We start from the raw sequence: 56,408 nt of genomic DNA on the forward strand, positions 1-56,408 counted from the left end.
GCGTGAGTGCAACGTAGCGACAGCAGCACGATGTTGGTCACGAAGGCGTTATCACAGGATGTGATGCTTTTAGCCTTCGTTCCTCTATTGCTGATCCCCAAGGAGTCGCCCAGTCTCCACTCCAATCAACCTATCCACATGACATACTTTTTAATAAAATGTCATTCCGAACTTTCAGTGATGAACCATAAAAGTACTTCTATTATAGCGCAATTTTATTTTTGTAGAGAGGGCTTTTGGAATTGGTTTGTGTGTTCTCCAAGTATCGGTGGTGCTAATTTATATTGAATATCTAAATCAGAGAACTTTAACGGGCTTTTGATGAATCTAATTGTCCCATATTGTTCGTGCTCTATTTCACCAATCATGTCTCGTGCCATAAATTGCGGTTGTGCCAGTGCCTCAGCAATTGTGTTCACACGTCCACCTGGAATTTTGTATTGTTGTAATAAGGTAATCCATTCATCCCGTGTTTTTGTCATAGTAATGTCAGTAATCATCTGAACAAGCTCCGCTTCATGTTGCTTGCGCATCGTATTCGTTAAAAAGCGCGGATCATTAGCCCATTCCTCACGTTGTAACAGCGTGCAAAACTTTTTAAATTGTCCATCTGTGCCAACGCAAATCATTAAGGGGCCGTCAGCACAGTTAAATACCTGATAGGGCGCAACATTATTATGTCGATTACCGAGACGTTCTGAAATAAAACCTGTATTTAAATAAGCACTCGCTACATTCGCTAAGCTACTCATCTGAACGTCTAATAAAGCTAAGTCAATAAATTGCCCTCTATTTGTTTGGTCGCGCATTCGTAAAGCGGCTAAAATACTAATGACGACATAGTTAGAGGTTAAAATATCTGCAATAGGAACACCAACTTTTGTCGCTTCTCCATCAGGTGAGCCTGTGACATGCATTAAACCACTCATCGCTTGAATTACTGGATCGAAGCCTGGTTCGTGTGCGAGAGGACCCGTTTGACCGAATCCTGTAACTGCACAATAGATGATTCTAGGATTCACTTTGCTTAATTCCTCATAGCTGAGCCCCATTCGCTCCATGTCACCCGTTTTAAAATTTTCGAGGACGACATCAGCATCTTTGACAAGCTCTTTAAATTTTTCTCTGTCCTCCATCGTCTTTAAATCTAATGTGATCGATTTTTTATTGCGATTGGCACATAAATAATACGTACTTTGACCATTCACAAATGGCCCCCAATCACGCATGCTATCAGAACCATTGGGATGTTCTATACGAATTACTTCTGCCCCTAAATCTGCCAACATCATAGAGCCAGCAGGGGCAGCATAAATTCGAGATAAATCTAATACTCGAATATTTTCAAGAGGTTGCATTGTTCGTCCTCCTAAACACGTCATTTATAAATAGGCTTACGTTTTTCTACAACTGCGTTCACACCCTCTTTAAAATCATCTAGCTCTGTAACAATAGCCATTTGTGATGAAATGTAATCAAGGGCACTACGTAAATCCATTCGTTGACTTTGATATACAGCACGCTTTATAAATTGCAATGTCGTAGTTGGACGATTAACTAATTCCTTTGCATAATTCAATGTGTATTCGTCAAGCTCATGGTCTTCTACAACAAATGTCACCACACCTTTGTCTTTTGCTTCATCAGCAGTTAATACACGAGCTGTCCAGAACATATCCAAGGCTTGATCGATGCCGATTAATTTTGGTAAGTAATAAGCACCACCGTCGCCTGGCACGATCGCAACATTAATGTAGCTTTCGGAAATCTTCGTAGATTTTGCGGCAATCCGTATATCGCACATTAAGGCCATATCAAGTCCTGCCCCCATTGCAAATCCATGTACCTGTGCAATAACGGGCTTATCAATTTCGTCAAGAAGAAGGGGAATACGCTGAATCTTTTTCCACAGCGAATTTTTTCGTGCTAATCCTGTAGAAGAAATATCGTCCTCGCTTTGGAAAAATCCTTCCCCAGCTTGCATCGCCTTAATATCCCCACCAGCGCAGAATGATTTTCCATTACCCTTGACGATGACAACACGAATATCCGTCGAATCACGAACGGTTTCAAGGGCTTCAATCCATTTAGCGATCATCTCTTCACTGAAAGCATTGTACGCCTCAGGTCTATTTAATGTAATCGTAGCAACATGGTCTTGCACTTCAAAAAGTAAATCAGTCATTGATAACACTCCTTATCATGTCATTGGTGGTTTGTCACAAATTAATGTTGGTCATTGGCCTTAACCTTCTACTTTGAGCAGTGGGGAGCTTGCGCTACTTGAAGTTAAATATCCCCATAGACTATCTCCGCTATTTAGTAGCTGTGTTGCTACTAAATTAGTCCAATAAGAGGTGCTAGCCCCTTCATCGCGCCATGACCAAAGTCTGCGTGTAAATTGATGCAAACTATGCTCGTGTGTCGTACCAATTGCAGCGTGTACTTGATGCGCAATTGTTGTCACTGCTTGGATAATTTCTTCGAAACGAATGCAGGCGTAAGCAACCTCACTACTTTGATTGTTCTTCAGAAGTGCTTCCGTTACATTATTAAATGCAGCTAGAGCAATCGCTGTTTCACCTGCTAAATGTACAATATGCTGCTGAACGAGCTGGAAGCGATGAATCGGTCGACCGAATTGCTCACGTTCTTTCGTATATTGAACAGTTAAATCATTTATTTTATCGACGGCACCAGTCATCAGTGCTAATTGAAAAGCAGTATTGAGTGTTGTTATAGCGTGTATTTTATCAGGAGATAACACAGCAGATACTTGTGAAACTTTAGCATGATGGAATTTCACGGTATCACGTGGTTCACCTGCTAAATTTGATCCTAGTTTAATTTCAGCTTGGCTTAAATCGATTTCTACAAGATGAGTACCTTCCGTGCTATAGGCAAGTGTCACTAGACGTTTTGTATGACGTGCCCAAGGAATTTGGATCGCCTCTCCCGTTAATTTGCCATTCTCTAACGTAAAGGCTTGGTTAGGGTAGAGCATATACGTCGCCAGGTCTTCAATTACTTGTAAACTAGTAAACTCTAATAAATAATTTGCAAAAGTTGTTTCTGCAAATGGGATCGGTGCCGCGTATTTTCCAGTTAAACGAACAATATTCAATAAATCCTCTATGTCGCCACCTGCACCGCCATTTTCTTCTGTAATGGCTACTGCTGTCATACCGTTTTCTTTAAACAAATCCCATAGTTCTGGTGCCCAATGACCTTGTTCCACCGTATCGACTAACTCTTTATCGACTTTTTCTTTTAACATGCGCTCTACAACATTAAGAATCATATCTTTCATCTCACTCATTGTGCTACAACCCCTTTCGCCACAACTCCATACAGCACCTCTGAAGTTCCTCCTCGGATAGTGAAACCTGGTGCATGTAAAATGGATTCAGCCATAAAGCGATCAATTTTACGATGTGCGTCAAGAGTAGGATAAGTCTGTACGATTAAGCGTGTAATTTCAGGAATACTTTGCTCAAATTTCGTACCGAGTGCTTTCACAAGTGCTGCAGGAATAGATACGTCTTCACCATTACCAGATTCTAAAAGCTGGGCTACGCCAATTGACAAATTACGGAGGCCCCAAAGACGAGCTATTATTTTAGACGCTTGCTGTAACCCTTCTAAATTTTTTTGGCGTTTTAACTCTTGAATAAGTTCATCGATTAATGGGAAAGTGCTTAAAATTCGCTCTGGACCACTGCGCTCAAAGGCAAGCTCTGCTAATCCTTGAGCCCAGCCGTTACCGATTTCCCCTACAACCATATTGTCAGGTACAAAAACATTGTCAAAGAATACTTCGTTGTAATGATGTTCTCCGGTTAAAAATTTAATTGGAACAACCGTTACACCTTCCGCATGTAAATCAACAATCAATTGACTGAGCCCTGCATGTTTGCTTTTTCCATCAAAAGGACTAGTCCGTACTAAAGTCACCATATAGTGGCAAAGGTGTGCATTACTCGTCCATATTTTTTGACCGTTGACAATCCATCCACCCTCTACTTTTTCAGCACGTGTGCTAACCGAAGCGAGGTCGGATCCACTATTTGGTTCACTTAAACCTATGCCGAAGTAGCATTCGCCTTTCACAATTTTCGGTAAGAAATATTCTCGCTGCTCTTCTGTTCCATACCGTAAAAGAAGTGGGCCTGTTTGGCGATCAGCAAACCAATGTGCAGCAACTGGAGCACCAACAGCTAAAAATTCTTCCGTTAAAATGTATCGATCAATAGTACTCCTCTCTTGGCCACCATATTTTTTAGGCCAAGTTAAGCCAATCCAACCTTTTTGACCAATTAATTTAGAGAATTCAGGATCATCTCCACTAAGCCAAGAGTCACATTTAGGCGTGAAAGTTCCTTTTGCTAATTCATCCTGTAGAAACGTTCGCACATCTAAGCGGAATTGCTCCTGCTCTTGTGTAAATTGCACAGTTGGTACATGAAACATTTGATCACTCCTTATTTCTTACCGTAATGTGGTAACTATTATTGTATATGTGTATTTTAAGGTGACTTATAACTGCAGTCAATTACTTTTTTGGAATTATTAGAAAATTTAATATGTAGAGTAAGGAGGCTCATAGTTTATCACCAAAACGTGGGGGTGATATTCGTTACACCTGAGCGCTTTGTAGCTGCCGCTTCGCTTTCGCACAGATAAAACATTTTGTAGCTGCCGCTTCGCTTTCGCACAGATAAAACATTTTGTAGCTGCCGCTTCGCTTTCGCACAGATAAAACATTTTGTAGCTGCCGCTTCGCTAGGTGCATCCGATAAGTTACTTCGGCAAAAAGGATGTTGGCTACGCTTTAATCCAGAAAAATGTTTGAAGAAAAAATGGAAAAAGAGAGAATAAACGTGTTACTATGTAGAAAATTACGTGATGGAGGTATGGGGTATGCAAATAGCTATCAAAACTTCCCAAAAAATAATGCAAGTGTTATCACCTCAGCTAGTACAGCATTTAGAAATACTGCAATATTCGACAAATGAATTAGAACAGTATATTTATAATAAGGCTTACGAAAATCCACTGTTAGTTGTCACTGATGCAACGGTGAAAATGCAATATGAGGAAATTATGCAATTAGCAAGTTATTCTGATAAGAGTTATTCTGCGCAATATTATGCACCGCAACATCATTTATTTAATCCCATTGAGATGAAGTTTGCAGCAAAAGAGAGCTATGAGCAGTTTTTATTGGAACAAGTACCTATGCATAAAAATCTATCTACTGTAGATTTAAAAATTTTAACGTTTTTAATTCAATCTTTAGATGAACGTCTATTTTTAGATGTTGATGTAGAAATCGTCGCAAATAAGTGTAATACAAATGTTTTGCATGTAGAGGCGCTATTGGACTTACTTCAAACTTTCGAGCCAATGGGAGTAGGGGCACGTAATTATAAGGAGTATTTACTCATTCAGATAGACAGTGATGCGCTAGCACCGAAATTAGCCTCTCGCTTGATCGAGGAGGATTTAGAGCTAGTGGCCGCACAAGCTATTAAACAATTAAGTAAAAAGTATAAGACGTCTCTTAATGACGTGAAGAAAACTGTTAACTATATAAAAAATTTAAAACCAGTGATGACAGGAGATAAATTTGAAGCGATTCCATATGTCATTCCAGAAATCGAAGTAGAAAAATTCGGAGAGGAATGGGTGATAAAATTAAATCGCGGATATTTACCAAGCGTCACTATCGATAAACATTATGTTGAAATGCTAAAGAATGATCCTAACTGTAAAACCTATTTTAAAAACACAATGAAAGATGCACTTTTATTATTACAAGGGATCGAACAACGTGATAAAACACTGTACGAATTAGCTAGATTGCTAGTGGAATTGCAAGAAGATTTTTTTCATAAAGGCATTGAGGCATTAAAGCCTATGCGGTTAAAAGATGTAGCTGACATTTTAAGTTTACATGTATCAACGATTAGTCGGGCAGTACGTGGAAAATATATAAAAACTGCCCATGGCGTATATGTTTTACAATCGTTATTTACAAAAGGAGTAATGAATATTTCTGGAAAGATGGATTCTATTATGTATATTAAAAAGCGGCTCAAGCAGTTGATTGAAACAGAGGATAAACGACAGCCATTAACGGATCAACAGCTTACAAATACTTTAAGTGCTGAAGGTATCCAAATATCCAGACGGACAGTAGCGAAGTACAGGGAAGAGATGAATATTATGAGTTCATTTAATCGTGTATATGGATAGATGATGTAAATGGACTATTAATGATGTACTTTTGCATCGAATTTGTAATATCGCATATGAGAACACATGGCGCAAAAAAATGCCTTATCACTCAAATTTAGGGATCGCTGAAAAAGAAGTTAAAACGTATATTATGTATGGATTGAATGGAGGGAAGGTTGGGCGACTCCTTGGGGATCGGCGTCACAGAAGACCCTGGAGCGAGCACATAGGAGAACAAAGGCTAAAACCATCACGTCCTGTGATAACGCCTTCGGACCAACATCTTGTTGGCCCAAACGACTCATCGGACGCCCCTAGGAACCTTTGCTTTGTGGGAAAGCGAAACGACAGCAAAAAGAGCCCAGCCGGAACGGAAATCAACTTCACGCTATGCTAAAATCGCTGAGTTAGAAAAAATTAGCAACAATAGCTGTACAGATTAAAAATTTTTCGGAATTTTTAATAATTTAATGGATTTGGCATCAAAATTGCTCATTAAACGATAGACATTGAAGTAGAGGAAAGGGGCTAGTAAATGTCTACATAACACAAAGGGGTGGTTTAATGGGGGCTTTGCAAAAATCATTGAAAACACGGCATATAACAATGATTTCGATTGGAGGGGTTATTGGTACAGGGCTCTTCGTAGGGACCGGAAAAAATATTTTAAGTACTGGTCCTGCGGCGGTGATTTCCTATGCGATTGCATGCATGCTTATAGTTCTGATCATGCAAATGGTTGGGGAAATGGCATCAGGAGAAATAGTATTAGGAAAGAAATCAGGTGGTTCGGCAGAGCTGGGCTCATTTGCTTCTTATGCAGGGAAGTATATTGGTCCATGGGCAGGGTTTACAGTAGGGTGGCTTTATTGGGCAAGCTGGGTATTTATTGTGGGGTTAGAAGCGGCACTCATAGGGGGAATGCTGCATAATTGGTTCCCGATGATACCAACATGGCTCGGAAGCGTAGGCATAACATTATTGATGACAATTGTTAATATTTATTCAGTAAAATCATTTGGTGAATTTGAATATTGGCTATCCTTCGTTAAAGTTACTGCAATTATTGTATTTTTAGTTGTTGGTATAGCTATGATTTTAGGAATTTGGCCAAATTATGAACCGAAGGGGTTAGGAATATTAACGGAATTCGGTGGATTTGCTCCGAATGGTATTATCCCGATTTTTACGGCCATTGTCTTTGTTATATTTTCAATTTGTGGTGCTGAGGTTGCAGCCATTGCGGCAGCAGAGTCTGAAAATCCAGCGAGAAATATTGTCCGCGCCATTCGCAACGTTGTCTTTCGTTTAGGGTTATTTTTTGTAGGCTCAGTAGCTATTATGGTTTTAATCATCCCTTGGAATAATTCGAAAATATTAGCAGCGCCTTATGCAAATATATTAACGATGGCAGGGCTTCCAATTGCTGCTCAACTTATTCAAATCGTCATTTTTATTTCACTAATCTCTGTGTTAAATTCAGCTCTTTATACAAGCTCACGTATGCTACTTGAAATGTCGCGTCAAGGGGATGCACCAAAAATATTCTCGCAAATTAAAAATCGTCGAGGTGTGCCTGTACCAGCTGTTATTGGTAGTACAGTAGTAGCCTATATTTGTGCAATGTTATACTTCATTTCACCAGAAGTTATTTTCTACTTTTTAGGTAATTGCGTTGGAGGATTAATGATTGCAGTTTATATTTTTATTGCGATTTCACAAATTCGTTTCCGACGTTATTACGATAAAGTTTCAGATGAGCCATTAGCGATTAGAATGTGGTTATTTCCATATTTATCGTATGTGACAATTGGTATTTTAACAGTCGTCTATTTATGCCAAGCGTTCATCGAATCTTTACGTTCACAATTCTATTTGAGTACATTTGTATTAATTGGCTCAGTGGTGTTGTTCATGATTATGCGAAAGCTGACGACAAGGCCAGCGGAGCAAATAGAGGAAAAGCTAGCCTCAGAGTAGAATACTATAAAATACAAAAAATTCGCGCTATTCCTGCGAGATATCAAGCCAAAGGAAACTTTTATACCTTTTAGGCTTCCAGATGCCTCGTAGAAAGAGCGAATTTTTTTGTATGAAAAGCCTTTAACGTTCAAGAGGGAGTGATCTAGATGTCGATAACTCAACTACATAAAGAGGAGCATTTTTTTATTGTAAAAAATGATGAGGTAATAATTAAAAGTGATATCCAAATAGAGCTTCTTGAAAAAATAATAAAAAAATATAGTAAAGGACTAGAAACCTTTGATGTAGAAGGCTATTGTATTCATGTAATAGAGACTTCACAAGGTCGCTTATTCCATGTCAAACCATCCATGCAGTATAGCTATATAGACTTTATGAACTCATTGTCAGTTAAAGTTTTAAACTCCATATCCGATGGCGTTACAGTCTGTGATAGCGATGGCAAAATTATATTTCAAAATGATATAGATATCGAAATTGTGGGCATTGATTTAATGGGGAGATATGCAAAAGACGTCATTGCTGAAGGATTAATGAGTGATTCCATTTCGATGAAAGTCATTGAATCAAAAGAAAAAGTAACGATTTTGCAGACGTTCATTAATGGCAAATGCTTTTTAGTTTCTGGAAAGCCGATATTTGATGAATACGGCGAATTACAATATGTAGTTGCTATTACTCGTGATATGACACAATTAAAGCTGTTAGAGAAAGAAGTAAAAAAATTAGAAGTTCAAAACGAAAACTTTAAAAATAAACTACATGCCTTACATAATAAAGAAAACACAAAAAGTAGTTTAATCGCTGTATCTTCAGCAATGATGCAGGTTGTAGAACGTGTTATGAGAGTTGCAGAGGTAGATTCTACTGTATTAATTGGTGGTGAATCGGGCGTAGGTAAAGAAGAGATAACAAAGCTTATTCACGCAAATAGCCGCCGTCATGATAAGCAAATTTTAACGATTAACTGTAGTGCAATTCCAGAGAATTTATTAGAATCTGAACTTTTCGGCTATGAAGCTGGAGCCTTTACGGGAGCGTCAAGAGGTGGTAAGGCAGGGTTATTTGAGATTGCGTCAAGTGGCACAGTGTTTTTAGATGAAATTGGAGAGATGCCCTTGCTACTACAGGCGAAATTATTACGTGTGCTCCAAGAATCAGAGGTACAGCGTCTAGGAAGCGGAAAGCCTATTCCGATCGATGTACGCATTATTGCTGCGACAAATCGCAATTTAGCGGAGATGGTGAGGCAAGGTAATTTTCGTGAGGATTTATATTATCGTTTAAATATTATACCTATTGAAATTCCTCCTTTAAGACAACGTCGCCAAGATATCATTCCATTAGTCAACCATTTTTTGGCTATTATTGAAGATAAATATGGGATCCATCGGACAATTGAGTCATCGGCAATGAAAATATTAGAATCTTATGATTGGCCAGGCAATGTACGTCAACTTAAAAACATGGTGGAGCGTATTTGCTTACTAGCAACGCAGCCAGAAATAACCGCATTTATTGTGCAACAAGAGCTAGATAGTAACCTACCTATTACACGTGATTCAGAAAATCCACTAGAAATACAAAGCATTCAGGAACAGGTAGTAACTCCGAGGTTTAGTGGTACTTTAAAGGAGCAAGTAGCTGGGTTTGAAAAGCAGATTATTAAAGAAGCTCTATCTACCTATCCAAGTATTAGGCAAGCTGCTAAATCACTTGGATGTGATCAGTCAACATTAGTACGTAAAATACAAAAGTTCCAATTAACGAAACAAATTTCATATGAGGATTAACGATGTATTTTTGCATCAAAACTTCATTCATGCAAAAAAACCTGTAATATTGCAATACGCACTGATTCATACAAAGAAAATGATGTAATGCATCATTATAATAATAAATTTAGATAAAGAGGGACATTTTCGAAAAATGAAAGTGTTCCTTTTTCATTTTGCTGCAGTTGTTGTGAAGTAACTAATAGAAAAAAATGCTGCTTTTTCATGGCGTGGGGTTGATTTCTGTTCCGATTGGGCGCTTTGTTGTTGCTGTCGCTACGTTACACTACGCTTTCGCACAGAGCAAAGCTTCCTGGGGCGTCCGATGAGCGGCTTCACTCGCGTTCCTCCATTGCTGATCCCCAAGGAGTCGCCCAATTTTCACTCCAATCGACTTATATAAAAATCAATTCCTTTTCTTTTAGAAATGAGTCAAAAAAATTACAACGCCTTAAGGAATTTTTTTCAGTTGGCATGAGAATTGCTATTAAAATTGTGTATGAAATTTTAAACGAAAAGAGGTTGGCATTTATGACAATTCAACTAAAAGAAGAGTTAAAAACGTTAGATCAAAAACATTTTCTACACCCAACAACGTCGATTGAGCAACAACAAACACAAGGGCCGGCAGCTATTTTTACAGAGGGCAATGGCATTTATTTAAAAGATATAGAAGGAAATGTCTTCATTGATGGGATGTCTTCTTTATGGAATGTAAATATTGGGCATGGTCGTAAAGAAATTGCCGAAGTGGCGAAGGAGCAAATATCTACATTAGCATTTAGTTCCTGCTTCGCTTCTTTTAGCAATGAACCCGCTATTCGGTTAGCGACGAAAATTGCTTCTTTAACTCCTGGAGACTTAAACACTGTATTTTTCACTTCTGGCGGCTCAGAATCGAACGATACAGCGATTAAATTAGCACGTCATTACTGGTTACTAAAGGGACAGCCAGAGCGTCAAAAAATTATTTCACGTACCCATTCATACCATGGTGTCGCAATGGGTGCTACAAATGCGACAGGCTTACAGGCATTTCGTGACTTTACGAATTCGCACGCACCTGATTTCCACTATGTATATAGCGAGTCCGTACGTAATTTACGTGAAACGATTGAAGCGTTAGGCCCTGAGACTGTGGCAGCATTTATTTCTGAACCAGTACAAGGTGCAGGTGGGGTTAATATTCCACAAAAAGATTATTTTAAAGAAGTGCGAAAAATTTGTGATGAGTACGGTATTTTATTCATTGCAGATGAAGTTATTACCGGGTTTGGTCGTACAGGGAAATTTTTCGGTATGGAACATTACGGGGTAGTGCCAGATATGATGTCATTCGCTAAAGGAGTATCGAGTGGTTATGTTCAACTTGGTGGTGTGGCAATATCCGAAACAATTCATCAAGATTTATGTGAGCTTTCTAAAGGAACATTAATGCACGGATATACTTACAGCGGCCATGCACTCGCTTGTCAAGTTGGATTAAAAAATATAGAAATTCTTGAGCGCGAAAATCTCGTTGAAAATGCTGCAAACATGGGCAATGCCATGTTAAAAGGATTCCGAGCACTGCAAGAAAAATATAGCTTTATCGGACGCGTGCGAACGCTTGGATTACTTGGAGCCATTGAATTAGTAAAGAGCCGTAAGACGGGTGAATTGTTTGAGTCTCCTCTTAGTCCCATTTTTGTACAAGAAACGATGAAACGAGGATTGATTTTACGAACAGTTACGTATGATCAAGATACAGTTGTCTTTTCTCCACCTCTCATTCTATCAAAAGTAGAGCTTGATGAAATGTTACGTATTTTAGACGAGACATTTGAGCATATACGTAAAACAATTGTTGAAAAAGATTAAGTCAATGAAGCGATCATTATTTTAAGGAGGGGTTTTATGACAACTATCGTTAGGGAAATACGAAAACAGTTTAATCCAGCGAAACCATCTCAATGTATAGGTCAAGTTGAGCTTTTGACAATAGATGAAACGAAAGATGTAGTCATTGCAGCTCAGGAAGCATTTGAAGGTTGGAAAAATACGTCTTCTGTTGCGCGTGGAGAAATTTTACGCGTGACAGCAGACTTACTTGAGAAAAATATTAATAGAGTAGCTGAAATAGCTTCGAGTGAAATGGGTAAAACGAAACATGAAATGCTTGGTGAAGTGAAACGTGGCGCTTCCATTTTACGTTATTTTGCACAAGAAGGGATGCGGGCAACAGGGGAAGTGTTACCTTCTGCCAATGAAGCGAAATTATTGTACACAATGCGAGTACCACTTGGTGTCGTTGCTGCCATAACGCCTTGGAATTTCCCTGTCGCTATTCCTCTATGGAAAATTGCACCGGCATTAGTGTACGGCAATACGGTTGTTTGGAAGCCTTCTATTGAAAGTGCTTTAACTGGTGAATTAATAGGAGAATTATTTCAACAAGCAGGTTTACCAAAAAACGTGTTAAATGTCGTGCAAGGCCGTGGTTCAAAGGTTGGGCAAGTATTATTGGAGGCATCTGAAGTAAAAGCGATTACATTTACAGGTTCAAATAGTGTGGGGCAAAGTATTTTAGATACTGCTGGATCGACTAATAAAAAAATTCAGCTTGAACTTGGCGGGAAAAATGCAGCAATTATTTTAGCTGATGCCAATATCAAGCAAGCTGCAAAATTAACGATTGAAGGTGCGATGAAACAGACTGGACAGCGTTGTACAGCAACTAGTCGCGTTTACATCGAGGAAGCGGTTTATGACAAGGTAGTAGAGCAGTTCATTGAAGAAGCTAAAAAAATTAAAGTTGGTATCACGATGGGGCCTTTGTCATCTAAAGAGCAGTATAATTCTATATTATCCGCCATCGAGAAAGCAAAAGGTGAGGGTGCAGAGTTAATATTTGGCGGAGGCCCTACAAAAGGTATGGCAGAAGGATACTATATTGATCCAACCATCTTTACAAATGTAACCCACGAGATGTCGATTGCCCATGAAGAGATTTTTGGACCAGTTTTAGCTGTCATCAAAGTAAAAGATTATGAAGAAGCGATTCGATTATCGAATGATTCTAATTTTGGATTGAGTGCTTCTATTTATACAAATAACATTCCGAAAGCATTTGATTTTATTAACCGTAGTGAGGTTGGACTTGTACAGGTTAACGATGAAACGGGTGGAGCTGAGCCACAAGCGCCGTTTGGAGGAATGAAAAACTCAAGTACCGGTGCTCGTGAGCAGGGGCAGGCAGCGAAAGAGTTCTTTACAACGTATAAAACAATTACGATTGGCACAAAAAGTGAGTAAAAAGTTAATGTTGAAAAAAAATTAGGATTGCAAACAAAAAAATAGTTGTCACATATGCCTCGGTGTAATGACCCAGATTTTTCTTGAATTAAACGCGATATCATTAAAAAAATCTGGGGCATTCTCTTGAGGCATTAACTTTATCCTCAAAAATATGTTTTGGTGAAAGCAAAGTAATACGATGTGAACAACCACAAAGGCGTGTTAACCTTTTTAAAATTTATAAACGAAAGAAGGTAGAGCAATGGCACAAAGTCGTTTAGCAATTGATGTTGGTGGAACGTTTACGGATGTATTTGTTTTTAATGAAGAGACGGGAGAAGTATTTGTCACAAAAACGTCGTCAACACCTTCAAACCCGGAACAAGGAATACTTAATGGAGTAGCAAAAGCAGAACTAGATGGGAAGGATATTAAAATTTTTTCTCATGGTACAACAGTTGGAACGAATGCGTTAATTGAACGCAAGCTACCAAAAACAGCACTTATTACGACAAAGGGTTTTAGAGATGTCATCGAAATCCGCCGCGGGACGAAAGAAGATATTTGGGATACGTACAAAGATACTGCGAAGCCTTATATTCAACGACGAGATCGATTTGAAGTGACAGAACGAATAGATTATGAAGGAAATATTCTACAAGCCATTGATGAAGAAGAAGTTCGTGTATTAGCAAAAAAATTAAAACGCCGAGGAACAGAATCCATTGCTGTCTGTTTTATCAATGCCTATGTGAATGGGGAAAATGAGGAGAAAGTCAAAGGAATTTTAAAAGAGGAATTACCTGATGTCTATGTTTGTATTTCCAGCGAGGTGCTTCCGGAAATTTTTGAGCATGAGCGTATGAGTACGACTATTATCAATGCCGTTCTTGGACCTATTATGAGTAATTACATTAGTAAGTTAAGCACGGAAATGCAGAAAAAGGGCTATGACGATGAAATATTAGTTTTACATTCTGGTGGCGGTGTTATGACTTCAAGTACAGTGCCCCGCTATGCTGCTAGATTAGCAAGTTCTGGGATAGCTGCTGGGGCAATTGCCAGTAAGCATATCGCGAAGTTATGCGGATTTGACAATGCAATCGGCTTAGATATGGGTGGTACAAGTACCGATATTTCACTGATGTATAAGGGAGATATACGAATTACAAAGGATTGGTCGATTGAATATGGCTATCCAATTGGTTTCCCGAGCATTGAAATAGTAACAATAGGAGCCGGTGGGGGTAGCCTCGCCTGGAAAGATGAGGGCGGTTCTTTACGAAATGGACCACAAAGTGCAGGGGCAGTACCAGGACCAGCTTGCTATGGCCGAGGAGGTATTGAGCCCACTAACTCAGATGCAAATTTAGTGTTAGGACGTCTTGGTGTGGATTTGTTAGATGGCACTATGCAGTTAAATAAAGAGGCAGCTAGAGAGGCTGTGGAAAAGATTGCAAATGCATTCGATCAAACGGTTGAAGAAGCGGCAAGTGCCATTATAGAAGTTGCAAATGCTAATATGAGTGATGCCGTTCGCTTAATATCAGTACGGAGAGGCTATGATCCTCGTGATTTTGCGCTTGTAGCTTTTGGTGGTGCAGGTCCATTACACGGTGCCTATTTGGCAAAAGATTTAAACATTCCAAAAGTCATTATTCCTACGCATCCAGGTGTAGCAGCGGCAATGGGGTGCCTCCTTGTAGATGTACGCCATGATATTTCTAAAACATATGTCAAAAAACTAGATGAAGTAAGTGTAGAGGAACTGACAAATCAATTTAGTGAATTGCGAGAAGAGGCAAGAGAATTATTAGAAGAGGAAGGAATAGCAGAAAACACAATGTCATTAACGAATTATATAGATCTTCGTTATAAAGGACAATGGAGATCTCTAGCTGTTCTCGTATCCGATCAAATCACTTCCCTAGATGCTATTTTGGAAGCGTTCCATCAAGAACATGAACGAGAATTTGCATTTTCTAATATGGAGCAAGCTGTAGAAATATTTGGCTTACGTGTAACGGCTATAGGAACAGTACCAAAGCCTAATTTTCCACAATATGTTCCTGAAGGCTCGTTGGAAGCTGCTTTTAAAGAAACACGTCCTGTTTATTTTGAGGGTAAATTTACTGAAACAAACGTATATAATCGCGATAAAATACCCGTTTATACACAATTTACTGGTCCAGCCATTATCGATCAGTTAGATACGACGACTGTTATTCCACCAGGGTTTACTGCGGAAGTAGATGCCTATAAAAATATTATTATTACGGTGAACTAATACGCGATAAGGAGGAATTGGCTATGAGTACAACGAAAATGGTGGCGTATCATAAGGTCCAAAATCTAGACCCAGTAACATTTGAAGTGTTAAAAAACGGCTTTGTGAATTTAGTCGATCAAATGGCTGAACAAATGTTACGTACATGTTACTCGTTTGTCATTTATAATCGAGACTTTAGTTGTGCATTATGCGATGCACAGGGGAATACCGTTATGCAGGGAACGCAAGATATTTCCGTGCATGTAGGGACATTACATTTAACTGCAAAAGCTGTTTTAGAGGATTTCGCTGATGATATTCATCCAGGTGATGTATTTTTAGTAAATGATCCTTATCGTGGTGGAACACATTTCAGTGATGTGCGTGTAATTTTACCAGTGTTCCATGATGATAAACTGATTGCACTTATGCAAACAAATGGACACTGGGCAGATGTTGGTGGTTCTAACCCAGGTTCCTTTGATATTACAGCAAAGGAACATTACGGGGAAGGGCTACGTATCCCACCTGTCCGTATTTATAGTAAAGGTCAATATTTAACAGATGTTGTGAAGATTATTGTCATGAATATGCGCATTCCCGAAGAACGTTTAGGAGATTTAAGGTCTCAAGTGGAAGCGGCAAAAGTTGGAGAGAAGCAGCTCCAAGAAATGATTGAAAAGTATGGCATTCACACGGTGCTAGTAGCATTTGAAGAAGTTCAAAATTATGTAGAGCGATTAATGCGAGCGAAAATTAAAGCTTTACCACAAGGACAATGGGAAACGGTGGACTATATTGATATGGATCCGCAAGTAGGAGATGGTCTCATTCCAATTCGTGTGAAAATGACCATTACGGAGAATGAAATAGCTTATGATTTAAGCGATTCACATCCTTATATTAGCTGTTTTTTAAATGCAGGCTTTGGCTCAGCACTCTCTGGTACTTATGCAGGGACCAAAACATTTTTCCCAGAGATTCCACTGAATTCAGGATTTTATCGTGTTGTGAAAATATTTCTACCCGAAAACTCAGTCGTTAACGCACCTAGCCCAGTAGCTGTTTCTGGCTATTGTTCAGGCGCGTTTGAAAAAATTATGAATGCCTGCTTCGAATTATGGTCGAATATTATGCCCGAACGCGCTATCGCATGTTCATTTAATTTAGAGTATTTATTAATAGGTGGGTATGATCAGCGGAGAGATAGCAGTGAATATTTTATGTGGTATGACTGGATGGCTGGTGGCCATGGTGGACGTATTGACCGTGATGGTGCAAATACTACCTCGCCAGTTTTCGGGGTAGGTTTGAGTGTTCAACCATGCGAGGGGCAAGAGCGTTTATCTCCGGTTGTTACAACGAAGCATGAAATAATCATAGATTCAGCTGGTCCAGGTAAACACCGTGGTGGCTGTGGTGTAGAAAAGGGAGGCGTTTTAACGGATGTAAACCAAACCGTGATGTCTTATTGTTGTGATCGCTCTCGCTCCATTACATGGGGGATTATGGGCGGCCTACCTTCTATCGCGCAGGGGGCCATTTTAAATCCAAACAAAGATGATGAAGAATTTTTAGGCACGATTTTCTCCAATGTCGAGTTAAAGAATGGAGATTCCTTTACACGTCCCTCAGCAGGAGGCGGTGGTTTAGGTGACCCATTAACACGAGATGTAAACGCTGTTTTAGAGGACGTGATAGATGAATATGTTTCGCTTGAGCGCGCAAAACTTGATTATGGTGTAGTCATCCATAAAATTGACCGTGATATAGATGCCTTCGAAATTGATATGACTGCAACAGTAAAAGAACGCGATTATATTCGAAAAAATCGCCATAGATGGCTGGAAACAGATCCAATAGAAGTTGAGCAGATGTATAACAAAGGTGAAATTAATCAAATGGACGTTGTTCGTAAATATGGTGTCATTATGGATTATCAAACAAATACAGCATTGCCAATTTCCACAGAGCAATACCGAGAAGCAATGAAAAAACGTTCTTTAGCATATTGGTGATAGACATAAAGTTCTAGCGTATTGGGGTAAGTATCAACTAACTTTAATGATAAAGGAGAGAGTAGATCACACTACTCTCTCTGGGAATCGTGGGTATACCAATTTTTAATATTAAGTAATGCGTATATGATGAAAAATACTACTACATAACTTAAAAAATCAAAAGTTAAAGGGTTAATGTTTAATAAACTCGAAGGATGCAAGAGGGGGAAATAACTAACGATGATGACTACTGCCCAACCAAAAATACTTAGCAGGCATAACTTATTTAAAACAATCAGCATGGATAACGAATACGGATTAAATTATAACATCATTAGTGTAAAATTACACTAATGATGTTATTTTGGTTGCGTAGGCAAATTTGAAGGATTCGAAAAAAGCATACTTGATTGAGTTATGCTTCGGGAGGGAATTAAATGACATTTTTACGTTCTTTGCATGTCAAAATTATGATGGTATGTATTGTGGGGTTTATAGTGGCGGTAATTGGCATCAATCTATTTGATCTGTATCAATTAGGAGTACTTGGTATACTTGCTATTATTGTATTTCCAATTACGATGATTTTAGCAGGAAGACGCTATGCTCCAGCGCCATTTAATAATTTCACTACGTGGATTGTTATCATTATGATTGGTCTTTGCATCTTACATTGGATAGGTCAAGATGATAAGGAACTTTTAATGTCGCTTTTCACAGTTGATTTTGTCTATACGTGGTTGCTTCATAACGACCAAGTACGAGAGTATATAGTTGCTAATGATTTTATGTTCTTTCACTATATCGTGCGCATTGGGCTTGGGTTATTATACGGTATTTTGTTGGATGTCTTCGTCTATTTCGTAAAAAAGATAATGAAATGATAAGTGTACAAAGCAGACACCTTTATGATAAAGACATATAAATATTAGAAGTAAAGATAGTAAAGGTAGATTACCACTACTATCTTTTTTTTGTCATATGTATGGGAAAAATAGGTAAAATATGATAAGTTAAGAGCAGAAATTTCAGAATATATATTTTTATCGTTAGAAGAGGATATAGGATAGAGCGTGCGAGGTCGGCACGAAAAACAAAGAAAATGAAGAAACAGGCTGTTTTAGACATTTTAAAGGAGTTAACTCTCCTTGTTGCCCTATAAACCCTCCTATCTTAAGAAGAGCATATAAAGCCAATTGATGAAGCGAAAAAACGCAAAATCAAAAGCTAAAGGTTATCACGAAAAAACAGAAGATTAGCGAGAGTTCAGGGACAAGTTGATTGATTCTTTAAAAAGAAGAATATCCGCAGTAAATAAAGAAAGCAAAGAACTAAAAAGAGACAATGTCATTTTACTTGGAAAAGAACTTCATAATCTTCCGTTTTTTGTGGTGAAGAGCTGAATTTTGCTTGTCATGGATGGCTAACGGAGCATGTTAGTGAGAGAAGGACTTAGAAAATTTTTGCGACATGGACGCAAAGCAATGGAGGAAGTAGTATGTTTATAGTTAGAACAGCTATTTTATGGATTATTATATCAACTATCATTAATGCATATTTAATGACATTACCCATACCTGTTTTACGAAAAAGAGATTATCCGGCTAATTATCTAATTAAACGAAATAATAGGATAGATATACAAGGCAAAAGGGAATGTGCAGCATTTTCAACAGCATATGTGTTGCGTCATTTTGGAATGGAGGCTGATGGTGAAGAGTTATATATTAATTTCCCTAGTAAAATGAGGTCAGGTAATGTATATCCAAAGGGAATCCTTACAGTGTTAAGAAAAAAGGGATTTAAAACAAACTATTATAAAGGAAATATAAATACATTAAAGTACGAGGTTAGTAAAGGAACTCCCGTAATTGTTTTTGTTAAAGTACATAAGGATCGTAATAATTTGCATTTTGTCCCTGTCGTAGGATATGACAAGGAGTATTTCTACCTTTCAGAATCATTAAGGCATCTGGTGAATTGTAATGATAATAACAATTGCTATAATCGAAAAGTTCCTATTAATGAATTTAGGAAATTGTGGAATATAAAAAATATTAATATGCTTCTTTATAGCAATACTTACATAACCGTCGACCACACAGAGCTAATATAATGAAGAAGAATTTTATCTGGATACACGGGGGAAATATCAAAAATAGTTGGAGTCTAATTAGTTTTCAATAATCGGGAACTTTTGTTGAAGATACTTTTACTCTAGCTAGTTAATGCCAATGGAGACTTTAGTCCAATAAGAATTAAACAACTTTATTGAAGATTTTTGAATGCAAAATGCCATTAAAAGCATAAAAATTAAACAACTTTAAAGAGCTTTACTGCACACTAAATTGTAGCAAAGCTCTTTTATTTTTATGGTTTATCACCAAAATTGTGGATGACTTTTGTTAAAACTCCTACTATGTAAAGATTGGAGTAAAGACTGGACGCCCCCAGGTGCTCCCAAGTCGAAACGGAAATCAACCACACGTTTTGGTGATGATCTATTTTTATAACAAAATTAACAACTTTAACTAGTAATCTAACACAGAAGTAAGACCATCAGTTTGTATTAAATCGACTAAGCTTAAAGCGTGATAAATCCTGCTTACTTTTTCCGTTAAGCGTTAAATCCGCTAGTACTTCACCAACAGCACTACTAAATTTAAAACCATGTCCTGAGAAGCCCGCTGCAATGACAATATTTCGATGCTCAGGTAAAAAATCAATTATGAAATCTTCATCTGGAGTCATAGAATATTTGCATGTTTTTCCGAATTTCAATGCATCGTGCTGAGGCATAAAACGATTGATAAAGTTTTGTAAGTCTATTGTATCCTGTTCGTCGAATGGGCGTAGCGGATCATTTGGACTGATAACCTCACCGCCATCATGTCTGCCAAGCTTTAAGCCTGTACCATCAATACTAGGAAAACCATAGTACATAGAATCAGCAAATTCAAAACAATAGGCCGGGAAGATATCATCACGATAAAGCTGCTCATCTGCCTCAAACCATGCAAATGTTTTACGCGTCGGTGTTACAGGGATGGCGGTGTCCATTGTTTGTAGTAACTCAGTTGCCCAAGCACCAGCTGTCACAATTAAATGTTTAGCCTCGTATATATTATGTGCTGTTTGTACAAGGACAATTTCTCCAGCTTTGATGTTCTGCACTTTTTCATTTGTATGTAATGTTGCTCCTGCCTCAATAGCTAATTTTTTATAAGCGTTAATGCAGGCTTCTACACGAAGGACACCAGCAGTAGGCTCAAAGCAAACAACGAAGTTTTCGGGTAAGGATAATCCAGGCCATTTCACCATTGCCTCAGCTGCAGAATACTGCTCTAATGCTAAATCATAGAGCCTAGCACTTGTTTTCACATTTTGAATAAAAGGATGGGTCTCTTCACCGACATTTATTACACCTGTTTGTAAAAATAATGCTTCACCTGTTAACGCTTCAAGCTCTCTCCATAATTCACCTGCCCTTTTGACGAAAGGTACATAGCTAGCTCCTTCACCATATGCAAAGCGAATAATTCTTGTCTCACCATGATGACTACCTTCATCGTGAGGTGGATTAAAGGCATCAAGCATCAAGACATTTTTGCCTGCTTTCGCTAAATTATAGCCTGCAGCCATCCCCATCGACCCTGCACCAATTATAATCACGTCGTATATCATGTTAATCCCTACTTTTTTACTCTAGTATAACAAAACGAAAGAGGATGGGACAGAAATTTCAGAAAATTTTTCAGATAAGAAAATGCACAACCTCCTAACGGGAGTATTGTGCATTGCGTTTAAAAGCTATTTCACACTAAGTAATATTTTATTTAATACGATGGCTAATATAGCTGTAGGTGATGGGATAATGGAATAGAGTAGATGACAAATTTCAAATATAAAAAACTACACATCAATTCGTTATTGCACAAATTTTGTGTAGTTCAAACTTTTGAAAAGTAATTGTTATGAAATTGAATCATTAATGATGTTACTAAAAGTATTAAAGGTCGAAGAGGTATTTTGTTCATTTTTTCTTGTGCAAAGATAAATAGGACGTTGAATATCGATGTCTTTTATAAAAACTCGCGCTACTTGCTGGCGTTGAATAAAGCTAGAAGCCGCTATGGATGGAGCGAGCATCGTCCCATACCCAGCTGCAATGGCATAAATGGATTCATTGATCCCGTCCAATCGAAGCCCTACTTTTGGTGGTGGAATTTTATGAACTTTACATAAGGCATTTAAATATTCTTTCGTAGAGCTACCATCTTCTCGTGAAACAAATGGTTGCTGCATTAATTCCGCTAATGTCACTTTCTGTTCTGCCAGCGGATGACCAAATGGGACGATAAACCAATAATCAAGATTCATGAGAAATTGATAATTAATATCTGGATGATGACCATCTTCTTTTACGATAAAAGCCATATCAACCTTATAGTGAAGCAATTCTTCAATAACCTGCTGGGAGTTAGCCGTTTTTATGTGGATATGCGTTGTCGGATAGGCTTGTTTATACTTTGCGAGCCATTTTGGTAATAAAAAATGGGATGGGACATGGGTAGAAGCAATTTGTAATTCTTCATTACCTGTGTTTTTTAATTGCTCTAGTTTGTTTTCAATATCCAATTCTAAATCAAATAGTCGCTGAGCCTGTTTAAATAAAAACTCCCCATTTTGTGTTAAGGTAATTCCTCGACCTTTTGATTCTAACAGCGTTAAGCCTAGTTCTTTTTCCAAATTTCTAATTTGAATAGTAACGGCAGGTTGACTAATCATTAGAGCTTGCGCTGCTTTAGAAACACTTTTGAGCTCAGCTACTTTTGTGAATAATCTAAGAGCATGTAAATTCATTATGTATCCCACCTCTTATAAAAAATTTTTATCCTTTTATATAAATTATATATTAGATTTATTAATTTTCACTCTGTATCCTTTTAATTACAAAAAGTTTTAGGGGGTGGGGGACATGATGAATCGACAGCACATCGGAATTTTATTTGGTGGGGTGCTATTACTTGTAGTGGCTATGGGGATTAGCCGGTTTGCATTCACACCAATTTTGCCATTTATGCGTCAGGATGTCGGGTTTTCGTTTGAGGTTGCAGGATTTTTAGCATCGAGTAATTATATTGGCTATTTCATTGGCGCTTTGTGGGCAGGGTTTATCAATCGCCAAAAGAAGAATTTTTTATTGTTAAGTGTTGTCTTGAATGTCCTTTCTGTTGTTCTTATGGGAATCATCGAAATATATAGTATTTGGCTTGTGCTTCGTCTGCTTGCAGGCATTACAGGGGGGCTTATTTTTGTATTAACATGTAGTATCGTTATGGATTATTTAGCAAAGCATTTACTTACACGATGGTCAGGCTATTTATTTGGTGGTATCGGATTAGGAATTGCTATTTCAGGTTTATTAGTCCCTGCTATTGAAGCACGTTTTGCTTGGCAAGGTACATGGATCGGTTTAGGGGTTTTATCTGCAGTTTTTTTAGTGACAACATTTATACTTTGGAGAGATTTGCATGTACAAGATAGTGTGAAAACCGTAAAATCCGCTGATGCAAAAATGACAAAGGGCTTTATGCCCTGGTTGATCGTCGCCTATGGCTTTGAAGGATTAGGCTATATTATCACGGGTACATTTTTAGTGGATATCATTCACAATATTCCTTCACTACAAGCATACTCTTCGTATAGCTGGGTCATTGTTGGGGTAGCGGCTATCCCGTCAGCACCTGTTTGGACTGTTTTATTAGAAAAATTCTCTGCCATCAAAATTTTAGTTGTGGCCTATGTATTGCAAGTATTAGGTATATTGTTACCAGTATTCTCACAAACAGTATGGAGTGTATTATTATCGTCATTTTTATTCGGCTTAACATTTGTAGGCATTGTGACGTTAACGACCTCTTATGCACGTCAGCTATTCCCGACGCAAAGTGGTCCAGTCGTATCATTATTAACAACATTTTATGCTTTTGGACAAATTATCGGACCGATCATCGCGGGACAGCTTGTAGCAGTTTTTAGTAGCTATAAAGCAGCGCTTGTCTTTGCAGGAGTCATTGTATTTTTTGCATTGATTATTATGTTATGTGGAAGATGGATTACTGTTAAACGACAGGCCACTGTAGACAATGTATTGTCCATCAAAACTCAATCTAGTTCTTAAACTAGAAAAGCCAGAAATTCGATCGGGGATTTCTGGCTTGTATTTTTACTTATAGATGGCATGCTTCGATTCTATACAGCAATGAGTGAATAGTATAATAAGAACAGCAACGAATTGTACGCATATATCGAAGTACAGTATTTCATCCACGATTACCTGATCGGTCTGATTTAAGCCTCTTAAACGTAAAAGTGGACTATAAAAGAAATTGACAAAATTTGGAGGGTTATATTTGGTGGATAAGCGTGAGCGAACAAGAGCACAAATATTAGTAGCGGCAAAAAACGTTTTTTTAGCAAATGGATATAAGGAAACGACGATCAAGTTAATTGCCAAGGAAGCAGGACTAGGTTACGGGACGATTTATTCTCATTTTAACTTAGGAAAAGAGGAAGTTTTGGCAACTTTAGTTGAGGATGTCATGGGCCCATTCTATAAAATTGTAGAACTAAATTATACGCCTAAAAATAAGCAAGAGGCTTTTAAATTTACGTATAAAAATACATATAATTACTTATCCTTGGCAGTTGAAAACAAGGAAATATTTAGATTGATTCATGAGGCAAAGGGGATGTCCCCGTTAATTGAGGAGAAATGGGAATCAATCACGGATCAATTTATTAAAAGGGTGTCTACCAACGTAGAAATTGTTCGGCAGCTGGGGATTATTCGTAATGAAAATTATCATGCGGAGGTTATTGCGGGTTCATTGTATTACATTGGAGAGCGGTATTTATGGAAAATTATTTTGGACAAAACAGACATTCCGATTGAGGAAATTGCACGTGATATGACAACAATGTACACTTTCGGTTTGTTTAAATAATTCTGCTTAAAGTGAAAAAAAGCTAAATAAAAACAAAATTAGCTAATGACGCGGCTTCGGTTTCTTATTTATAATAGAAATAACGTTATAAAGGGAGGAATTGAAATGTGGTTAAACCAGTCATGTTTAGAGGGAGAAATTGAAATGTGGTTAACTCAGTCATGTTTAAAAATTGACACCGCGTCAGTTTTGGAGGAAGATTGTTCGCTTTCGGAATCTTTCTTTAAAAGAACTGCCACAGATGAGCAATGTATCGAAATGTACAAACATATGGTACAAGGAAGAATCTTTGATGGGATTGCATTGAAATTTCAGCGCCAAGGTAAAATAAAAACATATCCACCAATTAGAGGGCAAGAAGCAGCACAGGTTGGAAGCGCTTACGCATTGACTTCGAATGATTGGATTTATCCTAGTTACCGAGATATTGCGGCTTCATTTGTTCACGGGATGCCTATCGATAAGTTCTTTTGTTACACAATGGGTAAGATGGCTGGGCAGCATTTAACTGATTTATCAATTTTTCCTATTCAAATCGTTATTGGAGCGCAATTTTTACATGCGGTAGGTGGGGCATGGGCTAGTAAATATAAAGGGGAAGATAGTGTTTCGGTTGCTTATATGGGTGATGGAGGTACCTCTGAGGGCGATTTCCATGAAGCATTAAATTTTGCAGGTGTATATAAATTACCAGTGGTTTTCTTTATTCAAAACAATCAATGGGCAATTAGTAATCCAATTCATAAACAAACCGCTAGCCAAACAATCGCACAAAAGGCTTTGGCTTATGGGATTACAGGAATTAGAGTAGACGGCAATGACGTATTAGCAGTTTATGAGGCAACGAAGCTTGCTATAGAAAAAGCTAAAAATGGAGAGCCTGTGCTGATTGAAGCTGTTACATTTCGCCAAGGACCTCATACAACTGCAGACGATCCAACGAAATATAGAGACCAAGCTGAAGTTGAGCAATGGCTGACAAATGACCCTATAGAAAGAATGAAAAAATTTATTGTTTCTACTGGGCTATGGGATGAGAGGCAAGAGGAGGAGCTGTTAAAAGAATGTGAAGAAATCGTTTTAAAAGCCTATGAAAAGGCACTTACAATCGAAAAGACAACCATCCCAAAAGTACTAAGAGCAACGTATGAAACAATGCCTCAAAACTTAGTAAGACAAATGCAACAAAGAGGAGGGGTGTAATAATGGAGATGACAATCGTACAGGCAATCAATACATGCTTAATTCAAGCAATGGAAAATGATGAAACAATCCTCTGTCTCGGTGAGGATATCGGAAAGAATGGTGGGGTTTTCCGTGTGACGGACGGGCTCTTAGATCGTTTTGGAGAAAAGCGTGTAGTTGATACACCGATTGCTGAGTCTGCAATTATCGGAGCTGCAGTAGGTTTAGCTACTAGAGGACTTAAACCTATAGCAGAAATACAGTTTTTAGGGTTTATTTATGAGGCGATGGATCAAATGGTAGGGCAGGCTGCACGCCTTCGTTCTCGAACGGAAAGTACAGTTACCGTGCCGCTAGTTGTTAGAGCACCGTACGGAGGAGGCATTCATGCACCTGAATTACATTCAGATAGTTTAGAAGCATTGTTTTTACACTCACCAGGTTTAAAAGTAGTTATGCCAAGTACGCCTTCCGATGCTAAAGGGTTACTCGCAGCGGCGATTAAAGATCCAGACCCAGTATTGTTCTTAGAGCCATTGAAGCTATATCGAACGATAAAAGAGGAAGTACAAGAAGAATACTATGAATTGCCTATTGGTAAGGCGGCAATTGTTCAAGAAGGGGAGCATGTGACTATCGTTACATATGGTCCGTGTGTCGTAACGGTTAAACAGGCAGTAGCGCAATTACAAGAGCAGGGTGTGTCTGTGGAAATCATTGATTTACGCACAATTGCACCGATTGACTATGAAACGATCATTCAGTCGGTAGATAAAACAGGCAGACTAGTCGTTGTTCATGAAGCGGCAAAAACAGGCGGTGTAGGGGCGGAGATCGCAGCCATTATTGCAGAAAACTGTATGTATGCTATGCATGCACCGATTTTACGTGTCACAGGCTATGATACACCTTTCCCAGTATCGAGCATTGAGGCAGAATGGATGCCAACCGTAGCGCGCGTTGTAAGTGCAGTACAAAATGTCATGAAAGAATAGGGAGGGATAGTAATGTATGATTTTTTACTCCCTGATATAGGGGAAGGTTTACATGAAGCAGAAATTGTTGGCTGGTTTGTAAAGCAAGGGCAAAAAGTAGAAATTAATGAGCCGTTAGTAGAGGTTCAAACTGATAAAGCTGTTGTAGAAATTACAGCGCCAATTACAGGGGTGATTGAGAAGCTTGGCGGCGAGGAGGGGAATACCATTACGGTAGGTAGTCTGCTTTGTCAATTTAGTAAAACCTCAGATTCGTCACCACCCCAGCGAACTCAGCCACTTGGAGAGAAAAAAGAGGAGGCTTTGCCGAAAGAGAAGATTGAATTTTCAGTATTAGGAAGGGTGATGGCAGCGCCTTCAGTTAGAAAAGCAGCGCGCACCATGGGCATTAATATTGAAGAAGTACAGGGCAGTGGACCAAACGGACGGGTGTTGCGAGGTGATTTAAATAGATATGCTAAACAATCATCGTCTACGATAGCACTAGTGCATAATAAGTCAAAACGTATTGAAAATGAAGTGATTGAAAATAAAATCATCCCTATTCGCGGCTTGCGCAAAGCAATCTTTGAAAATATGCAAAAAGCCGTTTCTAAAGCAGTATTATGCACAGGAATGGAAAAAATAAATGTAACGAAATTAGTGGCTTTTAGGAAAAGTATTCAACAGCTGCCGGAAATGAAGGACAAAAAAATAACTTACTTGCCTTTTTTTATCAAGGCAGTTGCGACAGCTTTACAGGAACATGAGCAGTTTAACGCCAAGGTAGATGAAGATCAAAAAGCACTGGTGATTTTCCCTTATATTCATATTGGTGTTGCAGTTGCAGCTTCAGATGGTCTACTTGTGCCAGTGATCAAGCATGCAAATAAAAAAAGTATTTTTGAAATTGCAGAAGAGCTAGATAGCTTATTGACAAAGGTTCTTTCTAAAAAAGCAACGGTAGAAGATTTAACAGGTAGTACTTTTACAATTTCTAGTACAGGAAAGGACGGGGCAACATTTGCGACGCCAATTACGAACTATCCTGAAGTAGCAATCCTGGGCACTCATAAAATTGTGAAAGAGCCAATCGTAGTAGAAGATACAATACAAATTGGTCATACAATGACACTGTCTTGCACATTTGATCATCGTGTTATTGATGGCGAGCCAGTAAATGCATTTATGCGCAGTGTGGCAGACTATTTAGAGGAACCTGTACGTTTTTTACTATAGTTCAAAAATGATAGATGCTAGCCAATTCGGTTTCTGTTGTTCCGTGGATGTAGTATGTAAGTGTCGCTGTGCAAAATGAGATTTGCACAGGCAAGAAAATATTAATGCCTCGTAAACGCCTCTGCCGCGTTTACGAGTTTTTGTGTCATCTAAATGTTCGTACTAATGGGGTAGTAGTAACGTCAATCAATGTATTATCTTTATATGTAAATATATATTCATAGTTGGTTGTTTCATCCAACATTTTCGGTAAGTAATAGGTTAAATCTGCTATTCCTACATTTTTAGGATGGAAAATCCATGCTAGATCTTTTCAATCTAAAATGCCTTCTGCAACTTTAATCGGTGTGACATAATGATAGGATTCTGGCAATTCAGCAATAAAAGCATACATACATCCATAGTCGGTCGTTCCATCAGTCCACGTTATTTTTCCTTTATATGTAATATCTCGCAGTGCAATGCCCGTTTCTTCCTTAATTTCTCGTAATGCACCAGCCAGTGGTGTTTCATTTCTTTCAATTTTTCCACCTACACCGTTCCAAGCCCCCATCCATTCTGAAAAATCTCTATTTAGTAATAATATTTGGTCACCCTTCTTAAGAAAACAAATTGTAAATTCAACCAAGCCTCGTACCTCCTTGTTAAAAGATAGAATGAGTTCATACAAGAAATATAGATACTAAAATAGTAGCACAAACAAGTGAAATGGACCTCTTCATAAAAAACTGTTTTAAAATATTGATATGACGAAAAGAGAAAAGAGTAGGGTCAATGAAGAAACTTAGTCATTGTAAGAGCGGTTGACAAACTCTTTTAATGAGCTAAAGTTTTACATATACGACATGACTAAAAAATGAGGTGCATATATGATTTTAATAAGTGCTTGCTTAGCAGGATTAAAGGTTCGATATAACGGAACAGATAGTTTAGATGAAAGAATTCAAAAACTTGTATTAGAAAATAAGGCCGTAACTGTATGCCCTGAACTTATGGGAGGTTTTTCGACCCCTCGTGAGCCAGCGGAGATAGTCGGCGGAGATGGTGAAGATGTTTTGGATGGGAAAGCGATAGTGGTGGAAAAGTCTGGCCGTGATGTAACGGAGCTTTATATAAAGGGCGCGTATGCAACTTTACAGAAAACACTCGAACTAGGTGCGACTATGGTCGTATTAAAAGAGTATAGTCCTTCATGTGGCAGTGCAATGATTTACAATGGGGATTTCGATGGTACAAAATTAGTTGGCGCAGGCGTAACTACTGCATTGTTAAGAAGAAATAATATTGTTGTTTTTTCTGAAGAGGATGTTTTGGATTTATTAGCGGAAATTTGATAGAAATATTTTTGCCTTACAATGTTGCGCCGAATAATATTAACTATATTTATATAGCTAAAAGAGTGATAAAAGTATTATTGACTTTTAACTTTACTTTCAAATGATATAATTAAGGTAAATCATTTGGAGTGATGGGTATGAGTGAAAAGACATTGCGTAGAATTCCACTTGAAAAATTTGTAGATCTCAAAGTCGATTACGCCTTTAAGCAATTATTCGGAATTGAAAAAAATAAAGATCTAACGATTTTCCTTTTAAATGCAATTTTAAACCGTACAGGCCGTAATGCTATTAAGGAAGTCTCCTTTATGAGCCAAGAATTAAGTGGTGAACATCAAGAGGATAAGCAATCACGCTTAGATATTCTAGTGAAAACACAGGAGAATATAGCGATAAATATTGAGATTCAATTAAGCAATCAACATGATATGATTAAGCGAACACTATATTATTGGTCAAAAATTTACACTTCAGAGCTTAAAAAAGGTTTTGGTTATCATAAATTAAGACCAACAATTACTATTAATATTTGTAATTTTAGTTTGTTTAAGCAAACGGATGCTTATCATACTTCATTTCATCTATATGAAGATGATGGAAAATTTAGAATTGATGATGTTTTAGAAATCCACTTTATAGAAATGAATAAATTTATTAGGCAATGGTTTACTAATAAATTAAACCCATTAGAAAATGAACTTGCGAGCTGGTTATTGTTACTAGGGGCGGTTGATGTAAGAAAGAAAAAAGTCTATAAAGAATTTTATTTGGCATTGGAGGAACTTGCTATGAATGACAAAAGAATAAAAGATGCTTTAACTATTTGGCAAGAATTAAGTCAATCTCCAGAAGAATATTATGCCTATGAATCTCGTTTAAAATATATATTAGATGAGGAAGCGAAGCTAGAAGATGCAAAATATTTTGCGGAGAAAGAAGGGGTAGCTAAGGGGATAGAGCAAGGAGAGAAAAAGAAGCAGCAAGAAATTGCCTTAAAAATGTTACAGAAAAACATGGATCTAGAAAGCATTGCCGAATTTACTGAATTAACATTAGATGAGATAAATAAATTAAAGGAACAGCTTGATGAATGACACTAATTGATTTCCGCGATGGATATACTTTTCTATTAAAATCGTTTGTTCTATCGCTAAAAATTTTCGCTCAAAGAGCTCTCAGGCGAATCGAGAAATGTGAATCACCACTACGTCTGAGAGCTCGTTTAATTGTTTAGGGGTTTACTTAAAAAATGTTAAAGAGATTTGTCATTTTAGTAACTTATTGAAATTCTATAAAGTTTGGTTCCTCAGGATAGTATAGATCCTTGCGTAAGCATACATCCCGATGTGTGAGGATTTCGCCTTTAAACCGAGTCCAAATTTCATCATCTGCCATGACACCATGTGTTTTCCGTACGATGCCCCAGCGATTATAGGCTTGCATATCTAGTGAAGCTAGTAACTCTCTTGCGTTGACTCGAGTACGGGGGAAGGTTCGCCACTTTAGCTAACGTTCCAATTCTTCTAAGGTTATAAGCCCGTTCATCGTTGGTGAAAATTGCTTGTTAAAATCCTCAATATAATTAATGACATATGGTGTGCCACCATTAGCCGGTTTTAATTCAACATGTGCAATAATGTCATCCATCCATATCACGTCAAAAGTCATGTAATCAATCAATAGCTTCACTTCCTCCTATGAATAAATGTTTCAAAGTTGGATCACGCAACTGTGAAAGTAATACGTTCTTAGCATGTCCGAAAATCGTACGGTGATTGTTAGATTGTCGCTACTAAATTCTCATTATCCATAAAGGGTGGTTCTTCATATTTAGATCAATCAAAGAGTTGAACATGCAAATATGAGGGAAGCTAATATTTCTGCTTATCCCTCATAGCCTCGTGCATTTTGTTTGCCTCACTTATTGCCGTCGATACGCCATTTCGCTTGATCTCCCTTACTTGAGGTACTAAGTTCAGCATCGATAGGATGTAACCCCATCCAATCTAGTTTGAATTTCTCCTATTTGCGAAAAATTATCGAACTAGTATTGTTTATCGCTTCTTTAAACTTCGACTTTATGTAGAAGGCTCCCACAAATTAATATTTTACTTTATCTCCTTTTTCGATTCGAAAGGAGGAAGAACAATATGATTACGATGGCCGAATAGATGAAAATCCAAGCAAATTGCCAATAAAAAATGGTCGGTATTGACGGTATAGAGTCTTTTGAACTCATCATTTCCAATGAAAGACGGACAGGTGGAAGTAGCCAAATGAGTCCCTTGATTTGTAGAATTGTCTCTTTTAAAGTAGCGATAACGACAGATACAATTAAAATGGCAAGTACACCCCACCAAGTATTTTGCTTGTTTTTAACTAGTTCTCTCGTAAAAATAGCTGAAAGTGCGCTAGCTAGTACAGATAAACTAAAATGAGCGAGGAATCCTAGAAATTGATGTATAAATCTTGGTTTTTCACCAAAGGCGCCAATTAGCGTAGGGTAGACCACTGATACACAGCTTAAAAATACACCAATAAGTACGCAAATTACAAAATTTCCTAAATTATATTGTGTGCGACTTTTGGCGTGAAGTGTAGTTATTACTTTTTGTCCTTCATCTTCTGCGTGAAATAGTGTTACTGTAAACCAGCCCATTAGAAAAAAGAGAATAATAGCTGTAAACGAATAACTGTTCAATATTGGATTTGGGGTAAAGGTATAGTTGACAACAAGACATAAAATAAAAATTGAAAAGGGTGGAACATATTTATAGGTCCTTACATAATTGATAAATTGATAGCGCAATAAACTTGTCATGCCAGCGTCTTTTCCTCCTTAAAAATGAGTATAAAATTGTTCCTCCGTCTGATTAATTGGGGTTAATTTTTTTATAGAGGCTTTTTTCTGTAGAAGATCCAGTAATACTAGATCTGTATCTTTGGTCTTAATAACGGAAATGACCTCATGACAACCATTATTTAAAAGACTTTGACGTTGAATTTCAAGAAAAGGTAATAGGTTGTCCAATAATTTATCAGTTGATATTTCAAATATTAATTTATTTTTCTGTATATCCTTTTTATTGAATGAATCAGCTTGAATAATCTTTTTGTTTTGAATAACTAGTACTGTATCAACAAGTTGCTGCAGTAATTTTGTTTCGTGGCAAGTTAAAACGATACTTAATCCTTTGTTCTTTAAAATAGAGAGAATTTCTTCTAGGTCGCTTTGGGCCTTAGGATCGAGTCCTGATAACGGTTCATCTAAGATTAGTAGATCTGTGTCTTCAAGCATTGCCTGCATAATCATAACCTTTTGCTTCATTCCCTTAGAAAAATTAACAATTCGAATGTTACGAGCATCCTGTAAATTAAATAATTTAAGTAACTCATTTATTTTTAGTTGTAGTTGTTTTTTTGCCATGCCTCGAATACGGCCCATATGATGAAGATATTCTTCAGGCGTAAACAAAATATGTGAAGGGGTCACTTCAGGCACATAGCCAATTTTTAAAGATTGTCGATGTTTCACGATAGAACCGCTATCAGCATCGACTAATTCGGCAATAATTTTTAGAAGGGTACTCTTACCTGACCCATTCTTTCCTACTAGGGCTATAATTTGATTGGCACAAATAGAAAATGTAGCGTTTTCTAAGATTTCCTTACCTTTATACTGTTTAGAGATATTCTGTATTTCCATAATCGTATTCATCTTTACACACCTTTATTTTTCGGCTTTATTGTAAGTAATTCGTGTCTATAACCTACGATGTAAAATATTCAGCTATTAACTGTAAATTTAGTATAGATGAATAGTAGTTCTTTTGCTAATAGAAAGTTGGTGTAATTTTCTATTTTTGGGTAGTTTATGACCAATCAACATATCATGGGGTTGATTACCGTTCCGACTGCGCTTTGTGGGGTGCTGTCGCTACCTTTCACACAGTAAACATCCGCTGTGCTGCATGGTCTTATTTGTGACGCTAACTCATAAGAAGTCGCCATCCTCCACTCCGATCAACTTATTTCCTGGCTATATAAAAAGTTCTGCCCATTTTCAAGCAGAACCCTATAATTAAAACTTATCTCGATACTAAAATAAAGGAAATAATAGTAAAAATACCAAAAAGGTATAATATTCACTTCTTGTTTATTTTTAATAAATTATATTTTACTGTGTTACAATTAAGAGCGTAAATACCAGATTAATTAAGATGAATAAGTGCTAATTGATTGAAATTATTTTATTCTTAATATTGAACGGAGTGAGATCTATGCAAGGATTTCTAAATGATTTATTAGGAGCAATAAAAGATAATTTAAAACTTATTGGCTATTATTTTCTGGGTGTATTTTCAGTAGGAGCTTTTTTGTATGCTGTTACTTTTGTTTTAAAATTTATAACTGGAGCTTCTATTTAAAATTAAATAACCCCTAGAAAAAATCTAGAGGTTAAGTATGAATTAATAAATGTTATACATCCGAATTAATTTCGCTCAAAATAAAAAGGCCAAAACGTCGTCATAGAAAACGATTTAAACGTTAATTCCACTACTTCTGTATTTAAGTGGTAGTTTTTTGTACCAATACTCTTTAATTATAAGGATCGATATTTTTTTAAACTAATAATATTTAATGTAATAAATACAAGAGCGAAGCAAGCAAGGATCACTAAATCCACTAGAATTTCACTAAAGGAATATCCTTTATACATAACGCCGTTTAAAGCGTCAGCGGCATAGTAGAGTGGCATAATACGCCCGATATTTTGCAGCCACTCCACCATATTATCAAGTGGGAAAATACCTGAAAAGAAAATTTGCGGTACAATGACTAGCGGAATAAATTGCATCATTTGAAATTCTGATGCAGCAAAACTTGATAACAGAGCTCCTAATGATAATGATACAAGTGCAACGATAATATTGATTAGTAACACAAGCCAGATAGAGCCAACGTGTACGATATCAAGGACATAAACCCCGAATAGAACAATAATAGCCGTTTGAATAAATGCAAACAATCCATAACCAAGCATATAACCAGCAACAATTTCAGAACGTTTAATCGGTGTCGCTAGTAAGCGTTCCAATGTCCCTGAAGTTCGTTCTTTTAACAACGCTATACCTGTAATTAAAAAGACGAAAAAGAACACAAAGAAGCCTGTCAACATTGGGCTAAAAATATCAAAAATAGCGGTATTTTCATCGCCAAATACATACTCAGTCTTCAACTTCATCATTGCAGATTGTTCTGGCTGCAAAACTTGAGAGAGTTTCATTTTTAAAGCCTTGGCTGTAGACGGATCATCATTTAATAATGTGAGCTTCAATTGCGTTTGCTGAAAAGCTAACCAGCCATCATATTTTTCTTCTTTTAAATCGGCAATAGAAAAATCATTTTTTTCGATAACATGAAAATTCGCTGCTTCAAGCTTTTCAATGATGGATGCAGAACCATTTGATACAACTACTGTCATGTCAGGTTCGTTACTGTTAAAAACAAAATACATTAACGAAAGCACAAGAAGCGGTGCAAAAAATAATAAGGCGAGTGTACGTTTATCCCGGATCATTTGCTGCATAATTCTTGTAACAATTGCGCCGATTCTCATAGTGCTTCACCTCCAGCCTTTAAAAACACTTCATCAAAGTCTTTTGCCTGATAATGAGCTTTCAGATCATGTGGTGTTCCATGCGCAATGATATGACCATTGCGCAGCATTGCCAACTGATCACAGCGCTCAGCTTCATCCATTGCATGTGTCGTTACTAAAATTGTTTTATGCTCATCGTTTTTCAAACGAATTAACTCCTGCCAAATTTCTTTTTTCAATACGGGATCAATACCAACCGTTGGCTCATCTAAAATCAACAGCTTCGGGTTTTGGATAAGGGCAATTGCAAGGGATAATCTTCGTTTCATTCCACCAGAATAATTCAGCACCTTCCTATTTAAATCATCCGTTAAATGAACAAGGCTTGCAGCATAATTGACACGCTCCTCACGCTCTTTTTTTGATAATCGATAAAGCTTAGCAAAGAAATGAAGGTTCTCTTCACCGGTTAAATCCAAATATAGCGCATCAGATTGTGCCATATAGCCGATATCCGTCAGTAATTGTTTATGAGGGACAGTATAATTTAATACTTGAATACTGCCATTATCGGGTTTAATCATTCCCATAATCATTTTAATTAACGTCGTTTTCCCACAGCCTGAAGGACCAAGTAAGCCAATAAGTTCTCCCTTTGGAATTTCTAACGAAAGTGGGGCAATTACTTGTTTTTGCTGAAACTTTTTTTCAATGGAGTTTAATGAAATTGCATTGTTTCCCATATATCCATCTCTCCTTTACTGAACACAGTGTTGATACTTGAAATTTTAAGGCAGTGTATTAGGAATTACAATAAACAGATAACTAAAAAGTGTTAAGTAATTTTCGATGGAGATCAACATTTTTAAGCTAAATGAAATCAAAATGACATACTAAATAGTAAGCCATTCATAAATAACCATTTTACTAAATTAGATTGATGGAAATAAATAATATGGAATGCCGATATATAAGGTAAAATTGGAATATAAAACCTATTTAACCTAGTTGTGATCATTGAGGTAACGAGTAACTACTTTCAGCCAATGTCTTTTGGACCGAAAGCGTAGGGACAGATTAACATCAGCTGAAAGAAGTTATAGCCTCCGGAGGATGTCACAGAATCGAAGAGGCGTAAATAAAGTATTAGCCTAAAATCATCACATCTTTGCGATAACGGTGTGGTCCGTTACCGCTACCGCTTGCATAAGCACAAAGCCGATTCCAGTTGCAACTATGCCTAGGCATATTGATCGAAACCGCTAAATACTAATCAGAATCAAGTGATAATACAATGGGGGGTCTAAATGTCTATTCACGATATTATGAATTTTGAAACCAAACGAGCTATAAAAAATGCATTACTTATACAAATAGAGGAAGTAGGGTTTGAACGAATAACAGTAAAAAATCTTGCTATTACTGCTAACATTAATCGAGGAACTTTTTATTTACACTATAAGGATAAATATGAAGTAATGGAGGATTTGCAGCAGGAATTATTAAATGAATTAGCAAGCTATGTAAAAAACGTTCAACCACTAGATGCTTTTCAAACGATAAAAATAGGTCAACTTTATCAGCCATTTATAGCAGTGTTTAAATATATTAAAGAGCATGATAAAGCCTTTCGAGTAATTCTGGGGGAGCAGGGGAGCCCAGCTTTTAGTAAGAGGATGAAGAAAGTTTTTAGTAATCATATTTTGGACAGAATCTCTGTAATTCAAGAAGAAGGACTTGATCCAGAGTTTCAACCATATTTTGAAGCTTTTTTAACATCCGCGATTTTAGGTGTTATCCAAGAGTGGTTAGATAATGGAGATGATTTAAGCGTAGAGGAGTTAGCAATGATTCATTTTCGGTTATTGCGATTCCTTGGTGATTTGGCATCTTTGTAAAAGTTATACAAGAGTCTGCTTGCTCCAAGAAAGCAAGCAGATGTTTGCATTATAAATATAAATCACGTGTAACAAAAACACGAATTGCTAACATATAGCATAGCAGCCCGATTAAAAACAATGCCCCTAGCATCCAAAAAGACGAGCTATCTTGAGTCATTAATTTTTCAGGTGTAAACAATGAGTAAATCGTAAAGTACTTAAGCTTTTCTAAAGAACCGCCCATATTACTAAGCGCTTGAATTAAATAAAAAAGAATAGGAATTCCTGTACTATACGCGTAAGAGGTTCTTAAATCCTTACTACTGCAGGATACTAAAAAGCAGTAGCCACTAATGGCAAAATGTAAGAAAAAAAGACCGATATTTAATGTCAAGAAAGTACTTAAATCCAATTCATTTGGAAATAGAATACCTGAAAAGATGATAGCTATTAAAGTTGTTGCGGTGAGCAGTACCAAAATACTTGCAACCAAAAAAAATGCTTGCGTGAAGACAATTTTAAAACGTGTATTCGGTGTTGCAATTAAGTATGCCATAGAACCATTATCAATATAGCCCATTACTAATTTATTTGCCAACATAATAATGAAAACTAACGGTAAAACTAGTAATAAAAATCCATACAAATAGGTAGATAGAAATTCAATTAACGAATTACCTATGTTACTCATACCAAATGCTGACATCAATTCAGGCATTGTTTCGGTAAGTTTATTAAGAGTATTGCTCATCTCAGGGTTATACATATAGACGATACTAATGATATAGAGCATTAATACAGCGAGAATAATACTAAAAAGTTTAATCGTAGTTAGCATCTCATGTTTAAGCAAAGTAAAGTTCATCATTCTTTCCCTCCGCTTTCGTAGTAATGCATGAATATGTCTTCAAGTGATTGTGAAATGATATCGAGGTCATTAATTTTATAGTCTGCTAATGTATGAAGTAATGTTTGGACATTACCTTGAACTTTTATAATGGCTTGTGTTGGACCGATTTGTTCAATTTTAAGTTGCTCTCCTAAGAAACGAGATAGCTCTTGCTCACTTTGAAATTCAATTAAAAACTTTTTAGACTTTCGCTTTTTTAAGTCAGCAATTGTTTCTGTTGCAACAATTTTCCCTGCATTAAGGATCGCTACACGGTCACAAGTTTTTTCAATTTCTTCAATCATATGAGAGGACATAAATATGGTTGTGCCTTTTTCTTTTTCAGCTAAAATAAAATCGATAAACTTTGTTTGTATAAGGGGATCTAATCCACTTGTCGGTTCATCTAGAATGACAATTTCAGGGTTATGCATAAATGCGCAAATTAAACCTACTTTTTGCTTCATACCTTTTGACATTTTCTTAATAAGGCCAGTGGCATTTAATTCAAAGTATTGCATGAGTTCATGAGCTCTTGTTAAATCATGTAACCCTCGCATTTGGGCAATAAATTTGATGAATTGTTGTCCAGTCATTTTATCGATAAACGCAATTTCCCCAGGTAAATAGCCTACAAATTTTTGAATTTCAGCGGTAGATTGGCGACAATCTAACCCTTTTATGAAACACTGTCCTTCTGTTGGTTGTAAGAAGCCCATTAAATGCCGTATTGTAGTAGATTTGCCGGCACCATTTGGACCTAAAAATCCGAACACTTCACCTTTTTCGATTTGTAATTCCACATTCTGAACACTATAAAAATCCCCAAACTTTTTAGTTAAATTATTGACCTCGATTATTGCCATACACTTCACCTCTTGGACTGTCCTTTATAATGATTATAAGACTATTTTTCAAAAAATAAATGACTATAAAAAAGAACATGAATGGCTTCTTTAAAAAGACTCTTTCATGTTCTTTTGCATAGTGATGTCAATGTTACATGTAATTGAAGACATTTATTCTCCATAATAATCATTCAGTGCTACTTCTAAACGTTCTTCTAAGTGCTTCGAAATATAACCCAACACAAATTGCTCCTTCTCCATCTCAATTTGAGAGGAACGAAAAGTTTTTCTGAAAAAGCCTGCCTTATTTTCCATCGCAAATTGCTGTAATGCTTCTGTCCGTAATGTCGACACAATTTCATTTTCAATATGACGCTCGCGAATTTTTTGAACAATATCCTTTACGCTACGCTCTTGCAGTTCTGAAATTTGTTTTTGTAGATTTTCATTTTCTTGTTTAAGTTCAACTGTATCTTTTTGAATCTCTTCTACTTGAAGCTCTGATTCCGAGGATACTAATTGAATGTTTTGTGCGAGAAAGTCTTGATTGATCGTTACTTGTAAGGAGCCATGTTCTTCGTTTGGCGTAATACTGAAAAGTCCTGTTTGTATCATTTGTTGTAGAACATTTCCAAGAATATCAACTTTATTCGCTAAATCATCAGTGCCCATAGTTGTCGCAGTTATTTGATGTTTGAAAAGTTGACCGTTGTCATCAATCCCTAGTAAAAGTTTTAAGCCTCTGACGCGGTGTTTATCTTTTAGCAGTAAAATCATACGAAGTCTTAAGATGGCAGGAAGATTCAAACGAATATTGGTGCTTGGGCTATTCGAAGCATTATCAAAAATATACTGTTCAAATGGTTTAATGTAATAGCGAAGCATCGCATCCGTAATTTCAAACCAACCTGCGACTTCTGCAATGGAATAATGATTTGATTCTTCAATATGCGCTAAATAGTTGTCATTATAAAGTATTTCTTCTAAAGGCGTATTTTTTATTTCGACAAACAATGGGTCATGTTGCACAATTCCGAGTACCGTTTCTTTTGCATCATTTAGTTTTAGCATCCTTTTACACCCCACTTTATTTTTCCGAATAACCCTATATAGGTTTCTATTCTACTGGAAGCAATTGTATGACTATTTTGTGTAGGAAATAATCAATAGAACTAATGACCTAAAAACCTTTTCTGACTCTTAACAGAAATTTAAGTTGTATAAAATGGGAGAAATGTTGAAGTATATAGTTTAGAAGGGAACTCCTATGGAACACTGCTGCGAAGTGGGACATAGGACGCCCCGAGAAAAGCATTAGTATCATTGAAGCTATTAATTTTGTAGTCACTGAAAACAAAGATTTAATCAAAGTTAGCACATTCTAGTAAGCTGTAATAAGTGAAAATACGTTTGAATAGAGGGCATCCAATACACAAGATAGCTTAACGGCTTAATACTAGTAAAGTGAGTGTTGCATCGATTGCAATGAAATCACAGGAAAGATTGGTCAAAACGAAAAAGAGCCATCTCCTAAAAAAGAAATGGCTAAAAAGTAATTACAGGAGTGAACACGTTGAGGGATCGCTAAGCGAATATGCTTAACACTACTATAACTATGTTGTAATTGTAGTTTTGTATAGTTGAAGGACTTGGAAATTAAATAAAAAATAAAAAGTCGCAGCGTTTGCAGACACTATCAAACTCATGAACAATTTGAAGATTAAACTAGAGCGATTATAATATTTCTTTAAAAAACTCATAAAATCCCATATCCATCGGAATAGCCCAAATAAAGAATCCAAGCAGCGCAATCGGTCCAAGTAATAAATGATAAATCTTAATCGGTAATATTTTTCCGAGTAAGGCTTTATAAATTGCTACACAAACCGCCATTATTGCAGGTAATAATAATATAGGCGGAATAAAACAAAGCAGTCTTCCGATAAAGTATATACCCGGAAATATGTCCAAAAACATATCCGTTAATCACCTCGTTATGTATATTTTGTAAATGATAACATAAAAAAGCCACAGCTTCGTCACACGCTAGAAGGTGCTTACAACATTATTATATACCCTAAAAGGAGGGCAAACCTATGCTATTAACGCAAGACAAGCTAGACGCAATGATTATAGAATACCACCGGATGGTTAATGCCATCAAAGAAATGCCCGCAAAAATGGTTATTGGGATAAAACAGTACAATAGGGTATCGAGGCTACACTACCTAAGACAGCAGGGTGTCAGTGATCCAATTATCGAGGAGGCTATTAGACGTGCAAAGCCTTCTTGATAGAGTACAAGGTCAAGTGTATTTACAAACCATCAAAGAGTGGATGTAGTATTGAAAATAAAAACATCCAACATTGTTTATTATTTTTCCTTACATAATCTAAAGTTTTCAGATTCCACATATACCCCGTCCGAATATTTTTTGGTAACCCAAGTGCCAAGTTAAAAATGCCTTGTACCCCACATGAGAATACGATAAAAAATCACTCTACATAAAGAACATGAAAACATAGATTTCATGATAGTTATCCCAATATAAAAAAGGTAAATAATGTGAACTCTTAAGAAAAACTTAAGAAATCTCCTCGCAATTCTTTAAGAAATACCTTTTATAGTAAAAGCATCTAATAATTACTCATGATCGGGGAGAAAAATTATGCAATTAATAACGTTCCTTACTGAATTTATAAAACATCCAAAAACTATAGGTGCGATTTCACCTAGTTCAAAAAAACTAGCCAGAAAAATGGTCGAAACAATTCGTTTTAACAATGCCCAATGTATTGTTGAACTAGGTCCTGGTACAGGTTCATTTACGAGAGAAATAATGAAAAGAAAAGAGCAGTCAACAAAGTTAATTCTGATTGAGAATAATGAAATTTTTTGTGAAAAGCTACGTAAACAATTTGAACTTGAGCCCAGTGTAATCGTTATCCATGGGTCGGCTGAGGATTTATGCATGTACATGTCTGCATTAAATATCGAAAAAATTGACTATGTTGTATCTGGATTACCTTTTACATCTTTGAATCCTGCCGTTTCCTCACGTATTTTACGGAATGTAAAAGATTGTTTAAAGGACGGTAAATTTATTACATTCCAATATTCACTTGTTAGGAAGTCCTTTATCCAAAAATACTTTGAGGATATTTCACATGAAAAAGTATGGATTAATTTGCCACCTGCCTATGTGCTAAGCTGCAAACTTGGAAATGTGAGGGCTAGTTAATGGGGCTACAAGATCTTTTATCGTATATCGAACAATATGGTTATTTTGCTTTGTTTTTCAGCTTATGGCTAGGAATCGTGGGTATGCCACTCCCAGATGAGATGATCGTGATGAGTGGTGGCTTTATGTCTTCGTTAGAAAAAATGAGCGTGTTAACAGCTTTTGTCATAACTTATCTTGGTGCAGTTTCAGGACTTTCCTTAGGATTTATCCTTGGTAAAGTGTTTGGCCATAAAATACTTGATAAATTGGTGAAAAAGAACAAAGCTAAGTATTTATTAAAGTCAAAAGAACTATTAGATAGATATGGTCATTTCGCTTTAGTTATAAGCTATTTCATACCAATTGTGAGACATATAATTCCATACTTAGTAGGTATGAACAACATGTCATTTAAAAAATACGCTTTGTATTACTACTCAGCAGGCTTTGTTTGGACATTTATATACTTTACACTTGGTTTGTTCTTTGGAAAACACATTGAAAACATTTCCATACTAGCAACAAAATACGGTTTATATTTTGGCGCTTTTGTCGGTATTATAGGCTGTATTTATTATTTTTATCGACGAAAATTAAAGACGGTATTGTAATTTTATTATTTTTATATACGAAAAATAAAAAAATAGTTAAAATTAGGAACTGTAAATATTAGTAGGAAATATATTGCATGAAATTGGTGGGATTAGATGAGTCAAGAAACAATACTGATAGTTGATGATGAAAAAGAGATTAGAAATCTTATTGCAATTTATTTAAAAAATGAGGGCTATGATGTTCTTGAAGCAAGTGATGGAGAGGAAGGCTTAAGTCTTTTAAAGAAGCATCAAGTACATTTAATTGTCCTAGATATTATGATGCCAAAAGTGGATGGCATCGAAATGTGTATGAAGGTAAGGGAAATAGCTGAGATGCCAATTATTATGCTGTCAGCAAAATCTCAGGACATGGATAAAATCGTAGGATTAACATTAGGAGCCGATGATTATGTTATAAAGCCCTTTAACCCTCTAGAGCTAATTGCGCGCATAAAATCTCAGCTTCGTAGATATATCAAAATGAATCGACTAGAGATGCTGAACGAAAATGAGATAGAGATTGGTGATATGCGAATTAATACCGATACACATGAAGTAATCGTCAACAATGAAAAAGTGAAGCTTACGCCAAGGGAATTTTCAATTCTTGAATTACTTGCAAGAAATCAAGGCATTGTAATGAGTGCTGAGCAAATTTATGAAAAGGTTTGGAAGGAAGAGGCTATACAGTCTGAAAATACGGTAATGGTACATATACGAAAAATTCGAGAAAGAATTGAGACAACACCAAGAAATCCTCAATATATTAAAACAGTATGGGGAGTAGGTTATAAAATTGAGAAAGATCATTAAGCCTATACTTTTCTTATTAAAAAAACTAAAAATGTTCATTGTAACTGCTATAACAAAAGTTCGGCGAAGCATTAGAATTCAATTATTGACGACTTTTATTCTTTGTGCATTTTTAAGTTTACTTGGAGCAAAAGCCGCACTTTCGTTTGCTTTGAATATCAACCCGGCAGTTAAGATTGATTATAGTCAAGGGATGCAGGAAATAAATGATCAAGCGCAGCGTGCCGCAGATCTAGCCAGCAATGAAAATAGTTTGGAAGCATTACAGCAAATGATTGAATCAGAAAATGATAAATTTGAAATGGAACAAAGTGCATTAAAAGTAATCGTTACCGATGAGAACGGAAAGGTTTTATACAAAACAAAGCAAGTGGAAGAGAAACAAATCAATTTGCATTATAAGATTCGGAATGTAATGGACTTTGCGATTAACCATCCACTCAATAATTATGAGGTACCAGCAATCGAGCAATTGAGGCAAGAATTCATTGCATTTTATCCTTTAACTATAGAAGATAAAAACCTATATTTGTTTGTCAGCGGTATTCCTGAAGGGATGGTTATCGCAAGTTCGAATGAGGGCCTTATCCCATTATTTAGTGCAATTGTTGTTTTTACATTTTCATTCTTATATATAACAAAACGAAAAATGAAACAAATTGAGGCATTAGCGGAGGGGGTTAAGGAAATCGCAAAAGGAGATTTAACCTATCGAATTGAGAAAAAGGGCATAGATGAAATAGCTTTATTAACAGAGAATGTCAATCATATGGCTGAAGCAATTATGACCAATATAGAAATGGAACGAAGGATTGAAAAACAAAAAAATGAATTAATTACTAATGTCTCGCATGACCTACGAACACCACTTACTTCGATTATGGGTTATTTACGATTGTTAAGAGATGAGAGGTACGATACGAAGGAGCAGTCTGATGAATATTTAAAGATCGCTTTCTCCAAATCCGAACAGTTAAAAAACTTAATTGATGATCTATTTGAATATACGAAGCTAACGAATGAAAGCATAATCCTTGGGAAGCAAGAGGTATGTATGAACGAACTTCTCGATCAGTTAATTGAGGAGTTGATTCCGCAAGCGGAGGAAAACCATCGTATATTTATTAAAAATTTCTCGGAGGAGCGGATCTTCGCTACAGTAGATTCTGAAAAAATTGTCAGGGTTTTTGATAATTTATTAATGAATGCCATTAAATATAGTACAGGTAATGGCGAGATTTTTGTTTCTCTTGAAAGAAAAGAAAGTAATGTTCAAATCTGTGTCGCTAATGAAAGTGATGAATTTACATCCGAAGAGCTAACGAGCTTATTTGAGCGATTTTATAAAAAAGATCAATCTAGAACAAGTGTAGCGGAAGGTTCGGGGCTTGGTCTTGCTATTGCTAAAAGCATTGTAGAACTACATGGGGGTAAAATTGGCGCGAAGTATACAGATGGTATGTTGCAATTTAGCATCGAACTTCTTGTTACAGCTTTATAAATAGTAAGGTAGCATTTAATTCATCACCAAAAGTTACGGACTTTTGTTAAAACGTTTACTATGCAAATAGTTGATTGTAGTGGAGACTGGGCGACTCCTCGGGGATCAGCGTTTCAGATGAGACCCTGCAGCGAAGCGAAGTGGCTCATCGAACGCCCCCAGGAAAGCGCCCAGTCGGAACGGAAATCAACCCCAAGTTTTGGTGATGGTATATTTAATGGTAAAATGCTACCTTTCTTCATGGGCGAATTAGTTGCTCAATAGTGAGAATATGATTGGTATTAGAGTCAGGGAGGCTCTTTTGCAAGTGCATAAAAATATTATTGTCCTTCGTAACAATTTGAATTTCTGTGTAGCGATATTGTTGTTGGACTTCTTGAATATATTCTAAAATTTTCAATATATGAAGTGGGTCTTTCATTTCTACTTCGACAAAAAAAGGTAGTGTTAATTGATGTAAACTTAAGCAACCGCGACGAATCCAAATTGCTTCATTGACGTAATAACGGATAGGTAGTTGACGATTACTTGCGATAAATAAGTCCATTTATATCTCCTTTTTATATCATGATGTAAACAGTGATGGATAGCATTTCTAAATCGTGGATAGAACATTTAAATTGATGGATAGAATCCCCAAATGATGGATAGAGAATCCTCAAAGAAATGGATGTGCATACATCAATCGTCATTAAAAAATAGTTTAACGCAATTGATTGTACTTCGTCATCATAGAAGTTCATTCAAGAATTTCTTCTCTAATTACGTCAATACTAGAAGTTATATCTGGCTATAAAAGGGGTCATATTGATGAAGAAAATAATGCTATTTACATTATTGCTACTTTTTGCAGTTTGCTTTAGACCACTATTTGCTCACGCTAACGAGAACCAGAAAGAAGACTTAATGAAAATTGTAAACAGATTTATGCCATCGAATGCGTCCCTTATAAGCCCTGAAAACCCTTCCTCTAAACGCCCAATTCAACTCTATGACTTTGATCACGATGGACAAAAAGAAATAATATTTACGTTTAAAGTTAAAGCAATAAATCAACCATCGCCTTCTCAGTTTGGATTAATAGTGCTAAAAAAACACAATACAGATTGGCGAAAGATTTTGGAAACTAAAACGGATGGAGTCGATTTGGATTTTTCTGGTTTGGTAGATATTACTGGTGATGGCACAAAAGAGTATTTATTTGGTGTGACAATTGGAGCGGCGATGGGCAGCAATCTGGAAGTGTTCCAATGGATCAATAACTCATTCGAAAAGATTGCTGAAGTTCCTTATCATAAAATAGACTTTGTAAATGGTGTACAAAAAGTTGGTCTAGCAGTTTGGCAAATGTATATTGGTGATAGCTATTTAGTGGATGTACTAAAATGGAATGGTGAAAAGTTGGTCTATAACGAAGAATTATATTCTCAATACTATCCGATCATCGAAAAGTTTTATAAAGAAAAAATTTCAGAAATGGATGCCTGGTTTTATTGGTATTGCCTTGCAGATGCCCAAATTAAAGCCAATAAATTTGATGAAGCATCTAAATCGATTCAAAAGGGAATTTCGTTAGTTAAAAAATCAGTCATGCATGAAGTAATCCAAGACTTTAATGATTTAACTAAAAGGCTGGAGAACAAAAGAAAATAATAGAAATCTTAATAACGGTCAGTTTCTTAAATGAGCTGTATAGTATCACCAAATTGTTCCGGGAACGGACTGTTATGTTTATGAAACTTTAGAGCGACTAAGATGTTCTAAATGCTGTTATCGCTAAAAACGCTAAGACAAGTTAATCATTCTGTCTAGCGTTTTTTTATTGATATTTGTAAGTGATTACATTTTAAGGAATTGAAAAGAAGAGCCTACATTGGAAGATGTGTTTTTACATTTAACCGGTAGAGCTTTAAGGAATTAGGGGGGACTATGATGTTTTTAGCACTTATTCGTAAACAGTTAAAAGTATTGTGGCGTCACCCTCAAGAGCTAGTCATTTTACTATTAATGCCGATAGGACTAATAACTATTTTAAGTTTTGCGTTAGGCTCATTAATAGATGGAGATAGTAGTCCAATTAATGTGAAGGTTGCGATTGTACAACATGAGGATGAGCAGCAAGAGTTGGTGACGATTTTGCAAGAATCACATGGTGAGAAATGGGCCGATGTACATTCACGAGAAAGCCTGAAACAAATGCTACCTATTTCTAGGCTCTTGCAATTGCTAGAGCAGGAAGAGATGCAACAATTTATTACTGTTTCTCAGATTGAGTCAAGTGATTTGGATGCGCTCAAAAAAGAAGGAGAGTACGATGTAATACTTGAAGTACCAGCCGGATTTACAAAGCAATTTTATACATCATTTTTCGCGAAAGGAGAAATTCCTGCCTTACATGTGTATTTAAATGAACAGAAAGAAATTGCTTCGACGATTACACAAAATATTTTAGAGTCATTTCAATATCAATATACGCTTATGGCAGAGCTTAGTTCAAAAGGGTTATTAACGCAGGATGTTAAATTGCCGACAGCAGATTTTTCATCTACCGTTAAGACGGTGAATCAACAGGAGCCTGTCTCAACGAGTGTATATTATACATTTAGTATGACGGTCATGTTTATTTTATATATAGCAGGGACACTTTCCAGTCAAGCATTTTTAGAAAAGCATATGCATATTTTTGATCGTATTTTACTAGCAAATATCAATCCGATGATTTATTTATTATCGGTTATTGTTTCAACTGTTATTTTGTCATTCATTCAAGTGTCCATTATATTTGGAGTTGTCTATCTTATGCTTGATATTTCATTTGTACAATTGCCTTTACATTTACTCGTGACATTGATGCTGGCAATTGTTGTTGGGAGCATTGCAGCATTACTATCAGCAGCTAACTACCGCTTTAATTCGGCAGAGTTTTCTAATTTGTTTAGCTCAGTTTTCGTATCAATTTTAGCTTTATTCGGCGGTAGCTTCTTTAATGTAAGTTCCTTTGCGCCGACTCTTGCGAAAATTGGGAGTTGGACACCGAATGGAGCAGCCTTACAAAGTTATTTAACGATACAGCAAGGAGGAGGGCTTGGCCAAATTTCATCTTATTTATGGATATTAATGGCTGTAGCAGTGATTTGTACAACAATCGCCTTTTTATTGTTCCCGAAAAGAGGTGGTATTGCATGATCCATATACTCAAGACAAAATTTTTATTATTAAAAAGAAAGCCTGGCGCTTTAATTGCAACTACTATCATTATTTGTCTTTATGCGTATTTGATAGGGCATGGACAACAAACAAAACAGCCTATTGCTATCCATTCGACTTTAAGTGAGGAAATGACAAAGCAAGTACTGACTGAGTTAGAAAGTAATAAAAATTATGAATTTACGATTTATAGTGAGGGTGAAGCAACAAAATTAGTTGAAACAGGTAAAGTCGATGTAGCAATTTTTTTACAGGAATCAAGCTATAAGTTACTGGTGGCTGTTGATTTTATGAATTCCAAAATTGTTCAACATGAACTAGACCAAATTTATAGTCAAGTGGTTCAAAATGATGCGATGATAAAAGCTTTTCCTACGCATTTGCAAGATGAGGTAACAAGTGTGATCGCAGTAGCGAAAACAGCACCATCATTTAATATACAGTATAAAAACTTTTCTAATGAAAAAGGATTAAAATGGGATAACGGACTTCACACTCTATTTGGCTTTGCGCTATTTATGGTTATTTATACGGTAGCTAACGGTGTTAATCATATCGTCATGGAGCGTAGAAATGGTATTTGGAATCGTTTAACGGTTTCAAGTATTAGTAAATGGGAAGTATATACGGCTAACCTAGCTTATGCGTTTTTATTAGGCTATCTACAAATCGTATTAGTATTTTGTATTTTTTATTTTGGCGTTGGTGTAGATTTTTATGGAGGGTTTGTAGCGAGTTTAATTGCAGTCATACCCTTTTTATTGTGTATCGTTGCATTATCTATTTTTATCGCCTCTGTTACGAATACACCTAGTAAATTTAATACAGTGATGGCGTTCATTGCAGTACCATTTGCGATGCTAGGTGGCGCCTATTGGCCATTAGAAATCGTTTCGTCTAAAGTAATTTTAGCTTTATCTTATATTTCACCAATCAAATATGGTTTAGAGATTTTAAAAGGTGTGACGATTAATGCTAGTTCTTATGTAGAGTTATTACAACCTTTAAGCCTACTATTATTTATTACAGTCGTATTTATGGGCATTGGCATTAGTGTTTTGGAGAAGAAAAGCTAAAGTTTAAGTATGCTAATATGTATCTTCAACTGTAAATGTAGTCATAATAAATACTGCACCTACAACTATTATATATCTAACAGTTGTGGTGCAGTTCATGAACGACTTACTTACTCTTATTTTAGTGAATATCACGCTTTTTGAAGTTACCACCACGTACTTCTGATACATCAGAAATAACTACGAAGGCACCTTCATCGATATCTTTAATAATCGACACAAGTTTATTTTCTTCCATACGGTTAATGACACAGTTTAATATATCCGTTGGTTCATTAGAAAAACCGCCACGTCCTTTTGTATATGTAACACCACGTCCTAAACGAGCTTGAATCGCATCACCAATTTCCTCTGACTTTGCACTGACAACACGAACATCTTTTGATTTTTCTAAACCTACTTGAATAATATCGATAACGTTTTTCGCAATATAGTACGTTAAAGCTGAGTATAATGCGCTCTCTAAGCCAAAAATAAAGCTTGCCCCTAAGAAAATAAAGGCATTAATAAATAATATAATATCCCCGACTGAAAACGGAATTTTACGTGATAGCAACACGGCTAAAACCTCAGAGCCATCTAAAGCCCCACCGTTACGTAAGACAATCCCAATCCCAACACCTAGTAGCATACCACCAGATAAAACAATTAATAACGGATCATTTGGACCTAAAATTGTTTTAACATCATGCATAAGCACTGTGGAAATAGAAAGAGCTGCTATTCCAGTACAACTCATCAATGCAAAAGTTTTACCTACTTGTTTGTAGCCAATCCAAATAAAAGGAATATTTAATACAAAGAGCAGTACGCCTAATGGAATACCAAAGAGGTGTGCTCCCATAATACTAATACCTGTCACGCCACCATCAATGACATCGTTCGGTATTAATACCGCTTCTAGTCCATATGCTGCGATGATGGCGCCAATTATAATCATGATAAATTTTCGTGTGTTTTCAACTGTCTTTCTTTTTTTCATAAATCTTCTCCATTTCTTTACGTAAAAATATTACTTAAGGTTTTGGAATAATATTTATAGCAATTGTTTTTGTCTCAGTCTCTTTGCTTGAGTCGGCCATATTATAGTATTTAATTATTAAATCGTTTAATTCATTTTCAAAACTCATAAATTGAGTAGTCGTTAATGTCAAATCGATAAATGAGAAAGTTGCTAAATCTGCAAGTCTTTCTTCTTCATCAAGTGAATTTAAATAATTTTGATATTGTGATAGTAAAGCTAATTGATAGTTGGAAACATAATTTAATTTTTGTTTGATTGTTAGTTGTGTCCAATCCTCCTGACTAAGTTTTTCTGCTCCTTCATTTAATGCATAAAATTTTTCTGTAACAGAACGTACTTTTCGCTCTTTCACAATTTTTATGATGTTTTCATCCATTAAAATTTGGATGTGACGATACAAAGTAGCTTGAGGTACATCCTTTATGATAGAAATCATCTCCAAAGTGCTTAAGCCTTCTTCTTTATCGTGCATGAGAGCTTGTAAAATTTTCATTCTCACAGGGTGCATTAAAACCTCTGCTTTATTCCGCATAAAAACGATCCTCCTATCAAATGGAATCAAGGGAAGCAATCAAATGTTATCAATATGAGAACATTATCAATAAATATACTATCTATTTTTTATACAGATGTACAGTAGAAAGGTAATGAAATTATTTACATCTTCTGTTATCATTATCAATAATGATAATGAATGGGGGGTTTAGGAATGAAATTACACTATGGTTTTGATGATCTAAGGCAATTGGATTGGGCAAGTATACTTCCAATCATTTTGCCATTTTTATTCGTAGGATTTGTTCTAATCATTGTTGCTTTATTCGATTTATATCGGCACCGAGATACGCGAGAAAACATACTGATGTGGACAATTATTATTTTGTTCTGTAACTCAATTGGTTCTGTTCTGTACTTCATTATTGGTAGAAAGGATGTAAATAAACATGCGCTTAGAGATTAAAAATATTACGAAAAAGTTTAAACAAAAAACAGCCGTGAATGATTTTTCAATGGCCATTGATTCCAATGAGTGTGTTGGATTAATTGGACCAAATGGAGCGGGGAAATCCACGTTAATTCAAATCATTGCAGACATTCTAAATGCAGACGAAGGTGAAATTCTTCTTGATGGTCAAAAGATTTCATCTATGAGAAATCAAATTGGTTATTTACCTCAGTATCCTAATTTTTTCTCATGGATGACAGCATTTGAAACATTGTCCTTTATGGGAAAACTTTCAGGCATATCAAAAAATGAATTGCAGAAAGAAATTCCATTACTTTTAGAAAAGGTAGGCTTAGGGAACGAAGCACATAGTCATGTCGGGGCATTTTCAGGTGGTATGAAGCAACGCCTCGGCATTGCACAAGCATTGTTGCATAAGCCAGCTTTAATAATTATGGATGAACCGGTATCAGCGCTAGATCCAATAGGAAGAAGAGAAGTGTTAAATCTATTAAAAGAGATAAAAAAAGAAACGACAGTTTTACTATCAACGCATATATTGAGCGATGCGGAGGAAATTTGTGAGCGCTTTATAATGATTAAAAATGGTCACAAAATAGAGGATGCTACCAAATCAGAGTTGCTTGAGCGCCATCAAGAATCAGTTATCTTTTTAATGATTCGCAAGGTAGATTTTCAGTGGTTAACAATGGTTGAACAATTAGCTTATGTGCAAAAAATCGAAAGCTGTCAAAATGGCTTCAAAATATACGTTGAAAATTTGGAAACAGATGCTAATCGATTAATACAGCACGGACTGGATTCAAAAGTGATGTTTACTAAATTTGAAGTGGGTATTCAAGACAATCTAGAAGAAATATTTTTAGAATTGGTGGTGTAAGTAAATGAGTGCTTTTATCGAATTAAGCAAAAAAGAGGTTCATCAAATGGCCAGGGAGTTTAAAATATTGTGGCTGCCAATTGTATTTATTTTACTAGGGTTAACACAACCGATAATGATGTATTATTTACCTGTTATTTTACAATCGGCTGGTGGTGTTCAAGGTATACTAATTGATCCTACGATGGCAAAGCCTGTTGGACAGGAGGTACTTGCCTCAACATTAAATTCACAGTTTGATCAGCTAGGCATTATTATTCTGGTCGTCGCTACTATGAGTATTATCCAAGGAGAGAAAGCAAATGGCATGATGGCATTTATCCTAACAAGACCAGTATCGATAGCTTCTTATTTAAAAAGTAAAATCATCATCCATTATATGATGGCTGTTAGCTGTATAGCTCTTGGCTATGCAGTGTCCTATGGCTATTCAGCGTACTTATTTACTACTGTTCCTATGACACAAGCTTTTTGGGCATTAGTATTTTATTGTGTTTGGTTGTTATTTATCATTACGTTTGTTGCGATGATGAGTACATTTTTTAACAGTACGGCATTTATTGCGCTAATAAGCATTGTTAGTCTATTAATATGTCGTTTTATCGCTGGGCTACATCCGTTAATAGACATTGTTAATCCTGCTAGTAATAGTATGTATGCAACAAATATTCTAATGTCGGGTGATGTGGAATCTTGGTATGGCCTCAATATTGTAGGAACATTGCTGTTCGTTTTATTGATGATCATTACTATGCAAAGTTTTATTGCGAAAAAGAAATTTTAACTTCTTTCGGAAAAGTGTTTGGGTAGCGTGAGTGAAATAAAATAGAGTGATTCGGGCTATTAACTGCACATCCTATGAAAACACCTGAGTGACCTGATTCCCAAGGAGTCGCACAACCACTACTAAACCAACTTATTTTCATGCTAAACGTTTTTACAAATGACATCCCTTTTTTAGCGATAAGCCATATGAAAGGAAACGTGAACAATTGAATGTAAAAATAGATCCAATGAGTAATATTCCTTTTTATCAACAGTTAACCCAGCAACTACTTTTTGAAATAGCGACAGGAAAAATTTGCGAAAATGGTGTTTCATTGCCCTCTATTCGTGATTTAGCAGCAAAAACAAACCTTAATCTTCATACCGTTCATAAAAGCTACAAGGAGCTTCAGAAGAAGGGAATAATCGCTATAAAACCTAACTCAAAAGCAACTGTTAATAAGCCTACTGAAGCAAAGGGTGTTAGCCTTCAACAGATTTCTATAAAGGTAGAACAAATAATGTGTGAAGCTTATGTTTTAGGTATTAGCGAATATCAATTACAGCAGCTGTTTCATGAGAATATAAGAAAATTTTATATTGAGCCTTAAAAAAAGAGATGACTTCTGCAATGAACAGAAGCCATCTCTAACTAATTAGAGTGAATTTTAGAAAACTCATCCTTGGTCATGCCAAAATAGATCTCGTCATAAAAGGAACCATTTGTATAAATCATATTTCTTAATCGGCCTTCTTCAACAAATCGCAGTTTTTTATGTAGAGCTATTGAAGATGCATTAAAGGAGTAAACACAAATTGTTGCTTTCTGATAGCGAAGTTCAAAGAAATAATGCTTTAAAATCGTTAAAATCATATCTTTTGCATACCCTTTTCCTCTATGTGGAGGAAATACCGTTATAGCATAGTCAAATGTCCCATTCTTTCCATCACAACCAGAAACCTCAATTGTCCCCACGACATTGTTTGAAGCATCCTCTGCAATCCAATAAAAATCATCACTGTCAGTAGATGCCCCTTGTGATATTTCATTTATCCATTCTTCAATTTGCTGATTTGTCCGAGGGAAAGCGACTGAATCAAGGTTTTTAAGTATATCATCGTCTAAATTTTCAAATATATGAATGTCTTCAGACTTCGGCGCTCTTAACCGTATTTTTGCTCCGCGCCAATAGGAAACTTTCATTGAACTCATCTACCTTTCTAATTTGTATAGTTAAATTATACCATTGAAATTGTGTAGAAAAGAACCACTAAAGAGTTCATTACTTTTACAATTGTTTATTAACAATACAGCCACAATAGTTGTAACCACAAGGACATGCAAGTTCGAAGGGGCTAACATTGCAAATAGCAGCAGGGATTAAAGCTCAAGGAATTAATGTTCCTCCTCCTACAAAGATCGCTATTTTTTGTCTTAAAGCTGTTAAAGTAGCAGTACCACCACAAATAGCACTGCCAAACAAACTACCGAAGGAACTGCTTAGGAAATATTTGAGAAGCGAGAACGTCTATGCCTGTAATGGTGCCCACGACTGCTAAAGTGACGCCTGCAATTCCCTTTGTTCATACAGCAGCTAGGCCCACACCGAAATCGTTAACAGTAACGTGTGAAGCCTCGGGTAATTAGTTACCAATAGTTACATAAATCCGGAATCTACTAGATAGGGATTAATTGAAAAAAGAGCGATAAAAATATCGCTCTAAAATATGATAAAATGGCAATTCTTTTCTTAGGTTCTTTTCTAACAAACGACTTGTTGAGCTTGCTTTTTTTGCTTTAAATGATGGGGGTATGACCAGTGCGTCCACATATGTAAATTTTGTTCAAATGGACCTCGTTTATTTTTTTTCAAGTAGAAAAAGCTCGCTACACATTGCAAACTATATATAATAAGACCTAACAAAATGCCATTAAAGACACCTAGTTTTCCATACAACCCTAAGCCATAGCCATAAAAGATAGTCGTACAAATAATGGATTGCATTAAATAATTTGTTAGCGATAGTTTACCAACACATTCAAAGACCTGTGAAATAATAGAGGTATGCCAAAATTTATACAGTAAGGCAGCTAAACACACATACCCTAACGATAATAACATCGCGCCGCCCATCGAAAACATAGGAGAAAAACTATTTTCCATTAATCCTAGAGACTTGCACAACAGCCCAATTGGTACAAGAAGTGCCCCTAGCATATACCGCTTTTTCTCCTGCTCCATATTTTCAAATGCTCGTACTTTGGCTAAACCCATCCCTACTAAAAATAACGGTAAATGTAAAACTAATCCAAATATCACGTTAGCTATATAAACTAAAGGATCTTCCATTCCTGGCTTTTCAGCATGTTTACGAAAATCATATGTTTCTGCAAAAGTACCATTTACATATGTATGACTTTCTTTTTCAATATAAGTATCAATCCTTTGCTGTTGCTTCATTGAGACCTCACTTGGTCCATACAACAGCATAGTAGAAGTAACAAACAGTATCCCTGCAGAAAACAGTATCCCTGCCCAAATAAATGTAGTTTTTGCTTTTCGATGGATAAAAAGAATTAATAAAGGGATCGTTACACCATAGATTACTAAAATATCACCCTCCCAAATAACTGAATGTAGCCAACCTAATGCAAGAAGACCAATACTCCGACGAAGAATTACCCATCTACTTTTTCTGCCTTTTCGGTGTACAGATTCTACTAGTTTTATAAGTGAAAAGCCGAAAAGCAATGTGAAAATCGGCATAAATGAGTCCACAACAAAAACTTTCAAGAAGTACAGTGCACCTTCATCAAGCTGTGATAAACCACTTATTTCATCCTTTCCTATGATTCCATATTGAAAAATAAGCAAATTCGCGAGTAATATCCCAAGTAAACTAAATCCTCGCATACAATCAATAAAAGAAACTCGTTTTATTCCCAAAAATGTAACCTCCCAATTCATTATTTTGCTATTAGAGCAAAGCGCACCTCTACGATGTACAACTTCATTGGAGTCTTTCTAGTTGAGTCGGAAACCTAAGCTAAGAGGGCTATTTCTTTTTTCTTTTTATTTTGTCAAAGCTATCAAATATTAAGTTAGTAATTGAAAAGACAAATACTTCATAGATAAACGTCAGCATTCTATTACCCCCTTCTGTGCGTCCACAAAAAAACCTACTAAATGGACCTCGCTTTTTTAGCGCGTTACCCATTTCAAACTATATCCTTTTCTATGTTTCCAATAAGTAAATTCGCAAGTAATATCCTAAGTGAACTGATTCCTTGCATAAATCAATAAAAGAAACTCGTTTTATTGCTAAGCCTGTAACCTTACATAGTGTAAGTATAGGGGCATAACCTTATAGGAAAATAATGAGTATCTTAATAAAATCTTAAAGACTGAATAAAAAGTTTTAAAGTTTTTTAAGAGGGAGATGACTTTTTATGATGTTAAGATCACTCGTTTATGAGACTTTTGTTGCGTAGTATTCATTTATCTTGTAGCGTACAAGCACTAGCTATTAAGGGCCGAACCCACGCGTAGTATCAAAAAAGGAAACACGTTTTTTATTGCATTTAATCCCCTCAACTGGTTATCTTATACATAGTGAAAGCTTATTATGAAATAATGACTATTTTAAATTAATCTTAAAAGAAGGTGATAGTATGCAAGATGCGTCAATTTTAGTGTTAGAGGACGAACGTGCAATTGCGGAAATGATTGAAATTATTTTAAGAAAAGAGGGGTTTTTAGACATTACACTTTGCTGTACTGTTCAAGAAGCAAAAAATAAGTTTAAAACGAAGGTTTTTGATTTTTATCTATTAGATATTATGCTTC

Annotated in this window: 52 protein-coding genes and 1 pseudogene; 30 read left to right on the forward strand and 23 right to left on the reverse strand. The window is 36.3% G+C overall.

Annotated features, from left to right (window positions below; all coding sequences use genetic code 11):
* Window positions 1-215: 215 nt before the first annotated feature.
* The 4 genes from PVA17_RS12935 to PVA17_RS12950 are packed head-to-tail and all read right to left on the reverse strand — an operon-like array spanning window position 216 to window position 4,470.
* Window positions 216-1,358, reverse strand: a complete 1,143-nt coding sequence (locus tag PVA17_RS12935) for a CaiB/BaiF CoA transferase family protein (RefSeq protein WP_274067903.1) — start codon at window positions 1,356-1,358, stop codon at window positions 216-218.
* Window positions 1,359-1,378: 20 nt separating this feature from the next.
* Window positions 1,379-2,185, reverse strand: coding sequence for an enoyl-CoA hydratase/isomerase family protein (locus PVA17_RS12940; protein WP_274067904.1), 807 nt, complete (start codon window positions 2,183-2,185; stop codon window positions 1,379-1,381).
* 60 nt (window positions 2,186-2,245) lie between these two features.
* Window positions 2,246-3,319 carry an acyl-CoA dehydrogenase family protein gene (locus tag PVA17_RS12945; RefSeq protein WP_274067905.1) on the reverse strand — a complete coding sequence of 358 codons (1,074 nt, stop codon included), beginning with the start codon at window positions 3,317-3,319 and terminating at the stop codon, window positions 2,246-2,248.
* The gene (locus PVA17_RS12950) at window positions 3,316-4,470 is read right to left on the reverse strand and encodes an acyl-CoA dehydrogenase family protein (RefSeq protein WP_142509747.1); all 1,155 of its coding nucleotides are present in this window, start codon (window positions 4,468-4,470) and stop codon (window positions 3,316-3,318) included. Before PVA17_RS12950 ends, PVA17_RS12945 begins: the two co-directional genes overlap by 4 nt.
* A gap of 450 nt (window positions 4,471-4,920) precedes the next feature.
* On the opposite strand from PVA17_RS12950, the gene rpoN reads away from it, so the two are divergent.
* The 9 genes from rpoN (at window position 4,921) to PVA17_RS12995 (ending at window position 19,659) form a co-directional block, all read left to right on the forward strand.
* Entirely contained in the window at window positions 4,921-6,258 is a 1,338-nt protein-coding gene (gene rpoN / locus PVA17_RS12955) for an RNA polymerase factor sigma-54 (RefSeq protein ID WP_274067906.1), read from the forward strand.
* Between the two features lie 546 nt (window positions 6,259-6,804).
* Complete coding sequence (locus PVA17_RS12960) at window positions 6,805-8,220, forward strand: amino acid permease (RefSeq protein ID WP_274067907.1); 1,416 nt, start codon at window positions 6,805-6,807, stop codon at window positions 8,218-8,220.
* Window positions 8,221-8,369: 149 nt separating this feature from the next.
* Window positions 8,370-10,016 carry a sigma-54 interaction domain-containing protein gene (locus tag PVA17_RS12965; protein ID WP_274067908.1) on the forward strand — a complete coding sequence of 549 codons (1,647 nt, stop codon included), beginning with the start codon at window positions 8,370-8,372 and terminating at the stop codon, window positions 10,014-10,016.
* Window positions 10,017-10,529: 513 nt separating this feature from the next.
* Window positions 10,530-11,858, forward strand: a complete 1,329-nt coding sequence (locus PVA17_RS12970; protein WP_274067909.1) for an aminotransferase family protein — start codon at window positions 10,530-10,532, stop codon at window positions 11,856-11,858.
* Between the two features lie 36 nt (window positions 11,859-11,894).
* Window positions 11,895-13,292 carry an aldehyde dehydrogenase family protein gene (locus PVA17_RS12975; RefSeq protein ID WP_274067910.1) on the forward strand — a complete coding sequence of 466 codons (1,398 nt, stop codon included), beginning with the start codon at window positions 11,895-11,897 and terminating at the stop codon, window positions 13,290-13,292.
* Window positions 13,293-13,536: 244 nt separating this feature from the next.
* Complete coding sequence (locus PVA17_RS12980; RefSeq protein WP_274067911.1) at window positions 13,537-15,561, forward strand: hydantoinase/oxoprolinase family protein; 2,025 nt, start codon at window positions 13,537-13,539, stop codon at window positions 15,559-15,561.
* Window positions 15,562-15,584: 23 nt separating this feature from the next.
* Window positions 15,585-17,561: a hydantoinase B/oxoprolinase family protein gene (locus PVA17_RS12985; RefSeq protein WP_274067912.1), complete on the forward strand. Its 1,977-nt coding sequence runs from the start codon at window positions 15,585-15,587 to the stop codon at window positions 17,559-17,561.
* 419 nt (window positions 17,562-17,980) lie between these two features.
* Window positions 17,981-18,427, forward strand: coding sequence for a hypothetical protein (locus PVA17_RS12990; RefSeq protein ID WP_274067913.1), 447 nt, complete (start codon window positions 17,981-17,983; stop codon window positions 18,425-18,427).
* A 614-nt stretch (window positions 18,428-19,041) separates the two neighbouring features.
* Window positions 19,042-19,659: a cysteine peptidase family C39 domain-containing protein gene (locus PVA17_RS12995; RefSeq protein WP_274067914.1), complete on the forward strand. Its 618-nt coding sequence runs from the start codon at window positions 19,042-19,044 to the stop codon at window positions 19,657-19,659.
* A gap of 443 nt (window positions 19,660-20,102) precedes the next feature.
* On the opposite strand, the gene solA is transcribed toward PVA17_RS12995, so the two are convergent.
* Both solA and PVA17_RS13005 read right to left on the reverse strand, forming a co-directional pair.
* Window positions 20,103-21,227 carry an N-methyl-L-tryptophan oxidase gene (solA, locus tag PVA17_RS13000; RefSeq protein WP_274067915.1) on the reverse strand — a complete coding sequence of 375 codons (1,125 nt, stop codon included), beginning with the start codon at window positions 21,225-21,227 and terminating at the stop codon, window positions 20,103-20,105.
* A gap of 288 nt (window positions 21,228-21,515) precedes the next feature.
* Window positions 21,516-22,406 (reverse strand): LysR family transcriptional regulator, encoded by an 891-nt coding sequence (locus PVA17_RS13005; protein ID WP_274067916.1) that lies wholly within the window; start codon window positions 22,404-22,406, stop codon window positions 21,516-21,518.
* Between the two features lie 118 nt (window positions 22,407-22,524).
* Here PVA17_RS13005 and PVA17_RS13010 point away from each other — a divergent pair, with 118 nt between their 5' ends.
* The 5 genes from PVA17_RS13010 (at window position 22,525) to PVA17_RS13030 (ending at window position 27,951) form a co-directional block, all read left to right on the forward strand.
* Complete coding sequence (locus PVA17_RS13010) at window positions 22,525-23,727, forward strand: YbfB/YjiJ family MFS transporter (protein ID WP_337993613.1); 1,203 nt, start codon at window positions 22,525-22,527, stop codon at window positions 23,725-23,727.
* 235 nt (window positions 23,728-23,962) lie between these two features.
* On the forward strand, window positions 23,963-24,553 hold the full coding sequence (locus PVA17_RS13015) for a TetR/AcrR family transcriptional regulator (RefSeq protein ID WP_274067945.1): 591 nt from the start codon (window positions 23,963-23,965) through the stop codon (window positions 24,551-24,553).
* A 105-nt stretch (window positions 24,554-24,658) separates the two neighbouring features.
* Window positions 24,659-25,756 (forward strand): pyruvate dehydrogenase (acetyl-transferring) E1 component subunit alpha, encoded by a 1,098-nt coding sequence (gene pdhA / locus PVA17_RS13020; RefSeq protein WP_274067918.1) that lies wholly within the window; start codon window positions 24,659-24,661, stop codon window positions 25,754-25,756.
* Entirely contained in the window at window positions 25,756-26,733 is a 978-nt protein-coding gene (locus PVA17_RS13025) for an alpha-ketoacid dehydrogenase subunit beta (RefSeq protein WP_274067946.1), read from the forward strand. Before pdhA ends, PVA17_RS13025 begins: the two co-directional genes overlap by 1 nt.
* 12 nt (window positions 26,734-26,745) lie before the next feature.
* Complete coding sequence (locus PVA17_RS13030; RefSeq protein WP_274067919.1) at window positions 26,746-27,951, forward strand: dihydrolipoamide acetyltransferase family protein; 1,206 nt, start codon at window positions 26,746-26,748, stop codon at window positions 27,949-27,951.
* Window positions 27,952-28,264: 313 nt separating this feature from the next.
* Here PVA17_RS13030 and PVA17_RS13035 read toward each other — a convergent pair whose 3' ends face one another.
* A complete protein-coding gene (locus tag PVA17_RS13035) occupies window positions 28,265-28,579 on the reverse strand; it encodes an NUDIX hydrolase (protein ID WP_369128050.1) in 315 nt (104 codons plus the stop codon).
* A gap of 241 nt (window positions 28,580-28,820) precedes the next feature.
* On the opposite strand from PVA17_RS13035, the gene PVA17_RS13040 reads away from it, so the two are divergent.
* Window positions 28,821-29,285: a 2-thiouracil desulfurase family protein gene (locus PVA17_RS13040; protein WP_274067920.1), complete on the forward strand. Its 465-nt coding sequence runs from the start codon at window positions 28,821-28,823 to the stop codon at window positions 29,283-29,285.
* A gap of 140 nt (window positions 29,286-29,425) precedes the next feature.
* Entirely contained in the window at window positions 29,426-30,382 is a 957-nt protein-coding gene (locus tag PVA17_RS13045; RefSeq protein ID WP_274067921.1) for an Rpn family recombination-promoting nuclease/putative transposase, read from the forward strand.
* 412 nt (window positions 30,383-30,794) lie between these two features.
* Here the strand turns inward: PVA17_RS13045 and PVA17_RS13050 are convergent, their stop codons facing one another.
* The 3 genes from PVA17_RS13050 to PVA17_RS13060 form a co-directional block, all read right to left on the reverse strand.
* Complete coding sequence (locus PVA17_RS13050; RefSeq protein WP_274067922.1) at window positions 30,795-30,968, reverse strand: hypothetical protein; 174 nt, start codon at window positions 30,966-30,968, stop codon at window positions 30,795-30,797.
* A 433-nt stretch (window positions 30,969-31,401) separates the two neighbouring features.
* Complete coding sequence (locus PVA17_RS13055) at window positions 31,402-32,109, reverse strand: ABC transporter permease (protein WP_274067923.1); 708 nt, start codon at window positions 32,107-32,109, stop codon at window positions 31,402-31,404.
* Between the two features lie 18 nt (window positions 32,110-32,127).
* Window positions 32,128-33,006, reverse strand: coding sequence for an ABC transporter ATP-binding protein (locus tag PVA17_RS13060; protein ID WP_274067924.1), 879 nt, complete (start codon window positions 33,004-33,006; stop codon window positions 32,128-32,130).
* A 562-nt stretch (window positions 33,007-33,568) separates the two neighbouring features.
* On the opposite strand from PVA17_RS13060, the gene PVA17_RS13065 reads away from it, so the two are divergent.
* The gene (locus PVA17_RS13065) at window positions 33,569-33,715 is read left to right on the forward strand and encodes a hypothetical protein (protein WP_274067925.1); all 147 of its coding nucleotides are present in this window, start codon (window positions 33,569-33,571) and stop codon (window positions 33,713-33,715) included.
* Between the two features lie 176 nt (window positions 33,716-33,891).
* On the opposite strand, the gene PVA17_RS13070 is transcribed toward PVA17_RS13065, so the two are convergent.
* Window positions 33,892-34,908 carry an ABC transporter permease gene (locus PVA17_RS13070; protein WP_274067926.1) on the reverse strand — a complete coding sequence of 339 codons (1,017 nt, stop codon included), beginning with the start codon at window positions 34,906-34,908 and terminating at the stop codon, window positions 33,892-33,894.
* On the reverse strand, window positions 34,905-35,633 hold the full coding sequence (locus tag PVA17_RS13075) for an ABC transporter ATP-binding protein (protein ID WP_274067927.1): 729 nt from the start codon (window positions 35,631-35,633) through the stop codon (window positions 34,905-34,907). The genes PVA17_RS13070 and PVA17_RS13075 overlap by 4 nt, the downstream gene beginning before the upstream one ends.
* A gap of 564 nt (window positions 35,634-36,197) precedes the next feature.
* Between PVA17_RS13075 and PVA17_RS13080 the strand changes: the two genes are divergently transcribed.
* Window positions 36,198-36,788: a TetR/AcrR family transcriptional regulator gene (locus tag PVA17_RS13080; protein WP_274067928.1), complete on the forward strand. Its 591-nt coding sequence runs from the start codon at window positions 36,198-36,200 to the stop codon at window positions 36,786-36,788.
* 49 nt (window positions 36,789-36,837) lie between these two features.
* Here the strand turns inward: PVA17_RS13080 and PVA17_RS13085 are convergent, their stop codons facing one another.
* From PVA17_RS13085 to PVA17_RS13100, 4 genes are all read right to left on the reverse strand, one after another.
* Window positions 36,838-37,638, reverse strand: coding sequence for an ABC transporter permease subunit (locus PVA17_RS13085; protein WP_274067929.1), 801 nt, complete (start codon window positions 37,636-37,638; stop codon window positions 36,838-36,840).
* Window positions 37,635-38,519, reverse strand: coding sequence for an ABC transporter ATP-binding protein (locus PVA17_RS13090; RefSeq protein WP_274067947.1), 885 nt, complete (start codon window positions 38,517-38,519; stop codon window positions 37,635-37,637). Before PVA17_RS13090 ends, PVA17_RS13085 begins: the two co-directional genes overlap by 4 nt.
* A 159-nt stretch (window positions 38,520-38,678) precedes the next feature.
* A complete protein-coding gene (locus PVA17_RS13095) occupies window positions 38,679-39,578 on the reverse strand; it encodes a hypothetical protein (protein WP_274067930.1) in 900 nt (299 codons plus the stop codon).
* Window positions 39,579-40,241: 663 nt separating this feature from the next.
* Window positions 40,242-40,484 carry a hypothetical protein gene (locus PVA17_RS13100; protein WP_132364808.1) on the reverse strand — a complete coding sequence of 81 codons (243 nt, stop codon included), beginning with the start codon at window positions 40,482-40,484 and terminating at the stop codon, window positions 40,242-40,244.
* A gap of 119 nt (window positions 40,485-40,603) precedes the next feature.
* Here PVA17_RS13100 and PVA17_RS13105 point away from each other — a divergent pair, with 119 nt between their 5' ends.
* The 5 genes from PVA17_RS13105 (at window position 40,604) to PVA17_RS13125 (ending at window position 44,641) form a co-directional block, all read left to right on the forward strand.
* The gene (locus tag PVA17_RS13105; RefSeq protein WP_274067931.1) at window positions 40,604-40,801 is read left to right on the forward strand and encodes a hypothetical protein; all 198 of its coding nucleotides are present in this window, start codon (window positions 40,604-40,606) and stop codon (window positions 40,799-40,801) included.
* Between the two features lie 375 nt (window positions 40,802-41,176).
* Window positions 41,177-41,749: a class I SAM-dependent methyltransferase gene (locus tag PVA17_RS13110; RefSeq protein ID WP_274067932.1), complete on the forward strand. Its 573-nt coding sequence runs from the start codon at window positions 41,177-41,179 to the stop codon at window positions 41,747-41,749.
* Window positions 41,749-42,342, forward strand: coding sequence for a DedA family protein (locus tag PVA17_RS13115; protein ID WP_274067933.1), 594 nt, complete (start codon window positions 41,749-41,751; stop codon window positions 42,340-42,342). Before PVA17_RS13110 ends, PVA17_RS13115 begins: the two co-directional genes overlap by 1 nt.
* Window positions 42,343-42,438: 96 nt before the next feature.
* The gene (locus PVA17_RS13120) at window positions 42,439-43,140 is read left to right on the forward strand and encodes a response regulator transcription factor (protein WP_132364800.1); all 702 of its coding nucleotides are present in this window, start codon (window positions 42,439-42,441) and stop codon (window positions 43,138-43,140) included.
* Window positions 43,124-44,641 carry a sensor histidine kinase gene (locus tag PVA17_RS13125; RefSeq protein WP_274067934.1) on the forward strand — a complete coding sequence of 506 codons (1,518 nt, stop codon included), beginning with the start codon at window positions 43,124-43,126 and terminating at the stop codon, window positions 44,639-44,641. Before PVA17_RS13120 ends, PVA17_RS13125 begins: the two co-directional genes overlap by 17 nt.
* Before the next feature lie 238 nt (window positions 44,642-44,879).
* On the opposite strand, the gene PVA17_RS13130 is transcribed toward PVA17_RS13125, so the two are convergent.
* The gene (locus tag PVA17_RS13130) at window positions 44,880-45,188 is read right to left on the reverse strand and encodes a hypothetical protein (RefSeq protein WP_132364798.1); all 309 of its coding nucleotides are present in this window, start codon (window positions 45,186-45,188) and stop codon (window positions 44,880-44,882) included.
* 13 nt (window positions 45,189-45,201) lie between these two features.
* Window positions 45,202-45,384, reverse strand: coding sequence for a hypothetical protein (locus PVA17_RS13135; protein WP_274067935.1), 183 nt, complete (start codon window positions 45,382-45,384; stop codon window positions 45,202-45,204).
* A 67-nt stretch (window positions 45,385-45,451) separates the two neighbouring features.
* Between PVA17_RS13135 and PVA17_RS13140 the strand changes: the two genes are divergently transcribed.
* The 3 genes from PVA17_RS13140 to PVA17_RS13150 all read left to right on the forward strand — a co-directional run bounded on the left by PVA17_RS13140 (window position 45,452) and on the right by PVA17_RS13150 (window position 48,924).
* Window positions 45,452-46,294: a hypothetical protein gene (locus tag PVA17_RS13140; protein WP_274067936.1), complete on the forward strand. Its 843-nt coding sequence runs from the start codon at window positions 45,452-45,454 to the stop codon at window positions 46,292-46,294.
* A 276-nt stretch (window positions 46,295-46,570) separates the two neighbouring features.
* Entirely contained in the window at window positions 46,571-47,827 is a 1,257-nt protein-coding gene (locus PVA17_RS13145) for an ABC transporter permease (RefSeq protein ID WP_132364788.1), read from the forward strand.
* Window positions 47,824-48,924: an ABC transporter permease gene (locus PVA17_RS13150; protein ID WP_274067937.1), complete on the forward strand. Its 1,101-nt coding sequence runs from the start codon at window positions 47,824-47,826 to the stop codon at window positions 48,922-48,924. The genes PVA17_RS13145 and PVA17_RS13150 overlap by 4 nt, the downstream gene beginning before the upstream one ends.
* 121 nt (window positions 48,925-49,045) lie before the next feature.
* Here PVA17_RS13150 and PVA17_RS13155 read toward each other — a convergent pair whose 3' ends face one another.
* Both PVA17_RS13155 and PVA17_RS13160 read right to left on the reverse strand, forming a co-directional pair.
* Window positions 49,046-49,906, reverse strand: coding sequence for a YitT family protein (locus PVA17_RS13155; RefSeq protein WP_274067938.1), 861 nt, complete (start codon window positions 49,904-49,906; stop codon window positions 49,046-49,048).
* Between the two features lie 34 nt (window positions 49,907-49,940).
* Window positions 49,941-50,480: a helix-turn-helix domain-containing protein gene (locus PVA17_RS13160; RefSeq protein ID WP_274067939.1), complete on the reverse strand. Its 540-nt coding sequence runs from the start codon at window positions 50,478-50,480 to the stop codon at window positions 49,941-49,943.
* 177 nt (window positions 50,481-50,657) lie between these two features.
* Between PVA17_RS13160 and PVA17_RS13165 the strand changes: the two genes are divergently transcribed.
* From PVA17_RS13165 to PVA17_RS13180, 4 genes are all read left to right on the forward strand, one after another.
* Window positions 50,658-50,909, forward strand: coding sequence for a PLD nuclease N-terminal domain-containing protein (locus PVA17_RS13165; protein WP_132364780.1), 252 nt, complete (start codon window positions 50,658-50,660; stop codon window positions 50,907-50,909).
* Window positions 50,893-51,795: an ABC transporter ATP-binding protein gene (locus PVA17_RS13170; RefSeq protein ID WP_274067940.1), complete on the forward strand. Its 903-nt coding sequence runs from the start codon at window positions 50,893-50,895 to the stop codon at window positions 51,793-51,795. Before PVA17_RS13165 ends, PVA17_RS13170 begins: the two co-directional genes overlap by 17 nt.
* A gap of 4 nt (window positions 51,796-51,799) precedes the next feature.
* Window positions 51,800-52,579 carry an ABC transporter permease gene (locus PVA17_RS13175; RefSeq protein ID WP_274067941.1) on the forward strand — a complete coding sequence of 260 codons (780 nt, stop codon included), beginning with the start codon at window positions 51,800-51,802 and terminating at the stop codon, window positions 52,577-52,579.
* Between the two features lie 208 nt (window positions 52,580-52,787).
* Complete coding sequence (locus PVA17_RS13180; RefSeq protein ID WP_274067942.1) at window positions 52,788-53,171, forward strand: GntR family transcriptional regulator; 384 nt, start codon at window positions 52,788-52,790, stop codon at window positions 53,169-53,171.
* A 41-nt stretch (window positions 53,172-53,212) separates the two neighbouring features.
* Here PVA17_RS13180 and PVA17_RS13185 read toward each other — a convergent pair whose 3' ends face one another.
* The 3 genes and pseudogenes from PVA17_RS13185 to PVA17_RS13195 form a co-directional block, all read right to left on the reverse strand.
* Window positions 53,213-53,764: a GNAT family N-acetyltransferase gene (locus PVA17_RS13185; protein ID WP_274067943.1), complete on the reverse strand. Its 552-nt coding sequence runs from the start codon at window positions 53,762-53,764 to the stop codon at window positions 53,213-53,215.
* A gap of 30 nt (window positions 53,765-53,794) precedes the next feature.
* A pseudogene (locus PVA17_RS13190) lies at window positions 53,795-54,204 on the reverse strand (hypothetical protein); the annotation flags it as partial.
* Between the two features lie 119 nt (window positions 54,205-54,323).
* Window positions 54,324-55,508: a DUF418 domain-containing protein gene (locus tag PVA17_RS13195; protein ID WP_274067944.1), complete on the reverse strand. Its 1,185-nt coding sequence runs from the start codon at window positions 55,506-55,508 to the stop codon at window positions 54,324-54,326.
* Window positions 55,509-56,408: the final 900 nt, after the last annotated feature.

It is taken from the genome of Lysinibacillus sp. CNPSo 3705 (genome assembly GCF_028674935.1).
Classification (GTDB): domain Bacteria; phylum Bacillota; class Bacilli; order Bacillales_A; family Planococcaceae; genus Lysinibacillus.

Coding starts and splice junctions, on each gene's coding strand:
- PVA17_RS12935 (WP_274067903.1), bottom strand. CDS start 1,358: ATGCAACCTCTTGAAAATATTCGAGTATTAGATTTATCTCGAATTTAT.
- PVA17_RS12940 (WP_274067904.1), bottom strand. CDS start 2,185: ATGACTGATTTACTTTTTGAAGTGCAAGACCATGTTGCTACGATTACA.
- PVA17_RS12945 (WP_274067905.1), bottom strand. CDS start 3,319: ATGAGTGAGATGAAAGATATGATTCTTAATGTTGTAGAGCGCATGTTA.
- PVA17_RS12950 (WP_142509747.1), bottom strand. CDS start 4,470: ATGTTTCATGTACCAACTGTGCAATTTACACAAGAGCAGGAGCAATTC.
- rpoN (WP_274067906.1), top strand. CDS start 4,921: ATGCAAATAGCTATCAAAACTTCCCAAAAAATAATGCAAGTGTTATCA.
- PVA17_RS12960 (WP_274067907.1), top strand. CDS start 6,805: ATGGGGGCTTTGCAAAAATCATTGAAAACACGGCATATAACAATGATT.
- PVA17_RS12965 (WP_274067908.1), top strand. CDS start 8,370: ATGTCGATAACTCAACTACATAAAGAGGAGCATTTTTTTATTGTAAAA.
- PVA17_RS12970 (WP_274067909.1), top strand. CDS start 10,530: ATGACAATTCAACTAAAAGAAGAGTTAAAAACGTTAGATCAAAAACAT.
- PVA17_RS12975 (WP_274067910.1), top strand. CDS start 11,895: ATGACAACTATCGTTAGGGAAATACGAAAACAGTTTAATCCAGCGAAA.
- PVA17_RS12980 (WP_274067911.1), top strand. CDS start 13,537: ATGGCACAAAGTCGTTTAGCAATTGATGTTGGTGGAACGTTTACGGAT.
- PVA17_RS12985 (WP_274067912.1), top strand. CDS start 15,585: ATGAGTACAACGAAAATGGTGGCGTATCATAAGGTCCAAAATCTAGAC.
- PVA17_RS12990 (WP_274067913.1), top strand. CDS start 17,981: ATGACATTTTTACGTTCTTTGCATGTCAAAATTATGATGGTATGTATT.
- PVA17_RS12995 (WP_274067914.1), top strand. CDS start 19,042: ATGTTTATAGTTAGAACAGCTATTTTATGGATTATTATATCAACTATC.
- solA (WP_274067915.1), bottom strand. CDS start 21,227: ATGATATACGACGTGATTATAATTGGTGCAGGGTCGATGGGGATGGCT.
- PVA17_RS13005 (WP_274067916.1), bottom strand. CDS start 22,406: ATGAATTTACATGCTCTTAGATTATTCACAAAAGTAGCTGAGCTCAAA.
- PVA17_RS13010 (WP_337993613.1), top strand. CDS start 22,525: ATGAATCGACAGCACATCGGAATTTTATTTGGTGGGGTGCTATTACTT.
- pdhA (WP_274067918.1), top strand. CDS start 24,659: ATGTGGTTAAACCAGTCATGTTTAGAGGGAGAAATTGAAATGTGGTTA.
- PVA17_RS13030 (WP_274067919.1), top strand. CDS start 26,746: ATGTATGATTTTTTACTCCCTGATATAGGGGAAGGTTTACATGAAGCA.
- PVA17_RS13040 (WP_274067920.1), top strand. CDS start 28,821: ATGATTTTAATAAGTGCTTGCTTAGCAGGATTAAAGGTTCGATATAAC.
- PVA17_RS13045 (WP_274067921.1), top strand. CDS start 29,426: ATGAGTGAAAAGACATTGCGTAGAATTCCACTTGAAAAATTTGTAGAT.
- PVA17_RS13055 (WP_274067923.1), bottom strand. CDS start 32,109: ATGACAAGTTTATTGCGCTATCAATTTATCAATTATGTAAGGACCTAT.
- PVA17_RS13060 (WP_274067924.1), bottom strand. CDS start 33,006: ATGAATACGATTATGGAAATACAGAATATCTCTAAACAGTATAAAGGT.
- PVA17_RS13065 (WP_274067925.1), top strand. CDS start 33,569: ATGCAAGGATTTCTAAATGATTTATTAGGAGCAATAAAAGATAATTTA.
- PVA17_RS13070 (WP_274067926.1), bottom strand. CDS start 34,908: ATGAGAATCGGCGCAATTGTTACAAGAATTATGCAGCAAATGATCCGG.
- PVA17_RS13075 (WP_274067927.1), bottom strand. CDS start 35,633: ATGGGAAACAATGCAATTTCATTAAACTCCATTGAAAAAAAGTTTCAG.
- PVA17_RS13080 (WP_274067928.1), top strand. CDS start 36,198: ATGTCTATTCACGATATTATGAATTTTGAAACCAAACGAGCTATAAAA.
- PVA17_RS13085 (WP_274067929.1), bottom strand. CDS start 37,638: ATGATGAACTTTACTTTGCTTAAACATGAGATGCTAACTACGATTAAA.
- PVA17_RS13095 (WP_274067930.1), bottom strand. CDS start 39,578: ATGCTAAAACTAAATGATGCAAAAGAAACGGTACTCGGAATTGTGCAA.
- PVA17_RS13100 (WP_132364808.1), bottom strand. CDS start 40,484: ATGTTTTTGGACATATTTCCGGGTATATACTTTATCGGAAGACTGCTT.
- PVA17_RS13105 (WP_274067931.1), top strand. CDS start 40,604: ATGCTATTAACGCAAGACAAGCTAGACGCAATGATTATAGAATACCAC.
- PVA17_RS13110 (WP_274067932.1), top strand. CDS start 41,177: ATGCAATTAATAACGTTCCTTACTGAATTTATAAAACATCCAAAAACT.
- PVA17_RS13115 (WP_274067933.1), top strand. CDS start 41,749: ATGGGGCTACAAGATCTTTTATCGTATATCGAACAATATGGTTATTTT.
- PVA17_RS13120 (WP_132364800.1), top strand. CDS start 42,439: ATGAGTCAAGAAACAATACTGATAGTTGATGATGAAAAAGAGATTAGA.
- PVA17_RS13130 (WP_132364798.1), bottom strand. CDS start 45,188: ATGGACTTATTTATCGCAAGTAATCGTCAACTACCTATCCGTTATTAC.
- PVA17_RS13135 (WP_274067935.1), bottom strand. CDS start 45,384: ATGAACTTCTATGATGACGAAGTACAATCAATTGCGTTAAACTATTTT.
- PVA17_RS13140 (WP_274067936.1), top strand. CDS start 45,452: ATGAAGAAAATAATGCTATTTACATTATTGCTACTTTTTGCAGTTTGC.
- PVA17_RS13145 (WP_132364788.1), top strand. CDS start 46,571: ATGATGTTTTTAGCACTTATTCGTAAACAGTTAAAAGTATTGTGGCGT.
- PVA17_RS13150 (WP_274067937.1), top strand. CDS start 47,824: ATGATCCATATACTCAAGACAAAATTTTTATTATTAAAAAGAAAGCCT.
- PVA17_RS13155 (WP_274067938.1), bottom strand. CDS start 49,906: ATGAAAAAAAGAAAGACAGTTGAAAACACACGAAAATTTATCATGATT.
- PVA17_RS13160 (WP_274067939.1), bottom strand. CDS start 50,480: ATGCGGAATAAAGCAGAGGTTTTAATGCACCCTGTGAGAATGAAAATT.
- PVA17_RS13165 (WP_132364780.1), top strand. CDS start 50,658: ATGAAATTACACTATGGTTTTGATGATCTAAGGCAATTGGATTGGGCA.
- PVA17_RS13170 (WP_274067940.1), top strand. CDS start 50,893: ATGCGCTTAGAGATTAAAAATATTACGAAAAAGTTTAAACAAAAAACA.
- PVA17_RS13175 (WP_274067941.1), top strand. CDS start 51,800: ATGAGTGCTTTTATCGAATTAAGCAAAAAAGAGGTTCATCAAATGGCC.
- PVA17_RS13185 (WP_274067943.1), bottom strand. CDS start 53,764: ATGAAAGTTTCCTATTGGCGCGGAGCAAAAATACGGTTAAGAGCGCCG.